The sequence below is a fragment of the Paenibacillus etheri genome, from assembly GCF_001012825.1.
GTDB classification, from domain to species: Bacteria; Bacillota; Bacilli; order Paenibacillales; family Paenibacillaceae; genus Paenibacillus_AQ; species Paenibacillus_AQ etheri.
In genome coordinates this window covers 612301-669971 of sequence record NZ_LCZJ02000033.1, presented here as the reverse complement: position 1 = coordinate 669971, position 57671 = coordinate 612301, and the positions used below count along the sequence as shown (strand labels likewise).

At 44.2% G+C, this 57671-nt stretch carries 39 protein-coding genes and 1 riboswitch (1 of these 40 running past the window's edge); of the genes, 26 read left to right on the top strand and 13 right to left on the bottom strand.

Annotated features, from left to right (window positions below; genetic code table 11):
• A protein-coding gene (locus UQ64_RS22345; protein ID WP_060625639.1) for a GerAB/ArcD/ProY family transporter crosses the window boundary here: on the bottom strand, window positions 1-153 show its beginning. The gene continues 942 nt to the left of window position 1, outside the view; only the first 153 of its 1095 coding nucleotides appear in the window; the start codon lies at window positions 151-153; its stop codon lies beyond the left edge, outside the window.
• 32 nt (window positions 154-185) lie between these two features.
• Complete coding sequence (locus tag UQ64_RS22340; RefSeq protein ID WP_060625638.1) at window positions 186-1610, bottom strand: spore germination protein; 1425 nt, start codon at window positions 1608-1610, stop codon at window positions 186-188.
• Window positions 1611-1969: 359 nt separating this feature from the next.
• Between UQ64_RS22340 and zwf the strand changes: the two genes are divergently transcribed.
• Together zwf and UQ64_RS22330 are read left to right on the top strand one after the other, a co-directional pair.
• Window positions 1970-3520: a glucose-6-phosphate dehydrogenase gene (zwf, locus tag UQ64_RS22335; RefSeq protein WP_060625637.1), complete on the top strand. Its 1551-nt coding sequence runs from the start codon at window positions 1970-1972 to the stop codon at window positions 3518-3520.
• A gap of 1524 nt (window positions 3521-5044) precedes the next feature.
• Window positions 5045-6643 carry a peptide chain release factor 3 gene (locus UQ64_RS22330; protein ID WP_060625636.1) on the top strand — a complete coding sequence of 533 codons (1599 nt, stop codon included), beginning with the start codon at window positions 5045-5047 and terminating at the stop codon, window positions 6641-6643.
• Window positions 6644-6742: 99 nt separating this feature from the next.
• Here UQ64_RS22330 and UQ64_RS22325 read toward each other — a convergent pair whose 3' ends face one another.
• A complete protein-coding gene (locus tag UQ64_RS22325) occupies window positions 6743-6979 on the bottom strand; it encodes a small acid-soluble spore protein SspI (RefSeq protein WP_042130985.1) in 237 nt (78 codons plus the stop codon).
• A gap of 138 nt (window positions 6980-7117) precedes the next feature.
• On the opposite strand from UQ64_RS22325, the gene UQ64_RS22320 reads away from it, so the two are divergent.
• Window positions 7118-7777, top strand: a complete 660-nt coding sequence (locus UQ64_RS22320; RefSeq protein WP_060625635.1) for a potassium channel family protein — start codon at window positions 7118-7120, stop codon at window positions 7775-7777.
• 156 nt (window positions 7778-7933) lie between these two features.
• The gene (locus UQ64_RS22315; RefSeq protein ID WP_060625634.1) at window positions 7934-8722 is read left to right on the top strand and encodes a TrmH family RNA methyltransferase; all 789 of its coding nucleotides are present in this window, start codon (window positions 7934-7936) and stop codon (window positions 8720-8722) included.
• Window positions 8723-8794: 72 nt separating this feature from the next.
• Here the strand turns inward: UQ64_RS22315 and UQ64_RS22310 are convergent, their stop codons facing one another.
• The 6 genes from UQ64_RS22310 to UQ64_RS22285 all read right to left on the bottom strand — a co-directional run bounded on the left by UQ64_RS22310 (window position 8795) and on the right by UQ64_RS22285 (window position 15865).
• On the bottom strand, window positions 8795-10555 hold the full coding sequence (locus UQ64_RS22310) for an ABC transporter ATP-binding protein (protein ID WP_060625633.1): 1761 nt from the start codon (window positions 10553-10555) through the stop codon (window positions 8795-8797).
• Window positions 10555-12312, bottom strand: a complete 1758-nt coding sequence (locus UQ64_RS22305; RefSeq protein ID WP_060625632.1) for an ABC transporter ATP-binding protein — start codon at window positions 12310-12312, stop codon at window positions 10555-10557. The genes UQ64_RS22310 and UQ64_RS22305 overlap by 1 nt, the downstream gene beginning before the upstream one ends.
• A 167-nt stretch (window positions 12313-12479) precedes the next feature.
• Window positions 12480-12965 (bottom strand): GNAT family N-acetyltransferase, encoded by a 486-nt coding sequence (locus UQ64_RS22300; RefSeq protein WP_060625631.1) that lies wholly within the window; start codon window positions 12963-12965, stop codon window positions 12480-12482.
• Window positions 12962-14041, bottom strand: a complete 1080-nt coding sequence (locus UQ64_RS22295) for a HAMP domain-containing sensor histidine kinase (RefSeq protein ID WP_209445860.1) — start codon at window positions 14039-14041, stop codon at window positions 12962-12964. The genes UQ64_RS22300 and UQ64_RS22295 overlap by 4 nt, the downstream gene beginning before the upstream one ends.
• Window positions 14038-14709 carry a response regulator transcription factor gene (locus tag UQ64_RS22290; protein WP_060625630.1) on the bottom strand — a complete coding sequence of 224 codons (672 nt, stop codon included), beginning with the start codon at window positions 14707-14709 and terminating at the stop codon, window positions 14038-14040. The genes UQ64_RS22295 and UQ64_RS22290 overlap by 4 nt, the downstream gene beginning before the upstream one ends.
• A gap of 187 nt (window positions 14710-14896) precedes the next feature.
• Window positions 14897-15865 carry a LacI family DNA-binding transcriptional regulator gene (locus UQ64_RS22285; protein WP_060625629.1) on the bottom strand — a complete coding sequence of 323 codons (969 nt, stop codon included), beginning with the start codon at window positions 15863-15865 and terminating at the stop codon, window positions 14897-14899.
• Window positions 15866-15978: 113 nt separating this feature from the next.
• On the opposite strand from UQ64_RS22285, the gene UQ64_RS22280 reads away from it, so the two are divergent.
• From UQ64_RS22280 to UQ64_RS22225, 14 genes are all read left to right on the top strand, one after another.
• Entirely contained in the window at window positions 15979-17391 is a 1413-nt protein-coding gene (locus UQ64_RS22280; RefSeq protein ID WP_060625628.1) for a glycoside hydrolase family 1 protein, read from the top strand.
• Window positions 17392-17651: 260 nt separating this feature from the next.
• Window positions 17652-18674 carry an ABC transporter substrate-binding protein gene (locus tag UQ64_RS22275; RefSeq protein ID WP_060625627.1) on the top strand — a complete coding sequence of 341 codons (1023 nt, stop codon included), beginning with the start codon at window positions 17652-17654 and terminating at the stop codon, window positions 18672-18674.
• Window positions 18671-20740, top strand: coding sequence for an iron ABC transporter permease (locus UQ64_RS22270; protein ID WP_245238149.1), 2070 nt, complete (start codon window positions 18671-18673; stop codon window positions 20738-20740). Before UQ64_RS22275 ends, UQ64_RS22270 begins: the two co-directional genes overlap by 4 nt.
• A 256-nt stretch (window positions 20741-20996) precedes the next feature.
• On the top strand, window positions 20997-23069 hold the full coding sequence (locus UQ64_RS22265; protein ID WP_060625625.1) for a peptidoglycan D,D-transpeptidase FtsI family protein: 2073 nt from the start codon (window positions 20997-20999) through the stop codon (window positions 23067-23069).
• A 175-nt stretch (window positions 23070-23244) separates the two neighbouring features.
• Window positions 23245-25911: a copper amine oxidase N-terminal domain-containing protein gene (locus UQ64_RS22260; protein WP_060625624.1), complete on the top strand. Its 2667-nt coding sequence runs from the start codon at window positions 23245-23247 to the stop codon at window positions 25909-25911.
• Window positions 25912-26180: 269 nt separating this feature from the next.
• Window positions 26181-27107: an EamA family transporter gene (locus tag UQ64_RS22255; protein WP_060625688.1), complete on the top strand. Its 927-nt coding sequence runs from the start codon at window positions 26181-26183 to the stop codon at window positions 27105-27107.
• A gap of 207 nt (window positions 27108-27314) precedes the next feature.
• Window positions 27315-27758 carry an isocitrate lyase/phosphoenolpyruvate mutase family protein gene (locus tag UQ64_RS22250; protein ID WP_060625623.1) on the top strand — a complete coding sequence of 148 codons (444 nt, stop codon included), beginning with the start codon at window positions 27315-27317 and terminating at the stop codon, window positions 27756-27758.
• Window positions 27759-27776: 18 nt separating this feature from the next.
• Window positions 27777-28829 carry a bifunctional transcriptional activator/DNA repair enzyme AdaA gene (locus UQ64_RS22245; protein WP_060625622.1) on the top strand — a complete coding sequence of 351 codons (1053 nt, stop codon included), beginning with the start codon at window positions 27777-27779 and terminating at the stop codon, window positions 28827-28829.
• Between the two features lie 229 nt (window positions 28830-29058).
• Window positions 29059-29193 (top strand): hypothetical protein, encoded by a 135-nt coding sequence (locus UQ64_RS32610; RefSeq protein WP_280818241.1) that lies wholly within the window; start codon window positions 29059-29061, stop codon window positions 29191-29193.
• A gap of 84 nt (window positions 29194-29277) precedes the next feature.
• Window positions 29278-29451, top strand: a complete 174-nt coding sequence (locus UQ64_RS31390; RefSeq protein ID WP_167348517.1) for a hypothetical protein — start codon at window positions 29278-29280, stop codon at window positions 29449-29451.
• Between the two features lie 222 nt (window positions 29452-29673).
• A riboswitch (cyclic di-AMP (ydaO/yuaA leader) is annotated at window positions 29674-29861 on the top strand.
• 106 nt (window positions 29862-29967) lie between these two features.
• A complete protein-coding gene (locus tag UQ64_RS22240; protein WP_060625621.1) occupies window positions 29968-30777 on the top strand; it encodes an alpha/beta fold hydrolase in 810 nt (269 codons plus the stop codon).
• A 373-nt stretch (window positions 30778-31150) separates the two neighbouring features.
• A complete protein-coding gene (gene selD / locus UQ64_RS22235) occupies window positions 31151-32212 on the top strand; it encodes a selenide, water dikinase SelD (RefSeq protein WP_425339611.1) in 1062 nt (353 codons plus the stop codon).
• Between the two features lie 56 nt (window positions 32213-32268).
• Window positions 32269-33306: a tRNA 2-selenouridine(34) synthase MnmH gene (mnmH, locus tag UQ64_RS22230; protein ID WP_060625619.1), complete on the top strand. Its 1038-nt coding sequence runs from the start codon at window positions 32269-32271 to the stop codon at window positions 33304-33306.
• A 51-nt stretch (window positions 33307-33357) separates the two neighbouring features.
• Window positions 33358-34476 carry a cysteine desulfurase family protein gene (locus tag UQ64_RS22225; protein ID WP_060625618.1) on the top strand — a complete coding sequence of 373 codons (1119 nt, stop codon included), beginning with the start codon at window positions 33358-33360 and terminating at the stop codon, window positions 34474-34476.
• Between the two features lie 79 nt (window positions 34477-34555).
• Here UQ64_RS22225 and UQ64_RS30325 read toward each other — a convergent pair whose 3' ends face one another.
• Window positions 34556-36040 (bottom strand): exosporium glycoprotein BclB-related protein, encoded by a 1485-nt coding sequence (locus tag UQ64_RS30325; protein WP_082651257.1) that lies wholly within the window; start codon window positions 36038-36040, stop codon window positions 34556-34558.
• Between the two features lie 250 nt (window positions 36041-36290).
• Window positions 36291-38525 (bottom strand): AraC family transcriptional regulator, encoded by a 2235-nt coding sequence (locus UQ64_RS22215; RefSeq protein ID WP_060625617.1) that lies wholly within the window; start codon window positions 38523-38525, stop codon window positions 36291-36293.
• A gap of 505 nt (window positions 38526-39030) precedes the next feature.
• Here UQ64_RS22215 and UQ64_RS22210 point away from each other — a divergent pair.
• The 3 genes from UQ64_RS22210 (at window position 39031) to UQ64_RS22200 (ending at window position 42488) form a co-directional block, all read left to right on the top strand.
• A complete protein-coding gene (locus UQ64_RS22210) occupies window positions 39031-39906 on the top strand; it encodes an ABC transporter permease (RefSeq protein WP_156417649.1) in 876 nt (291 codons plus the stop codon).
• Window positions 39907-39917: 11 nt separating this feature from the next.
• Window positions 39918-40811: a carbohydrate ABC transporter permease gene (locus tag UQ64_RS22205; protein WP_060625615.1), complete on the top strand. Its 894-nt coding sequence runs from the start codon at window positions 39918-39920 to the stop codon at window positions 40809-40811.
• Between the two features lie 75 nt (window positions 40812-40886).
• Window positions 40887-42488, top strand: coding sequence for an extracellular solute-binding protein (locus UQ64_RS22200; protein WP_060625614.1), 1602 nt, complete (start codon window positions 40887-40889; stop codon window positions 42486-42488).
• A 69-nt stretch (window positions 42489-42557) separates the two neighbouring features.
• Here the strand turns inward: UQ64_RS22200 and UQ64_RS22195 are convergent, their stop codons facing one another.
• The gene (locus UQ64_RS22195; RefSeq protein WP_060625613.1) at window positions 42558-43439 is read right to left on the bottom strand and encodes a helix-turn-helix transcriptional regulator; all 882 of its coding nucleotides are present in this window, start codon (window positions 43437-43439) and stop codon (window positions 42558-42560) included.
• 160 nt (window positions 43440-43599) lie between these two features.
• Between UQ64_RS22195 and UQ64_RS22190 the strand changes: the two genes are divergently transcribed.
• The 4 genes from UQ64_RS22190 to UQ64_RS22175 all read left to right on the top strand — a co-directional run bounded on the left by UQ64_RS22190 (window position 43600) and on the right by UQ64_RS22175 (window position 54777).
• Window positions 43600-44997, top strand: coding sequence for an MATE family efflux transporter (locus UQ64_RS22190; protein WP_060625612.1), 1398 nt, complete (start codon window positions 43600-43602; stop codon window positions 44995-44997).
• A gap of 261 nt (window positions 44998-45258) precedes the next feature.
• Window positions 45259-45924 (top strand): hypothetical protein, encoded by a 666-nt coding sequence (locus tag UQ64_RS22185; protein WP_209445859.1) that lies wholly within the window; start codon window positions 45259-45261, stop codon window positions 45922-45924.
• Between the two features lie 133 nt (window positions 45925-46057).
• Entirely contained in the window at window positions 46058-47068 is a 1011-nt protein-coding gene (locus tag UQ64_RS22180; protein WP_060625610.1) for a ketoacyl-ACP synthase III, read from the top strand.
• Between the two features lie 461 nt (window positions 47069-47529).
• Window positions 47530-54777, top strand: a complete 7248-nt coding sequence (locus tag UQ64_RS22175) for a LamG-like jellyroll fold domain-containing protein (RefSeq protein ID WP_060625609.1) — start codon at window positions 47530-47532, stop codon at window positions 54775-54777.
• A gap of 112 nt (window positions 54778-54889) precedes the next feature.
• Here the strand turns inward: UQ64_RS22175 and UQ64_RS22170 are convergent, their stop codons facing one another.
• On the bottom strand, window positions 54890-55906 hold the full coding sequence (locus UQ64_RS22170) for a LacI family DNA-binding transcriptional regulator (RefSeq protein ID WP_060625608.1): 1017 nt from the start codon (window positions 55904-55906) through the stop codon (window positions 54890-54892).
• Between the two features lie 307 nt (window positions 55907-56213).
• Between UQ64_RS22170 and UQ64_RS22165 the strand changes: the two genes are divergently transcribed.
• Window positions 56214-57671 (top strand): S-layer homology domain-containing protein (locus tag UQ64_RS22165; protein WP_167348516.1); only part of this gene is annotated, 1458 nt, incomplete at its 3' end.

The window sequence follows — 57671 nt, the reverse complement described above, 5'->3', positions numbered from 1 at the left end:
AATAATGCCTGCAATCAAAACAGAGAGCGCTCCGCCGCCCTTGGCAGTTTCGCTAAGCTTGAAGGGAAGAGACAGGATTCCAACCCCGATTTGGGATTGAATAATAAAGCAGAAAAGCTGCCCCCTCGATATCATTTTTTCTTTTTGAGTCATTGTTATAACTCCTGTCAGTTTAGATTAAATGATTATTCTTCAGCCCCTGATTTGCTTGCATTCTTGCGGATGGTCCATATCGGAAGGCGTAAGAAGGTGTCTTTCAAGCCTTGAATATTTATCGGGCTTAGCGGTGTAAGGTAAGGTTTTCCAAAAGATTCAAGCTTACACAAATGTACAAAAATGATCGTCAACCCAAATGATATCCCAATATACCCGAACAAAGAGGCTGCAACCATAAGTGGAAACCGCATAAATCGGATCGCGGAGCTCATCTCGTTGGAAGGGATGAGAAAGGATGATATGGCAGTCAACGCGACAACGATGATCATTGTGTAAGAGACCAATCCAGCTTTAACAATGGCATCCCCGATGACCAAACCGCCTACAATCCCAATGGTTTGACCTACACGGCTGGGCAGACGGAGCCCCGCCTCCCGCAGCAGTTCGAATATGAGTTCAAGCAGCATTGCTTCAACCAACGGAGGAAATGGGATCCGGGTCAATGAACCTTGAATCGTAAAAAACAATTGCAAGGGAAGGACGCTGGAGTGAAAAGAAACGGTAGCAATATAGAGCGCGGGCAGTTGAAATGCTGTTACAAAGCCGATCAGACGGACAAAACGGACAAAGGAAGCAATCACCCAACGATTGCTATAGTCATCTGGTGTCTGATAAAAGGAGAAGAAGCTGGCAGGTACAATCAGAGCAGTGGGATCTCCATCCAGCAGTATAGCAACGTATCCTTTCAGTAAATAGAAGGAGGTATGGTCTGGACGCTCTGTATTGATATGTTGTGGAAATATAGAGTACGAATTGTCCTCCGTTAATTCCTGTATAAAGCCAGTGGAGAGAACCGCATCAAGAGAAATTTTTTTTATTCTTGAGTCTACTTTTTTTACCAATTCAGGATTGGCAAGGTTCTCCATATAGACTAAGGCTACCTTTTTGGGTGCGATTTTCCCAAGGGTGGTGTAGCGAACAGTAAGGTTTGGGGTGGCGATTTGTTTACGAATCAGGTATAAGTTAACCGTCATATCTTCAATAAAACCGTTATGCGAACCCCGAATAACCGCTTCGTTCTCAGGCTCGCTAATACTTCGTTCGTGCTTGGCAGGGGTGGAGAGGATATAAAATTCAGACATTCCTTCTAAAAAATAGAGGCAGCCTCCGTGAATAAGCCCCTGAATGCCTTTGTTTAATTCTGTTTCCATACCGAAGCTGAGTGATGTAAATAGCTTGGAAAGATCGGTGTCTTGGTTATGGCCAAAAGGAGCAATCACATTCCGCTCAACCAGTTCCGTGTCTGCGGCGGACTCCAGATAGAAGAGGATTCCTTCCGTCCCGTTAAAGGATATCCTTCTTTTTTTGAGATCATTTGTATGGAATAAGGCTGCTTCGATGTAATCGGCATTTTGATCTACAGTAGTGAATGAGATTTGAGTTTGGTTAGTCATTAAAGGGCGCTCGACTTTCGAATTTTTTTCCTTTAACGTTCCCGGATGATTTGCAGAATATTCCTGATTGAAAGTAATTAATTTGTATAGATGGTTCGTCTGCACAGTATGAGAAACAAAATAATTCAATTGTAATAAATGGATACAATGAAAAACAATTCGTCAATACAGATTTAAGTTTTATAAGGCGAAGTGTAGTTAATAATAAGAAAACATGAATTGAAAATTTCGAAATCCCGAGAGTATTTGTCAGGAATGTGATAGCATCCTTTTTAGGAATATGCTAAAATGACATAACGTCGTTTTCTCGACGCTGAGAATGTCAATAAACTATATTACATACAGAAAGATGAGGAGCCATGGCTGAAAATCAAACCCTTGATGCACTGCACACACCCGGTGCTGTCTTTTTTATCTTTGGGGCAACCGGAGATTTAGCCCGGCGTAAGCTTTTCCCGGCGATTTACAGCTTGTACCGTGAAGGTAAGCTGGCACATGATTTTGCGGTAATTGGCGTGGCGCGGCGCCCGCGTACTCAGGAAGAATTTAGAAGTGATGTGAAGGAATCCATCCTTGAATTCTGCCGTTATAAAGCGGGAGAAGAGAGCGAATGGAACGAGTTTGTACAGCATTTTGAATACAAATCTCTGGACATCAACGATATTGATGGCTTCCGCGAATTAAGAGCTCAAACAGAAGCTCTTGAAGAGAAGTTCAGAATTCCGGGCAATCGGATGTTCTATCTTGCTCTGGCGCCTGAATTGTTCGGCAGTGTCTCGTTCAACCTTAAGGCTGGCGGCATGCTGGATAGCACAGGATGGAATCGCCTCGTCATCGAGAAGCCTTTTGGATATAACCTGGAGTCAGCTGAGCAGCTGAACGAGCAGATCCGTGAGGTATTCAAGGAAGAGGAGATCTACCGGATCGATCATTATCTGGGTAAAGAAATGGTTCAGAATATCGAAGTCATTCGTTTTGCCAATGCTTTTTTCGAACCGCTTTGGAATAATAAGCATATTGCCAATATTCAAATTACACTTGGCGAAACCGTAGGTGTTGAAGAGCGTGGTGGTTATTATGATCATGCTGGAGCCTTACGGGATATGGGCCAGAATCATATATTGCAACTGCTGACTATGATCGCAATGGAACCACCAAGCCGTCTGCTTGCAGAAGATATTCGTGACGAAAAGGTGAAGGTACTTCGTTCACTTCGCCCTTATGGTACATCTGACGAGGTTCGTGAGAATGTCGTGAGAGCACAGTATATTCAAGGCTTGCACAATGGAAAGACCCTTCCTGCTTATCGTCAGGAGGATAAGGTTGATCCTGAATCGAGTACTGAGACGTATTTTGCTGCCCGTGTGTTTGTAGATAACTTCCGCTGGGCTGGAGTTCCTTTCTATATTCGTACAGGTAAACGTCTACCGGTGAAGACAACGGAAGTGGTAGTTGAGTTCAAGGGAATGCCAACCAATGTTTATTTGGGACAAAAGCATACGCTGGAGCCTAACCTACTTGTTATCCGTGTGAACCCTATGGAAGGCATTTATGTAAAGATTAATGCCAAGAAGCCGGGTTCCGAGTCTGAAATTCAACCGCTCGCTATGGACTTCTGTCAGAGCTGCTTGGTTGGAATCAATTCTCCGGAAGCTTACGAGCGCTTGCTTCATGATGCGGCACGCGGAGATTCCACTTATTTCACTCGTTGGGATGAGGTATCGTCAGCTTGGTCGTTCGTGGATCGTATTGCGAAGGCTTGGAAGGAAGAGTCGAGTGATCTATCTTCTTATCCTGCTGGCACTTGGGGTCCGGTTGAAGCGGATCAATTGCTTGGTCAGGATGGCTTCCATTGGTGGCCGGTAAACGGTCAGGAAGAAGATAATGTAGTTTGGCTGAAGAATAACTAAACTTTGCGTTAATGCTATCTCCCTGCAGAGGATGCAGGGAGATTTTTTGTAATGCTGAGATTAGAGAACACTCAGCCTCCCCAGGTCGCTTGGGCCAACAAGGTCACTCAGCCTCCCAAGGCCACTCTGGCTCCAAATGCCGCTCGGGCGACAGGAACATTTTTCAAATAACTGCACTTTGTACAATTAAAATCACATATTGGGTGGAACCCCGAAAAGCTAGTACATTGAATTTTTAATTGCATCAAATACAACTAAAGGCGATTGGAAATGCTAATACTTCTTATAAGTGTAGGAAATACAACTATTTTACTATAAGAGACTGCGGAGAAATGTGAAACGAATTCAAGGGAGGGGCCTATATTCAACGGGTGGCCATGGGGAGCCCTGTTTTCAATTACACACACGTCTTTGGGTCGGACCGAGCGGACCTTATCCTCCGAAATGCATGTTTTAGTCGAGCTTACAGACAAATGTATGCGAAAAACCGAATACAATGTGCAGCCAGTAACGTTAACGAGCCAAATGTATGCGAAAAACCGAATACAATGTGCAGCCAGTAACGTTAACGAGCCAAATGTATGCGAAAAACCGAATACAATGTGCCGCCAGTAACGTTAACGAGCCAAATGTATGCGAAAAACCGAATACAATGTGCAGCCAGTAACGTAAACGAGCTAAATGTATGCGAAAAATCGAATACAATGTGCCGCCAGTAACGTAAACGAGCCGATTGTATGCGAAAAACCGAATACAATGTGCCTCCGGTAACGTAAACGAGCTAAATGTATGAGAAAAATCGAATACAATGTGCCGCCAGTAACGTTAACGAGCCAAATGTATGCGAAAAACCGAATACAATGTGCCGCCAGTAACGTAAACGAGCCGAATGTATGCGAAAAACCGAATATAATGTGCCGCCGGTAACGTAAACGAGCCGATTGTATTCGAAAAACCGAATACAATGTGTCGCCAGTAACGTAACCGAGCCAAATGTATGCGAAAAACCGAATACAGTGTGCCTCCGGTAACGTAAACGAGCTAGCACTGTTATCCGCCCTGAATCACCCGGGAATGGGCTTGTTATTAGGGAATAAGTGCAATACGATCCGCCCCTAATATATGTGCTCATTTCATCGAAATAAAGATCCATTCGGTCCGTAAGCGGAACCTCACTACGAATGTGCATATGGATACGAGTATGGAACGGCTGTACTCAGCTTGTAACTCTACCTCCAAGGACGCCGTCAGGCGTTTTTCTTGTTGAGCTATGAGAACTGGTGAACATGATATAGACCTGATTTGGGAGATATTTTGCTGCAATAGCTTTTTAGTAGATAATGTCTGCCGGATTTTGATATACTTTAGAGGATGCTTTCACTTGAAGCGGACTGGAGCTAGACCTAAGATAGCTATTCATTCAGAAATGAAGGGGTATGAACAATGAGCAGAGCACCGATTTGAAGATAACCCCAGTGTAATTGAAGCAGAAGCAGGAATTTTATATATGAAGGGATTTGTGTAATGAACAAAGCAATAGATCAGAAGCTGCAAAAGGAAGTGGACAGACGCAGAACCTTTGCGATCATTTCCCACCCGGATGCGGGTAAAACAACTTTAACGGAAAAACTACTGTTATTCGGTGGTGCTATCCGTTTAGCGGGAACGGTTAAAGCCCGGAAGGCGAACAAGCATGCAACGAGCGACTGGATGGAAATTGAGAAGCAGCGGGGGATTTCTGTTACTTCCTCTGTAATGCAGTTTGATTATTTGAACCACCGCGTGAATATTTTGGATACACCGGGTCACCAAGACTTTAGTGAGGACACCTACCGTACACTAACAGCTGCTGATAGTGCGGTCATGCTTATCGACGTGGCAAAAGGTGTGGAAACCCAGACGACCAAGCTGTTTCAGGTATGTGCTAAACGTGGGATTCCGATCTTTACCTTTATCAATAAGCTGGACCGTGAAGGACGCAGTCCGTTTGATCTGATGGAAGAGCTGGAGCAGGTACTGGGCATTCGCTCTGTGCCTATGAACTGGCCGATCGGTAGTGGACGTGAGCTATGTGGCGTATATGACCGGATGAAGAATCAGGTGGAGCTGTTCCAAGGTGACGATCACTCCGTAATCAAGGTACAAAAGGTTGACGGATATCGTGATCCAATCATTCGTGAAATGGCTGGAGAATATCTGCATGATCAACTGTGTCAGGATCTGGAGCTGCTTGATGTAGCAGGCGATGCTTTTGACTATGAAAAAGTACTAAGTGGTGAACTCACACCTGTGTTCTTTGGTAGTGCGATCAACAATTTCGGCGTACAGACTTTCCTCGATAATTTCTTGGATTTGGCACCGAAGCCTGAACCACGCCGCAGTACTACAGGTTTGATAGAACCGATGAATGAGAAGTTTACTGGCTATGTGTTCAAAATCCAAGCCAATATGAACCCGGCTCACCGTGACCGGATTGCTTTCCTGCGTATTGTGTCCGGGAAGTTCGAACGGGGTATGAGCGTGAAGCATGTACGTGCGGGTAAGGATATTAAGCTGGCCCAGCCACAACAATTCTTAGCGCAAGACCGTGATATCGTAGAGGAAGCCTATCCGGGAGATATTATCGGGTTGTTTGATCCAGGTATTTTTAGAATTGGAGATACACTGAGTCAGGCAGGAGATTTGGAATTCGATGAGTTGCCAACATTCTCACCTGAGATTTTTGCTAAAGTGAGCATTAAAAATGCTTTGAAATCGAAGCAGTTCCAAAAGGGTGTCGATCAACTAACCGAAGAGGGAATGATTCAGGTGTTCCGCACGGTTAACTTCGACGATATCCTGCTCGGCGTAGTTGGGCAGCTGCAGTTTGAGGTGTTCGAGTACCGCATGAAGGGTGAATATGGTGTGGATGTTCAGTTGCAACGTATGCCATACCAGTTCGCGCGTTGGATCGTAGATGATGCTAAACCGGATGCGAGCAAATTCCGTATTAACTCTACGCTTGTTACAGATAAGAAGGGCAATTTTGTCGTGTTGTTCGAGAATGAATATGCGATGCGAACAGCGATGGATAAGAACCCGACAGCTACGTTCCTAGAGATGGCTCCTAAGGCATTACTATAGTAAGGAAGCTACAACTTCCTGATTGTTAATAAAAACCTCCGCCCTCAGCGTGCAAATTGCACAATGGGGAAGCGGAGGTTTTTGACTAATTACGTCTAGTTATGAAGTGATATTCCCAGGGGTAATCGTCTCAAGGTGATCATGCAGCATTGAAACCAAATTATCTTGTTTAGCGGTGTCCAAGTCTTTCCAGATCATTTCAAATACGGCGCCAAGTCCGGGGAGTGCTGCTTCCGGTCCGTCTACCGAGCCTTCAATCATATGCCGCAAATCCTCTTCGGATTGACCATGCACTTTATGAATAATCGCCTGGCGTAAGTCAATGGTAACTGGCATAAAAACATCTCCTTTTTGGAATGTAGTGATATTCACTTCGTTTTAATGTACCCTGTATGGGTGCTGGAAATTCAAGTTTTTGTTCTCATATGCTATACTGTTTGAGATATAGAAATGCTACGGGAGGTACATATAGACATGGCTAAAAAACAATATGCCATCATTGGTATGGGGCGTTTCGGATCCAGTGTTGCAAGAGCTCTCAGCGGTATGGGGTATGATGTACTTGCGATTGACACGGACGAGCAACGGACACAGGAGATTTCAAATATAGTAACACACGCCGTATCTGCAGATTCAACGGATGAAGAAGCGCTACGCGCACTTGGTATTCGCAATTTTGATGTGGTGGTTGTGGCTATTGGAGAGGACATCCAAGCAAGCATTCTTACAACTTTAATTCTGAAGGACCTTGGTGTACCAGCAATTATCGCAAAAGCAAAAAGTGAGCTGCACGGCAAAGTATTAGGCAAAATAGGTGCAGATAAGGTGATTTATCCTGAGCGGGATATGGGAATGCGGGTTGCGCATCATTTGGCTTCGCCTAATATATTGGATTATATCGAGCTGTCACCTGATTATAGTATTTTGGACATGAAGGTATCCGGATCGATGCTCGGGAAAAATCTACAAGAGCTCGATATCCGCGCAAAATATGGCTGCAACGTAATGGCTATTCGCCAAGGTGAAGAGATGAACATCTCTCCTCGTGCAGAGGATCGTTTGGTCGATGGGGATATCCTTGTAATTGTGGGGCATAAGGATAACCTGACGAAGCTGGAGATTGAGTATCAGTAGGTGGGGCGATTCTGATGATAAGCGTTATTGCGTTTCCTCTCCATAACGTAATCATCAGGTTTATAGGGGAGTAGAAAAGAAGAAGAGTAAAGACAAAGATAAAGAGTAAAATATAAGAACAAGAAAAAATGGCAAGGCATAAGAAAGGAAGACTTTATGGAAATCATGTCTCCGCAAAATACGCGGGTTAAAGAGTGGGCCGGGCTACAGGAGAAAAAGCACCGTGACAAGGCTCGTAAATATATCGTAGAAGGTGTTCATCTGGTACAGGAAGCGCTGCTGGCTGAAGCAGATGTGGAATGTCTTGCCTATGACCTCGATAAAGGAATGCCCGCTGAACTCAAGGGGCTTCTCCAGTCCGTTCAGGGCATGGATGTGATTGGCGTAACAGCGGCCATCATCTCGAAATGCAGCAGCACTAATACACCACAGCCGGTGTTCGCCATCGTGCGGAAGGAACAGCAGGCGGTAGAGGCTATCCTAGCGAAGGAGGATAGTCTGGTGGTTGTCCTGGACGGTGTCCAGGACCCCGGTAATGTCGGCACCATCATCCGCAGCGCGGATGCAGCAGGAGCAGATGGAGTGATCCTCGGCCAAGGCTGTGCCGACCTCTACAATCCGAAGACCATCCGTTCCACGATGGGATCGATGTTTCATCTCCCGGTGGTGGAGGGAGATTTAGGTGAGATTTTGCCACAGGCCCGGGAACGCGGGGCATTGCTGGTGAGCACTTCGCTGCAGGGAGAAGAATCGTGCTATCAGCACGATTTTCACGGCAGCCAGTGGCTGCTGATTGGCAGTGAGGGCAAGGGCATTTCGCCGGAAACTGCGCGACTCGTGGACAAGAGTATCATCATCCCGATGGCAGGCCGCGCTGAATCACTCAATGCGGCGATGGCAGCGACGATTTTGCTATTTGAGGGAATGCGACAGCGGAAGGCATAAGCTGCTTCTAAAAAAGGAACGGACGATAAAAAACTGCAAGCTCATAATTGAGTTGCAGTTTTTTTATCATTTTTATGAAGCCTGCTCAAACTGGCTGTTATACAGCTCTGCATAGAATCCGTTCTGAGCCAGCAATTCTGCATGGCTGCCGCTTTCCAAGATATCGCCGTCCTTCAGGACCAGAATCACATCAGCATTCTTGATGGTTGAGAGCCGGTGTGCGATAACGAAAGAGGTTCTGCCTTCCATAAGCTTATCCATCGCCTGCTGAATCAGCAGCTCAGTACGGGTATCCACCGAGCTTGTAGCTTCATCAAGAATGAGCATTGGCGCATCCTTCAGCATCGCGCGAGCGATGGTCAGCTGTTGCTTTTGTCCGGCGGACAGATTAACCTTATCGTTCAGTACGGTGTTGTATCCGTCACTTAAGGATTTAATGAAGCGGTGTAGGCCAACAGCCTTGCAAGCTTCTTCAATCTTATCGTCGGATATGTTCTGCTGATTGTAAATCAGATTCTCTTTAATCGTACCCTCAAACAGCCAGGTATCCTGCAGGACCATACAGAACAGATCATGAATATTCTCTCTCGTCAGGCTGCTGATCGTCGTGTCATCGATGTAGATTTCTCCGCCCGTCAATTCGTTGAATCGGATGAGCAGGTTGACCAGCGTAGTTTTTCCTGCGCCGGTAGGACCAACGATGGCCACTTTTTGCCCAGGTTTTACATCTGTCGAGAAGTTATTGATAATCAGTTTTTCTGAAGTCTCATACGCAAATTGTACTTGGTCAAATTTTACTTTGCCTTTAGCAGTTGGCAGTGTGTTCTCTTTGTGGCTTTCGTCTTCCATTTCCTCAGCCTCCAGAAATTCAAATACACGGCTGCCAGCTGCAGATGCGGCTTGCAGACTCTGCGCGGCCTGAGCAATCTGGGACAACGGCTGGGTAAAGTAACGTACATACATAATGAAGGCGACGATAACCCCGAATGAAATCGTGCCGTTCATGGCGAGTACACCACCAACGATACAGACAGCAACGAAGCCCAGATTACCAATAAAGCCCATCAGCGGTGGCATCAGCCCAGAGAGGAATTGCGCTTTGAAGGCGCTGTTCTTCAGCCCCTGATTTAATTCCTGGAAGGTAGTGCGCATCTGCGCTTCGCCATTATACGCTTTAACTACATTATGTCCTGTATAGACTTCTTCGACATGACCGTTGATTTTACCTAAATACTCCTGCTGGCTAGCAAAATATTTCTGCGATTTCTTCATAATGACCACCATTAGGCCAAAGCCGATGATCGTTGCCAGAATAGCGGTAAGGGTCATAATTACATTGGTCTTCAGCATCATGACGATCGAACCGACGAACATTGCTACGGCGGTTACGACATTACCAATACTCTGATTCATCGATTGCCCGATGGTATCTACATCATTCGTTACCCGGGATAAAATATCACCTGTGGCCGATTTATTATAGTAGGAGATTGGAAGTTTGTTCATTTTATGAGCCAGATCAGTTCTTAATTTCTTCGAGACCTTCTGGGTAATAATCGACATGATCAAGCCTTGCGAGAGTGACAACAACGCACCGACGCCGTAGATTACGACGAGGGTAATGCCAATGGTAGTAATGCCGTCCATATCGATGCTGCCGGCAAGACCAGCTGTAATTTTGTCGGTGATCTCGGAGAGTTTGTCCGGACCGAATAACGTGAGCACCGTTCCAGCCGCAGCGCAGATTAGCGCAATTACGATCACTGGAACATACTTGCGGCAGTAGCGGAGCAGCTTGCTCCATGTATTCTGGCCTTTATTTTTGGTTTTCATTACGCAAGCTCCTCCTTTGTCAGCTGAGAATAAGCAATTTCCTGATACACGTCGCAGGATTGCATTAATTCGTCATGTGTTCCGATACCGACGATGCTTCCGGCTTCCAGAACAATGATTTTGTCAGCGTCTTTGATCGTACCAATACGCTGTGCAACGATCAGCATCGTTGAATCATGAGCGTCTTTTTTCAGCTCACTGCGCAGTTTGCGGTCAGTCTTATAATCAAGTGCCGAGAAAGAGTCGTCAAAGATTAATATTTCTGGACGCCGGGCAATCGCTCTGGCAATCGACAACCGCTGTTTTTGCCCGCCAGACAGATTTGATCCGCCTTGGGCGATATGGGCATCGTAGTTTCCCTCTAGCTTTTCTACAAATTCAGAGGATTGGGAAGTGTAGACCGCATCTACAATATCTGAACTGAGGACCTGACCAGAGCCGTTCTCACCAAAGGCAATATTGGAAGACACTGTTCCGCCAAACAATACAGCCTTCTGGGAGACGTAGCCCATTTTATTCCGTAGCGCTTGCTGGTCGTATTCTTTGACATTGATGCCATTTACCAGCACTTCGCCTTCTGTAGCATCATAGAAACGGGGAATGAGGTTAACAAGTGTACTTTTCCCGCAGCCTGTTGATCCGATAAAAGCAACGGTCTCCCCCTGCTTCGCCGTGAAGCTGATGTTCTCCAGCACATAGTCCTCTGCATCCGGATATTTGAAGCTAACCCCCTTGAATTCAAGCTCATCTTCTCGCTTCACAGGGAATTGAGTGACTGATCCATTCTTCAAGCTAGGCACTGTTTCTAGCACTTCATTGATACGTTTAGCCGATACTTGAGCGCGGGGTAATAAGATAAAGATCATAATCAGCATCATAAAGGCCATAACCACTTGCATGGCATAAGATGAGAATACGATCATATCTGAGAACAAGCCCATCTTGGCAGTACCGTCGGCTGCTTGAATGAGCACTGCACCCACCCAATAGATGGAGAGACTGAGTCCACTCATAATCAAAGTAATACTCGGCATCAATAGGGTCATTACATTGTTGGCAAATAGGTTGGTACTGGTAAGCTCGTTGTTGGCTACAGCGAACTTCTGTTCCTGATATTCCTCGGCATTGTACGCCCGGATGACACGAAGGCCGTTAAGATTCTCTCTGGATACACGATTCAGATTGTCGGTTAACAGCTGCAGCTTTTTAAATTTAGGCAGAACGAGCACGATGCAGATTGCAACAATAAGCACTAGCAATGCGACCGCGGCACCTGTCGTAAGAGTCCACTCCCAGATTTTTCCTGAAATCTTGAGTATTGCCCACACAGCAAGGATTGGAGCTTTCACTAGTAGCTGTAAACCAATCACAATCAGCATTTGTACTTGTGTGATGTCATTCGTGGAACGGGTAATTAGACTTGCCGTTGAGAAGTTGCTAATCTCCTCCATCGAAAAGGATTGTACCTTATCGAACAATTTGGAACGCAATCTTGCAGACAAGTCAGCTGCTATTCTCGAAGCAATGCCCGCTACAACAATTGAAGTCGCCAGACTGCCAAGAGCACAGAGCAGCATCCAGCCTCCTACGACAAGGATTTCATTCATTTCGCTTCCTGGCGTTTGGATCAGCCGGGTAATATCACTCATGTAGTCAGGCAGTTCTAAATCCAGCCAGACTTGAGCGATAATGAACATGAGGCTGATACCGAATAAGAACCATTCTTTGGGTTCCAGATTCTTTAGTAATTTCAACATAAGAATGACTCCTTTGCATTATCGTTGCTATGATCTTAACGGAGAAAGATAAACTGAAAGTTAACTTTTGCTATGAAATAAAAGAAGAGACCGTCCCTTAAGCCATAGAATGACTGCTTGGGATAGCCTCTTGTGTTTGAGCAGATATAGGTGAACACATTAACAGTTTATAAAAAATATACATAATCTATGAATTCTTCAATAAAATCTGCGCCAGTCTCATTTTTCCTTTTTTGATACATTGTGAATCCAATACTTTCATACATCCGTTGAGCAGGGTATAGATCATCATTCGTGGTTACAATAATTTTTTTTACATCATTCTGGATGACTCTATTAACCGCCTCTTGAAGCTGGATTTTACCATAGCCATTGCCTTTATGTTTTGAAGCAATGCAATTATGCCCGATTTCTGCATACTCAGGCATGTTTCTCGGGTCCCACACCACAAATCCGATGGGTTCATCATTTAAGGTTGTGATAAAAGCATATTTATCTGCAATTTCTAAATGGTCAAAGAAAAAGTTGTCAAAATCCTGCCAATCAGAAATAGAGCTTTGTTCGTATCTGCGATCAAATGAATACGCATCTGTCAACAATTCAAAGAGAATCCCACGGTTAAAACCGCTCAGTTTTTTGAATTTTACACTCATTTACTTGTATCCCCCATTCCTGTACTTACCTTTGTAAAAGCGGGGAGTAGCACGGTGAAAGTGGTTCCTTGTATTGGATCACTGTCACAGCTAATGGTTCCATCGTGCAGTTCAATGATTTTTTGGACAATTGTAAGCCCTAGGCCATTACCGGCAGTAGAGTGAGATGTATCTTGCTGATAGAACTTGTCGAAGACCTTGGGAAGTGCACTCGGACTGATGCCTGCCCCATTATCACGGAACGTAATTTCGACCTGATCGTTCACCCGCCTCATGGTAACTTCGATTTCACCTTGCTCCGGAGTGAATTTAATCGCATTGTCCAATAAATTCAGCCAGACCTGGTTCAGCATCTCTTTATTCCCAGGTACCATATAGTCCTGAACGTTGGCTTTGAAGGAGATATGCTTTTTCGTAAGTTTAGTGTGTAGTAGCAGAATACATTGGCGAATTTGTTCTCCGACATTGAAGGGCTGCCGGTCGGTTAGTATGGCCTGTGCTTCCACTTTAGAGAGGTTCAGTACATTGGAGGCCAGTGTGGCCAGACGGGTAGATTCCTCCATAACAATATCTAGATATTCATTCCGTTCCTCCTTGCTCAGCTCATCATCTTTCAGGATTTCAGCGAACCCTTTAATCGACACAATCGGAGTACGGAATTCATGAGAGAAATTGTTTACAAAATCTGTACGCAGAATTTCAATGCCACCCAGTTCCTCAGCCATCCGGTTAATATTCTCGGAGAGAATCTTGAACTCCGGAGGATGCTTGAGCTGCAGCCGCATAGAGAAGTCCCCTCCGGCCAATTGGTCGATGGCATCAATAAACGTACGAATTGATTTCAGCATCCTGCGACTGGTAATTACCGATGTGACGGTGCCGATAATCGTGCAGGCAATCAATATAATCAAGGTGAGAATTTTTTTGTCCTGGAGAATCCGCTCATCGAGTAGGCCGAAAACCAGGGACAGATAGGTCAGGATTCCAGTGATTAGCACTGTAATGAGGAAAATAATGAATACAGCAATCGAGAAGTAGATCGGCAGACTGATTTTGCTGCTTAGCTTTTTGATCAAGTTCTCACCGCCTTATATCCGAGACCGCGGACGGACACGAGTTCGAACTCCGGATAGCTTTCAAACCGTTTCCGTAAGCGGTTGATATGCACATTAACCGTAGTGTCTGTAGTCTCGCTGTCCATTCCCCAAATTTCGTCCATCAGCTGAATTCGAGTGAAAATGCGCTCCGGATAGGATAAAAGCTTATAGAGGAGATGGAATTCCTTCTGGGGAAGCGTCTGTTTTTCATTGTCTCGAGTTACTGTTAACGCATCGAAATCAAGAATGACTTTACCGACAATAAGCTTACGGGCGTTTACAATCTGCGAGCGGCGTAGAAGGGCTTGTATTCTTAACAGCATTTCTTCTGTATCTACAGGTTTGGTCATATAATCGTCGGTTCCGAGGCGGAATCCTTTTTTCTTATCTTCTGGAAGCTGTTTGGCCGTGGCCATAAGGATCGGGATCATGTTGTTCGCATTCCTTAGCTCTTCAGCAAATTCATAACCATCCATCCCCGGCATCATAATATCGAGAATGATCAGATCAATGTGCTGGACTTCAAGAACCTCCAGTGCCTGGATTCCATTCTCCGCTGTTAACACTTCATAACCTTCCCGTTTCAGGACAGCGTTCATCAGCTTTCTGACATGCTTATCGTCTTCCACAACGAGGATCTTAATCATGGTTTCACTCCAATAGGTTTTGGATTTGACCGCTTTTTCCCATAATTCTAATTGATAAAAGTGCTAAAGACAAAGTCTTTAGCGGTTTTTACATTACATTGCACAGACATGATTTTTTTGATTAATCACACTACAAAGTTTTGGAATGCTCCTTATCGGCCGGGCAATACTATAACAATTGGGCAAACTAGGTTGTCTCCCGTTCCACCAGTTTATACGACAGCGGCTGCAGCTCCATGTCTCTCCCTAGCAACACTGGAGCTAGGAGAAGAAAAGCGTTCTCAGCCTGGCCCGAAATCGGATTCAGAATGGTTGTGATTCCAAGGGTTTGCGACAGCTCTGAATTATCAAAGCCAACGATGGCGAGATCCCCAGGCACGTCCAGTTTCTGCCTGCGTGCTTCACTGAGAATGCCCGTTGCCACTAAATCATTGGAGCACAAAATCGCATCCGGCCGGTTTGTTTCATCCATAAGAGAGCGCAGCAGCTGCTCTCCGTCGTGAATGCTGTATATCGTAGAGTAATACCATTTCTCGATAACGGGCAGATTATATTTGGCCATGATTTGCTCATAGGCTAGGCGTCTGCTGTGGGTATTAATGCTGCTGGGACGTCCGAACGCGTTAGCGATGCGCGTATAACCCCGCTCTACCAGATGCTCCAGAGCGAGTGCATATCCATCATATTGATTCATGGCAACGGACGGTATTTCAGGATGGTCCATGCGCTGCCAGGACACGATTGGCCCGTACTTACAGTAGGAAGATATGACATTCTGTTCGTTAACGGAGGTCAGAATGAGCAGGGCATCGACTCGTTTCATTTTGAGATCCTCAAAAGCCTGAAGCTCCTTCTGCTTATCCCCGCCGGTAGTGTAAATAATCGTCTGATATCCGTAACGACCTGAGATTTCGACGAAGCTGTTCATAAAGCTCAGAATAAGCCCGTTTAGGTCCATGGTGATCATGCCGATTTGCTGCGTTTGACCTTTGGATAAAGAAATGGCATTGCGGTTAGGAACATAGTCCGTTTCCTTCATGATGGCGAGAATTTTCTCACGAGTCTCCTTGCTAACATGGGGCGATTGGTTCAGGACGCGGGACACCGTGGCTTTGGAAAAGCCCGACAGTTTAGCAATTTCGTCAAGAGTGGACATCGGCTTGTTCTCCTTCGCATGATTAGTACTTGACATGTAACGCGTTCCAAGGTTTAGGATTCGAATTAGAGCAGTAATCCTATACTATCACAATAGCAAAGGCGGGAAAAAATATGGAATTGCAATTTCCAGAAGGATTCTTATGGGGCGGTGCTGTAGCAGCGAACCAGCTTGAAGGGGCGTATCAGGAAGATGGTAAAGGGTGGTCCACCCAAGATGTTATGCCGAAAGGAATTAAGTCTGCGCCTACAGAGGTTCCTACCGACGATAATATGAAGCTCTTAGGTATCGACTTCTATCACCGATATAAAGAAGATATTAAGCTGTTCGCGGAAATGGGCTTTAAAGTGTTCCGGACATCCATCGCCTGGTCCCGGATTTTTCCGAAAGGGGACGAGCTGGAGCCCAATGAAAAAGGTTTGCAATTCTACGACGATCTGTTCGATGAATGTCATAAATACGGCATCGAGCCACTGGTGACGATCTCCCATTATGAGACTCCGCTGCATCTGGCACGAGAATATGATGGATGGGTTAACCGTAAGATGGTAGATTTTTACGAGCGTTATGTGAGAACGATATATAATCGTTACAAGAACAAGGTTAAATATTGGCTGACCTTTAACGAGATCAATTCCATTCTTGAGTTCCCATTTATGAGTGGCGGGATCAATACCCCGCTAGAGAAACTGAGCAAGCAGGATCTGTATCAAGCTATTCATCATGAGTTCGTAGCAAGTGCTCTGGCTGTGAAGATCGGTCATGAGATCAATCCTGATTTTCAAATAGGGTGTATGGTGCTCAGCATGCCGATTTATCCGCTCACTCCGCATCCGGACGATGTGATTAAGGCCATGCAAAGTGATCACAAAAATATGTTCTTTGCGGATGTTCATGCGAGAGGGTATTACCCAGGTTATATGAAGCGTTTCTTCAAAGAGAATGGAATTCACATTCATTTTGAGCCAGGGGACGAAGAAATTCTGAAGCATACCGTGGACTTCATATCGTTCAGTTACTATATGAGCACATGTGAAACGGCCGACCCGGAGAAGCAAATTAGAGGAGAAGGTAACCTGCTAGGTGGGGTTGCGAATCCGTATCTGGAAGCGAGCGAATGGGGCTGGCAGATCGATCCGCAGGGCTTGCGTTATGTTATGAATAGGTTCTACGACCGATACCAGAAGCCACTGTTTATCGTGGAAAATGGCCTTGGTGCTGTCGATCAGCTGGTAGTAGATGGAAACGGCGAAAAGGTAATAAACGACGACTATCGGATCAATTATTTACGAGATCATCTGGTTCAGGTGGCGGAAGCTATTGCTGACGGGGTAGAAGTTATGGGCTATACAAGCTGGGGCTGCATCGACTTGGTTAGCGCAACGAGTGCCGAACTAAAGAAACGTTATGGCTTCATATATGTGGACCGTCATGATGATGGATCAGGTACTCTTGAACGATACCGGAAGAAGTCCTTCCACTGGTACAAAGAAGTGATTGAATCCAACGGGCAGAACCTGTTCTAGTATAATGGTTGGTATTGGATATTAGGATTGCTACTGAATAGTTGGCTGGCAAAACCTAAGTTTCATTTATGTTTACGGGAGATATTTCTCTCGTACATAGATGGGATTTAGGTTTTTTTGTGTTACTTTGGTTTTGATTGATTAAATTTTAACTTTGACTTTCGGTGGAATCACGTATAAGATAACTATTATGTTATCTATGATAATCATTATCAATAGAATGATAACTTTGATAGTTACATACAGGGGGATAAACAAAAATGCATAAAAGATTAATCAATTTAATTATGGTTATGGTTGTCATATTGGTTGTATCAGGTTGTGGATCTAACCAAAACAATACTTCAGGATCGAAAGAAGCAGCTGCTGACAATACAACTGCCGCAAATGCAGGCAGTGAATCCACGAGCGGTCCTATTATATTAAAAGATGATAAAGGCGAGGTTAAGCTGGATAAGCCTGCACAAAGGGTTGTGGTGCTGGAATGGACATTTACGGAGGACATCATCGCGCTCGGAGTTCAGCCGGTGGGGAATGCCGATAACGAAAACTACAAGTTATATGTAACTTCTGAAGCGCCACTCGATGCAAGCGTGACGGATGTTGGCTCACGTGACGAGCCGGATTTGGAGACCATTGCTTCTTTAAAGCCGGATTTGATTATTGCTAATACGGGTGGACATGAAGGAATTTATGATCAATTAAAAGGCATCGCTCCAACGCTGATTTTCGGTCTGTATCCGGAAGAAGGACAAGGTGATCAGTACACGATTATGGAAGATACCTTCAAAACGATTGCAGCGGCTGTTGGTAAAACCGCGGAAGGCGACAAGGTCCTCGCTGACTTGGATGCCCATTACGCAGCAGCGAAGACAAAGCTGACTGAAGCAGGTAAGGAAGGCTTGAATTACGTGCTGACGCAAGCATACAGCTATCAGAATGCAGCAACATTACGTCTTTTTACAGATAACTCACTTGCTGTACAAACATTGGACCGGATTGGTCTGAAGAACGACTGGAAACCCGAAAAATTCGAAGCTTACGGATTCACTACCTCAACGGTTGAAGCATTGCCGGCTGTTCAGGGTACTAACCTGATGTATATCGTCCAAAAGGATGATAATATCTTCACGAAAGAACTGAAGGATAATTCCGTTTGGAACGGCCTTAACTTTGTGAAAGAGAATCGCACCTTCGGATTGAGCAGTACTACTTGGGTGTTCGGCGGTCCGATATCCTCCAAAGTTATTGTGGATGAAGTTATAAATACATTAACGAAATGAGTGCTTTTATGAACGGGAAGAGCAGCAAAGAAGCCTCAAGCGGAATGACTTGGCGAATCATTGGAATATTTGGGGGCGGCCTTGCTGCCCTCTTTGTTCTGTCCATTCTAAGTCTAGGCTTCGGTGAAGCCAAAATCCCTGCAGCTACGGTGTTAGAGGGGCTGCTGAATCGCCAGGATGTGATGGAACATAATCTGCTCTGGGATATCCGGATGCCGCGTACGGTAATTGGCCTTTTGGCTGGGGCTGCTCTGGCTGCGGCTGGAGCATTATTGCAAACAATAACGAAGAATCCGCTCGCTTCCTCAGATACATTGGGGATTAATGCTGGAGCTTATTTTATGGTTGTTCTTGGTATGGTTACTTTTCCAGCTTTGCAGCATCAGTTCCCATTTTTGCTTGCAGTAGCAGGGGGACTGATTGCGGCATTAGCCGCCTATTTGCTGAGCGGTGGCAAGGGGGCTACACCTGTCCGTCTGGCATTATCAGGTATGATCGTGTCTATGGTTCTCGGAGCATTTACATCGGCCCTACATATTTTTAACAAGAATGAAACGCAAAACCTATTCTTATGGGGCTCAGGCTCACTGATTCAGCTAGATTGGGACGGTGTTAAGTATGCCTGGCCTTTTGTTATTCCATTGCTTATAGCGGCTATGCTCGCAGGTAGGCAATTTGATGCGCTGGAGCTTGATGAGTCCACTGCCCGCTCACTTGGGCAACGTGTTGGATTGGCACGGGGGTTAGGTCTGGGTTTATCTGTATTATTGGCTGCGGTCGTAGTCAGCGTGGTCGGTCCAATCGGATTTGTTGGTCTGGTGGCTCCTCATCTGGTTCGGCTTAGCGGTATTCGAAAGCACCACCTGCTCATTCCTGCGAGTGCGCTGTGGGGAGCACTGCTCATTACGGCAGCGGATACGCTTGCACGTATGGTTCGTAGCAATGTAGGTGAGATGCCAGTTGGGGCGGTTATGGCGATTATTGGAGCGCCTTGGCTCATTTGGCTGGTACTCACGAAGATGAAAAATATTTCTGGTTCAGGCTCTGGCCAATCATCTATGGATATAGGAGGAACAGCGCTTCGGATGCGCTTTGTTCCGACGGTGACATTCATGACCGTACTGCTCATTGTTGTTATCCTTGTGAGTCTATCACTTGGGGGGACGAGAATACCAATTAGCGATCTGCTGGGCAGTCTTTTCCACAGCGGTGATGGATCTTATTCCGTTCTGCTGAATTTACGACTTCCGCGTACACTCGTTGCGGCTGGAGGCGGTATTGCGCTTGCCATTAGCGGAGTCTTGATTCAAAGTGCTGTCCGAAATCCGCTGGCTGATGCCTCCATTATTGGTGTGACCTCAGGCGCTGGATTGGGGGCGTTAACCATATTGGTCGCTTTTCCGGCACTGACGGTATTAGCAGTCCCTATTGCAGCAATTGCGGGTGGTGCTCTAGCTGCAGCCTTTGTGTTTTTTATGGCCTGGCGTAGAGCTTTGAATCCATCCGTCCTTATTCTGCTTGGAATTGCAGTATCAGCAATTGCGTCTGCGGGAATACAGGTTATGATCGTCAAAGGCAGTTTATGGAGCAGCAGCTCTTTAATTTGGTTAACGGGCTCGACTTACGGACGAAGCTGGAGTCAATTTAATAGCTTGCTTATCTTCCTGATTGTACTCGTTCCATTGGCTTATTATTTGGGACGTAGATTCGATTTACTGGCTTTTGGGGATGAGAGTTCAACAGGTCTGGGCTTGCCCGTTCGCGGAACTCGGCTTTGGGCCATGATTATCGGTGTGATGCTTGCAGCGGGGGCCGTTGCGAGTGTAGGAACTATTGGTTTTCTCGGACTTATGGCGCCCCATGCAGTACGGATGATGATTGGGCATCACACGAGACGATCCATTGTTCTGTCAGGATTACTTGGCGGATTAATGCTAGTGATTGCAGATACACTGGGAAGAACCATTATGGCGCCGAAAGAAATTCCGTCGGGTCTAATTATAATGTTGATCGGAGCTCCGTATTTCCTATTTTTAATGTACCGGTCTCAGGTTAGAAAATTGTAAGGTTTGCAAATCTTGAAAATAACGTCATTTAAGCCCGTAAGCCTCAGCAGATGATTAGGATTCATTCGTACAGGCAATCAACGACCAAAAACACAGAGCAGCGATTCTCCCACTCCGAGGATCGCTGCTTTTTTAATTCGATATATCGATTTGTGAACAATTATTTAACTATTATTCTTAATTTTGTATATTTGAGTTTGCTAGTTTATAATTGAATCTTATGTTGTATAATTTTGGGAATAAGGAGTGGGATTATGTGAGATTCTTTGACAGAAAAGGAATACAAGATAGTAGCAAAACTATAAATAACTCTAGTGAATTAAGAATCAATATTTTTTTCTTTAGCACTTTTATTATTTTTTGTGTGATTATCCTTCGTCTTGCTGTCTTGCAATTTGTCGAAGGATCTACGCTAACTGAAACCGAAGCTAATCGGGATACGAAAATAGTGCCATTATCAGCAATGAGAGGGAATATCCTCGCAGCTGAAGGTGAGGAATTGGCCTATTCTATACCTGTTCAATCTTTATATCTCACTTTGCAAAAAGAATATACTACCACAACAACAGATAAAACGAACAAAAAAACTACATTAACAGCTGAGGCAAATAACAAATCAAAGGCACTGGCTAGCAAATTAGCAGAAGCCTTCGAAACCTATGGTGATCCTAATGATAAAAAAATAACAAAAGAAGAGATCCTTGATTCTATGGATTTATATTCTAAAAAGTCTTCTGGTTATGTGGCACGAAGAATTAAATCAGAGTTATCCAAGAAAGAAATCGCTTATTTTTTGGAGCACAAAAACGAATATCCCAATCTTGAGGTGTTAGAGGAGAGTTCTAGGCATTATGATATCGATACGGTGGCTGTACAAGCTGTTGGATATGTGAAGTTTTTTAAATCTTCTACTAGTTTAGATCTTTATAAGGATGTACTTCAGGCAATGAAAAATAATCAGAATCCTGGACTTAACTATAAAGAGGATGAGCTCGTAGGCTTTGATGGCTTGGAGCTGCAATACCAGAAGGAGCTTCGGGGACAGAATGGTTATAAGGAAGTTTCAGTAGATCCGCAGAACATGGCGGAGAAAATCGTCAGTATTGAACCGCCGGTTAAAGGGAGCAATATCTGGACTACGATAAATAAAAAAATTCAGATGAAGACTGAAGAGGCTATTAAAGATCAGATTCAGTGGTTGCATTCGCACACAGTACAGGGGGAAACACATCCCGATGCTTTAACAGGTTACGCTGTAGCCATGGAGGTCGATACAGGCAATATTATTACGATGGCGAGTATGCCTGACTATGATGCCAATTATTGGGCTACGGGTTCGATATTACCGGAGAAGTACGAACAAATCGAAAAGCATTATCAAAACGGAACGATTACTCCCTATTCATCAGGAAGATCAGGGCATAATTTCGAGTCCACGGTGCTGCTCGGCTCGACAATAAAACCATTAAGTGTACTGATTGGATTAAAAGAGGGCTTTATAAATACATCTTCTATTTATCAAGATAAAGGAATCACCTCGTTTGGTAGAGAGGGACATGAGACCTTTGTAAGGAATTCATCGAATCATGTATATAACTCTTTGTATCCTCACACGGCAATTGAAAAATCTTCAAACGTATATATGGTTGATATGATTGGGAAAAAATTGTACGACAAATATAAGTCTAAGGGTATTGATGTATGGGACACATATATGAAAGAATTCGGTCTTGGTGTTCCAACAGGTATAGGTTTACCCAGAGAATACTTGGGCGATTTGAATTATAAGGCTGAAGCGAAAGCTGGATCAGTTCAGTCTGCGCTTGTGTATGCTTCTTTTGGACAGCAAGGGCGTTACACAGTTCTTCAGCTGGCGCAATATGCAGCTACTTTAGCCAATGAAGGGCAACGAATCAAACCACAGTTGGTAAGTAAAATCACTGATTCAAATGGGAAGGTTATCAAAGCGTTCAAACGGGAAGTGCTTGATGAAGTGACTAATTTCGATAAATCCTTTTGGCGGGAAATCAAGAAAGGGATGAACAGTGACGTTAAAAGTGCCTTCGGTGATTTCCCCTATGATTTTGCTCGTAAAACAGGGACTTCACAACAAACGGATAGTAAAAAAATTAACCGGGATAACGGAGTGTTCATAGCCTTTGCACCACGTGATAATCCAAAACTTGCTGTGGCTGTAGTCATTCCTGAAGGTGGGTTCGGATCAAATAGCGCCGCACCTGTAGCTAGAAAAATTTTTGATGCTTATGATTGGGAGTATGGATTAGATGGAATTCCGAAAAAAAATATTGTTAAAAATATGAAGGAATAATCGAAAGGAGAGAGCACACCGCTCTTTCCTTTTTCTTTTTCAAAGAGGGTTGTGGAGGATGTGGGGAGAGTCTAGGTTATTTTTTTGTAACCCATAAATCATGAAACTTTTGTATAGTTAGAAGCGTCAAATGAGTAGGTAAAAAATGTATTCGTCATTCCAGGAGGGTGGATCTGTGAAGAAGTTATGGATTTCAATTTTAGTAGTTTTAGTAGTCATTCCGATGATGTTTCAATCCTCTGTGAAGGCTGCTACTCCGATCAGTATTATTATTGACGGGGTTCGATTGTCTACAGATCAAGCACCGGTGATGGTGAAAGGGCGGACGATGGTGCCGCTGCGGGCTATTTTTGAAGCCTTTAATGCCACCATCAAGTGGAATCAAAAGGCACAAACTGTAACTGCAACTAAAGCTGATACAACGATTATGTTAAAGATTGGCTCAAAGACAGCCACCATTAACAATAAGGCTGTAAATCTAGACGTGCCTGGTTTGAATCTGAAGGGGAGAACGATGGTCCCAACAAGGTTCGTCAGTGAAGCACTGGGCCATAAAGTGGGATGGAACCCCAAGACGCAAGTTGTAACTATAACGACTTCATCCTCGAACGTTGGAAATGCAGGCCCCGTAACCAACGTAGTAGCGCAGGATGTGAGTGATTTCGGTGATGGTCGTGATCTTCAGGTTAGCTTCACTCGAGCGGCAAATGAGTCACTAGTGGATCATTACCGTGTTCTGATTGTTAAATCAGGGAATATTCTCAACCTATCGTCTGCACAAACGATAGCCTCTTACAATTATTCTACTATATTACCAACAGCTACTAATCCTTCGATTAAATTGACGTCTGCTTCGAGAACTGTTGATGGTGATTTAATTAAGAGTAATCAAGCGTATGTGGCTTATGTCTTAACGGTTGGCAAAGGAAGTAATACCAGTACACTTTCTAGTGGGTCTTCCACTATGACACTAGTGAATAAGACTGTCGTAGCAATAAATAATGTACAAGTAAAAGATATAAGTGATTATGGAGATGGAAGAGATCTATCGGTTAGCTTCAATAAGCTGTCAGATGAGTCGAAGATAAGCTCTTATCGGATATTTGTTGTCAAAGCTACTAATTATTCAAATTTTAATTTAGCGACAGCAAATAATGTGTCCAGTGCTAATTACACGCTGGTCAGCAAGACGGGTAATAATATTACCCAAGTTCTATCTTCAGGAGCCAGAGATGTGGACGGAGCTCTTGTTAAAACAGGCGTGAGCTATAGAGTGTTTGTCATGGCGATTGATAGCAGCAATGCAGCAGCGAATCATGTGTTGTCTTCTGTCTCATCTGCAATAACGCTGTCCAACATAGGGGTCTCTAACTTAAGTGTTAGCGACGTTAACAATTATAATGATGGCCGAGATTTGAGAGTGTCATTTACTCATGCGACGGACGAAACCTATATCAGCCAGTACCGAATCATGGTAGTTCCGACGTCATATTACAGTAGCTTTAGTTTAGCCGAAGCCAATAATGTATCAAATAGCTACTATACAGCGGTGAGTACAAATGGTACTACAACCAATCAAGTATTGAACTCGTCAACCAGAGATGTACGTGGAGCTTTGATAAAGAATGGAGTCAATTATAAAGTATATATCTTATCTATTGGAAGCGGCAGTAATACAGGAGGCAATGTGCTTTCGTCACCTTCATCGGTCATTACGTTGTTGAATGATACCAGTGTGAGTACCATATCAAACTTGAGTGTCAGTGACGTTAACGACTATGGTGATGGCCGAGATCTGAGAGTGTCCTTCACTCATCCGACGGACGAAACCTATATTAGCCAGTATCGAATTATGGTAGTACCAACATCCTATTACAGTAGCTTTAGTTTAGCTGAAGCGAATAATGTATCAAGTAGCAATTATACATCGGTGAGTACATCCGGGTCTTCTACCAGTCAAGTAATGAATTCGTCAACCAGAGACGTTCTCGGAGCTTCGATAAAGAATGGAACTAGCTATAGAGTGTATGTGTTAACCATCGGAAGCGGGATCTATTGGGATTCGAATGTGCTCTCTTCCGCTTCATCGGTCATAACATTGTTGAATGATTCTAGTGTAAAAGCCGTTACAAACTTGAGTGTTAGCGATGTAAATGACTATGGCGATGGCCGAGATTTGAAGGTATCGTTTAGCCATGCCACAGATGAAACGTACATTAACCAATACCGAATTATGGTGGTACCTACGTCATATTACAGTAGCTTTAGCCTGTCTGATGCTAATAATGTATCAAGTGCTAATTACACCTCGGTAAGTACATCAGGCAACAGTACCAGTCAAGTATTAGATTCTTCCGCCAGAGACGTACGTGGCAATTTGATAAAGGCTGGAACCAGCTATAAAGTGTATGTGTTAGCTGTGGGTGGTAGTAATTATTCAGGTTCCAATGCATTATCCGGGGAGTCTTCGGTCATTACGTTGTCAACAACCAAGAGCCCAGTGATCTCTGTAACCAATGTAACGTATAAAGAGGACAATGGTAGAATCCTGATCAGTTTCGTCAAATCAGCCAATGAATCCAATATTTCAGAATATCGAGTATTGGTGGTTCCATCTAAACAAGGGTTTGGTTCTGCGGATGCTATTGAGGTGAGATCCTCGTATTATACGTCTGTAACCCCTAACGGGACGAATCCTTCAATATTCACTGCGACAAGGGATGTTAACGGTGATTCAATTGTTAAAGGTGTCAAATATAAAGTGTATGTTCTTGCTGTAGCCAATAATAGCGGTGTACAGAATGGTGGTCTTTCAAATTCAACAGAAGAGTTTGAAATATAATCGAAATAAAGTTATTGTAAACATTTCAAGTTGACACCCTGTGTGATTTATCATATTATAATCCGTGTTGCTATAAGTAAATAAACCAAACTCTATCCAGTGGATGGAGTGGCGGAATTTTGTCAAAGATGTATTCTTTGGTTTCAGTCGCCCCTTGTCATTTCGATGACAAGGGGCTTTATTATGTGATTTGGACGGTTCAATAGGACGGTTCAATAGGACGGTTCAATAGGACGGTTCAACAGAAAGGAAAGAAGATTACGATGAATATGAAGTTACTCAAATATGCTTTACTAGTATTTATAGGAGCATGTAGTTATGGATCGCTTTCCACGATCGTTAAGCTTGGGATGAATGATGGATTTAGAATGCAGCAACTGGTCGGGGCGCAATACTTTTTTGGATGGTGCATGCTGCTCTTGTTAGTTGTATTATTTTCCCGAATAAAACTCGGGTTAAAGGTAGGCGCTTCGTTATTAGGCGCGGGGATTACCATTAGCATGACGGGTATTTTCTATGGGTTTGCCGTTGAACAATTACCTGCTTCGATTGCGATCGTTCTCTTATTCCAATTTACTTGGATTGGTGTGATTCTGGAGGCTATTGTAGATAGAAAATGGCCTAGTCGAGAGAAAATAATTTCGATGGTTATCCTTCTGATAGGAACAATACTAGCTGGGGGGATTCTAGAACCAAGTGTAGGTGAAATGACTACGAGTGGTATTGTTTTCGGTTTGATGTCTGCGGTATCGTTTGCCTTTTATATTTTTGTCAGCGGAAGAGTGGCTACCCAGGTACCTGCTGTGAATAAAAGCTTGTATATGACTACAAGTGCAATGATTATTATTATGGTTGTTTTTTCGCCTTCCTTTATTTACGACGGAGCGCTTACAGATGGACTTTGGAAGTATGGTCTTCCTTTAGGGTTGCTTGGTATAGTTATTCCTGTACTGTTCTTTTCTATTGGTGTTCCGAAACTGGGTTCAGGTCTGGGAACGATTCTAGGTGCGGCGGAGTTGCCGGCAGCTGTTGTAGCCTCCGTGTTAGTCCTGCAAGAAGAAGTGTCTTTGCTTCGGTGGGTTGGAATTCTTGTCGTACTGATCGGAATCGCGGCACCTCAAATCATACCGATACGAACAGGGGAAAAGTCACCCAAACCATCCTCTAAACCATCACTCCGTAAGGTAGAACTGTAAACTGTAATCTGCAAAATGGCATCGAGGTTTGATCAGGTCCTTATAGGATGAGTTCATTCTTCGGTGCTTTTTTTGAAATATAAGAATTTATATCGCCGAAGGCGTTTATGCTTGTACATAAAAAAAGATTGGTGTTAATTTTTCTGGTATGACGAATCATTGTCTATTATATAGTGGTGCTATTCTATTTAATGGAGATGACTACTGATGAAGAGAAATGACTATGACTATTTTAAATCTTTGCATAATCAAGAGAAACCGCTAATGCTATATAACTGCTGGGATGTAGCTTCGGCTAAAGCGATAGAAAAAGCGGGTTCAAAGGCTATTGCCACAAGTAGCTTCGCAATGGCGGAAGCATGGGGTTATTCGGATGGTGAACAGCTCTCATTTGAGCAGCTGCTGTGGTCTATTTCGGCTGGAGCAGATGGAATTTTTATACCGGGGCTGACGGATCGAAATTTGATAGAACAATTTGTGCAAAAGTCGCCATTGCCTGTAAATGTTATGGTGATGGATGGTATGGTTTCAAATGCTGAGTTGCAGGAGCTTGGGGTAAAAAGAATTAGCTACGGTCCGTATAGTTACTTTCAAGCACAACATAATCTTCAAGAGAGTGCTCGAACCATTCTGCAGTCGAACATTATTTAGAAATGAGCTAACGATACTATGATCACTAATACACAGCAAATCGATAAATATTATGAGATGTTAGTCGAAAAAAACTCCAATTATGAAGGTGTATTTTTTGTCGGCGTAAAAACAACAGGCATTATGTGTAGACCAACTTGCCCGGCTAAAAAGCCATATAAAGAAAATTGCGAGTTTTTCGCAACAGCCAAAGAAGCTTTGTTAGCGTCTTATAGACCTTGTAAAAGATGCCAGCCTTTATCTAATCCGACGAAAATGTCCTCAGAAGTAAAGCTTCTTGTCGAAGCTATTGAGCGTAATCCGGAAAGAAAATGGACCGATAAAGATTTTGATGAGCTATCGATAAGTGCAAATACAGCACGCCGACAATTTAAGAAGCAATTCGGAATGACGTTTATTGAATATGCACGTTCTAGACGTTTAGGGCTGGCCTTCAAACATATCAGGAATGGGGATTCTATCATTAACGCACAACTGGACAGCGGGTACGATTCGAGTAATGGGTTTAGAGATGCTTTTTCACGAACGATGGGCACTGTCCCGAATCACTCCAAGCAGATTACAGTGCTGCACTGTACCTGGATCGAAACGATATTAGGTTCTATGCTTGCGATCGCAGATGAAGAGCACCTTTTACTGCTGGAGTTTGTGGATCGAAAGGGACTTGAGAACGAAATTAAGAAATTACGCACCCGCTTGAATGCAACTATATTGCCTGAAAAAGTTCCTGTGCTAGAGCAAATTGAAGAGGAATTAAGTCTTTATTTCGAAGGGGAACTAGCGGAATTCAAAACACCGATTCGTTATTTAGGCTCAGACTTTCAACAACAGGTATGGAATGAACTTCGAAGAATCCCTGTAGGCCAGACGGTCTCTTACAAGGAGCTTGCAGAGAATATAAATAACCCTTCGGCTTGTCGTGCTGTAGCAAGAGCTAATGGAGCCAATCAATTATCAATCTTGGTTCCGTGTCATCGAGTGATCAATAGTAACGGTGAATTAGGGGGCTATGGCGGCGGCATTGCAAGAAAAGAATGGTTAATCAATCATGAGAACAACCTTAGTTCGTAGATAGCTACTCAACTAAAAATATACTAAATTCGATGTGTCTGAATGTCTGGATACATCGTTTTTTTGTTGTTTTTTTAAGTAAGAAAAGCACTAGTTCAAGCAAAAGAAGGAAAATTCATGAATTCACAACAATATCCAATTGTGATAGCATAATATATATTTTCATAAGAAAGTACAGCCTATCTTAAGGAGATTGGAGCGAACATCATGCTGAAGGTTCTGATCGTGGATGATGAGAATCATGTTAGGTCATGCGGAGAGTGAAGCCCCAGGGATGAAATATTTAGCTGAAATCCTGGCAGAGAGATACCCAATGATTCCTACCTATTTCATTGCTGAACAACCGATCTATCAGCTGGTTTAATCCGTCGAAATCGAAATGAAGAATAAATTTGCATATTATGGAGAAAATGATTGGAAACTAGGTCACTGAGAAAGGAGTGTTTCAATGGAAATTCCTTTGGAGGCTGATGAAGTGTTAAGTCGTATCAAAAAGCTTCAAACCGACGGAAGCTCGATCAGCAAAAAACAAGTGAAGCAAAACGATCCTGATCTTATGAGAAGTGCGCTGTTCTTTTTTCCGAGCTGGGAGCATGCATTGAAAAACGCCGATCTGTTGTAGCCGTATGATTGTATAAAGAAGCCGAGTGGTTCAGGGATTGATCTCTGATGACCGCTCGGCTTTTTCTTCAATAAACCGAGTAAACAAGAGCAATAGAAAGAGAAAACGAAGTGTATGCTCAATTTGAAATGAAAAGCATGGCTTTCAACATTATTTTGCCCAGGGCTCAACTTTACAAGAAACCTTACACGGAGTATGATTCATCACATAACTGACAATTACATAAGAAGTCCGCTTAATTTCCGTTAAGGAGAGCGGGGGAACCAACAACTGGGAATCGATGTAACAGTCGATACTAGTTATGGGGTGAATCCTGTTACAGGTGCCATAGTAGTGCATCCATACAGGTAGGGCAACTCTCACTGCCCGAATCCGACAGCTAACCTCGTAAGCGTATGGAGAGAGGATGAATGGCGTATTTGATGATGAATAGCCACAGAGAATCCCTCTGTGGTTTTTTGCTGCGTTCATAAGCACATATAGATGTAGAACCTACCAATGAAAGAGGTGTTAACTTTGCCTATTGCTAAACTGAATGGAACTTCGCTCTATTACGAAATCATTGGAACAGGGACTCCGGTTGTGTTTATCCATGGACATGGATTAACACATAGTATGTTCAAGCCACAATTGGAGTATTTTTCTGATAAATATAAAGTGATTCTGTGCGATTTACGGGGAAATGGCAAATCAGGTGAATTGCTGCAGGCCCCAAACGAGATTATTGAAACCCAATGCCTAGATATAATTATGCTACTGAATGATTTGGGCATTTGTGAGGCTGTTTTTGTCGGGAGCGCCTATGGGGGGCTCGTCGTTCAACATATTGCGAAACAATATCCGGAGCGGGTAAAAGCGATTGTTGTCGCGGATAGCTTCTGTAGAAGTCAGGCGTCAACGATAGTCGGTAAAATCCAGCTTATGGCTGCATATTGTAGTTGGTTAATGTATTACGCCCCAAGTGAGCTTGTACTGCCTTCGATTCGTATGATGTATCGGGAACGCTGGAACCTAGCCTATAACGAGATTAGGAGAGGACTTCTCGACAAACGTCCACGGGAATTGTATCGGCAAAGGCTGGCAACGAGCCATGTGGATTACACTAGATGCTTAAAGTCTTTTAAACGTCCTGCGTTATGTATTGTCGGTGACTTTAGTGAATTTGGAGTCAACTGTATGAAGGATATGGTGTCTCAGCTGCCACATGCTCAGTTAGCGATCATTCCTAACGCATTAGATCCTAGCAATCTGTGTCAGCCGGAGAAATTCAATGCTATTCTTCAGCGGTTTTTGGAGAAACATCAGGAAACTCAACAGATCAGTTGATCTTAGTATAGGAAGCATCGGAGAGTGTGCATAAACCTCTTCGGTGACATTATTTGGAGGGTTGGCGTTTAAGTGAGAAAAGAGGGCGTCCCATAGCCGGGGAGTATGAACTGGCTGCGGGGCTTTCTTCTGTCTAGAATTATAGAGAGATTTTCCCTAAAATGCTGGATACAGACTAAAGGCTGGCTCAAAGTAGCGGATTCTACGAATGAGCCAGCCTTTAGCATATTATGATTAGCAAGAAAACCACTCATAACATCTTCTCAAAGAACAGTATAATAAAATCCAATCGGTAGCTTTGTATTTTGTACAATGCTGTCTACTGATGTAAGATTAAAGATAATCGACATTAACTATCTAAAGGAGCTGAGTCATGATGTCTCAAGCCGAAACTATAAAATTGACTTCATTATCTTCAAAAGGAGGCTGCGGCTGCAAAATCGGTCCCGCTGATCTCATGCAGGTCATTCGCAGTCTGCCACCAACCGTTCCTAACCCGGATCTGCTTGTAGGTCTGGATACCAGTGATGATGCTGGTGTGTATCGTTTAAGTGATGAACTCGCGTTAGTGCAAACTGTTGATTTTTTCACGCCTATCGTGGACGATCCTTATTCTTTTGGGCAAATTGCAGCAGCCAATGCATTAAGTGATATTTATGCGATGGGTGGTAAGCCGCTTACGGTGCTAAATATTGTGGCCTTCCCTATTTCTGTTCTGGACAAAAGCATTCTTGGCGACATTTTGCGCGGTGCTGCGGATAAAGTGCAGGAAGCAGGAGCAACGCTTGTGGGCGGACATTCCATCGACGATAAAGAGCCTAAATTCGGTTTGGCCGTTACGGGCCTTGTGCATCCGGACAAAGTAAGAACGAATGCAGGTGCGCAGGTGGGAGACAAACTGATATTAACGAAGCCTATCGGTGTAGGAATCTTAACAACATCTATTAAAAAGGATCAGCTATCCCCTGAAGAAACTACACGACTTACGACTGTCATGTCTACTCTGAATAAAAAAGCGGCTGAAATCATGGAACCGTATGATGTGCACGCTTGTACAGACGTTACTGGATTTGGGCTGCTGGGACATGCCTCAGAAATGGCCAAGGGGAGCAAACACGGACTGATTATTCGTCAAGGCGATGTACCGATGCTGCCAAGAGTAAGAGAGCTTGCGGAACAGGGATTTGTTCCAGGAGGCACTAAGAATAACTTTGCTCATTTGGAGGGCAGCATTCTTTATCCGGAAGAGATGGACCAACTGAGCCGTTATATTCTGTGTGACGCTGTGACTTCTGGCGGACTGCTGATCTCTGTGGCCCCTGAACAAAGCGAAGATTTGCTGAAAGAGTTAGTAGATGCAGGTGTAGAAGCGGCATTGATCGGAGAGGTAACAGAAGAACATCCGGGTCAGATTGCAGTTATAGCTGCGCAATAACGATGGAGTCAGCTTAGAGGCAACCTAAAAAGTTAGCCACCAGAGGAGAGAGCGCATTGTTTCAGGATATTACACTGGAAGAGCTAAGAGTGTTAAAGAATAAGAAGCAGATCACCGTTATCGACGTTCGATCTCCTTCTGAATATAAAGATGCAACGCTGCCGGATAGCTTGAATATTCCCTTTTTTGATGATGAGGAACGGGCTGAAGTAGGTACGTTATATAAACAGACAAGTGTGCAGGCTGCGAAAGAACGCGGTTTGGAGATTGCTGCGGCGAAGCTGCCGTCCTTTGTTAAAGAGTTTGCTGCGATTCAAGGCGACAAGGCTGTATTCTGCTGGAGGGGAGGTATGCGCAGCCGTACTACGGCTACCGTACTTTCTTTAATGGACATTCACACTTATCGACTGATTGGCGGCTATAAAGCTTACCGTAAATGGGTACTCGACGAACTGGAATCCTATGCATTCAAGGCGAAGCCTTATGTGATTCACGGAAATACGGGGACAGGCAAAACAAACCTGCTGCACCGCCTGAAAGCACAAGGCTATCCTGTTCTGGATTTGGAAGGGATGGCGGGTCACCGCGGCTCTATTTTTGGCGAGATTGGACTTCATGCGAACAATCAGAAAACGTTCGATAGTCTTCTTTTAGAGGAATTAATTAAGCTTGGGGATTCTCCTTATGTACTGTTTGAAGCGGAGAGCAAAAAGATTGGGAAGATTGTAATGCCCCCATTCATGGCCGAGCAGAAAGAGATCGGAACACAGATTTGGATCGAGATGCCATTGGATGCCAGAGTGCAGCAAATCCTTGAGGACTATCAGCCAGAAGCGTACAAGGATCAGTGTATTTCAGCTTTTCGGAGTATTAAATCCCGAATTCATATCCCCATTGCGGCAGAAATCGAGCGATGCTTGCAAGCTGATTTGTTCGGTGAGGCTGTAGCGCTATTGTTAGAATACTACTATGATCCTAAATATGATTACACGTCTACTCAGTATGAAGGCATTGAGAGAGTTACCTTTAAGGTGAACAATTTGGAGGAAGCGGAGGCTGCGGTGCGCTCTTTTTTGAAAAATCAGGAAGTATAAGCTTTATGTATCGTAATGTAAGAGGGGTTTAGAGGAGGCTCGGCGTAACAAATGATCTATTTAGACTATAACGCTACAACACCCGTAGATAAGGAAGTAGCAGAGGTTATGATTCCCTATCTTTATGGTCATTTTGGGAATCCTTCAAGCAGTCATTCTTTGGGGCGAGAAGCTAAACTCGGAATCGAGCGAGCAAGAACACAGGTGGCTAATTTCCTGAATTGTACGCTGGGCGAGATACTTTTTACAAGCGGGGGTAGCGAATCGAATAATACCGTCATCAAGGGAGTCGCCCAAACGTATCGACATAAAGGAAATCACATTATCCTGTCTGCTGTGGAGCATCCTGCGGTTATTAAACCGTGTCAGTATCTGGAGCAGTTAGGTTATACGATTACTTATGTATCTGTTGACGCGTATGGTATGGTGCAGGTAGACGATGTGAAAAAGCATCTTACAGATCAAACCATACTAGTCTCCATTATGCATTCAAACAACGAAACGGGCACGATCCAGCCGATCAAAGAAATAGCCGAGGTCTGCCATGAACGGGGTGTTCTTGTACATACCGATGCTTCGCAGTCCGCTGGAAAAGTAGAGCTCGATGTGGCTGAGTTAGGGGTGGATTTTCTAACGCTGGCAGGTCATAAATTGTATGCGCCAAAAGGGATTGGAGCACTGTATATCCGTGAGGGCCTTCACATCGAACCATTAATTCACGGAGCGGGGCATGAGAAGGGAAGACGAGCCGGAACCGAAAATACTCCTTATATTATTGGATTAGGAAAAGCCTGTGAGCTTGCTTCGGACTCCGCTTCCAGAGAGCGTGTGAAAGAAATTGCAGATTATTTCTATGATAGATTGCAGGAGGCTTTTGGCGACAGGATTCACCTGAACGGTCATAGGCATAAGCGATTGCCTAACACACTTAACGTTAGTTTTATTGGAGCGGTAGGTCATGAAGTGATTGCTTCGCTAGAAGATGTGGCTGCCTCAACAGGCTCAGCTTGTCATTCTGGAGAAACATTAATATCGCCTGTTTTAAAAGCTATGAACGTCTCGGCAAGTATTGGGCAGGGAGCAGTTCGTTTTAGTGTGGGACGATATACGACTATGACAGAGATCGATGAGGTTATCGGTAAGTTAAAAGAGTATTTTCCGAAAGATTAAGAAATTGGAATCGCATATTTTAACAAAGCATCTGTCACTCTTTTAGTAGGAAAGGCAGATGCTTTTGTATTATTAGTGATTATACGATAGTAAAGCCAGCACTTGCATAACCAGTGACCGTATTTACAAGGGTAAGACCTGTAGCAGTGGCTGAGAATACCATAAGAAGACGTGTCTGAGGTGTTACGGTGAAATTGATATCATTCGTAATTCCGCTGACAAAAGTTCCTAGATTAACTGTGCCCGAGATAGTTGGCAGTGGTACTATGGCCCCTGGAACAGGAGTGAATGCATTATTTGGTACAGTAGATTGGAATAATTGTGCCGTCACAGTTACGGAAGTACCAAGAAGTGATAAAGCAACAGTATTACTGAAGTATGCAGCAATAGATGTTATCACTCCTGAACGAGGAACGGACATTGCAAAATTGATAAGAGGCCCAAGGACAGTACCTGTCAAATCTATATTTCCGCCAACAAGAGAAATACCTGTGGCTGAACTTCCGAAGCCAATAAGGCTTGTTGTTCCAACCAAACCACCTAAAATCGTGGTCATAATAATAGGTCCTCCAGATGCAAGCGGAATGATTGCGCCCTCACCGGTTGCACCAGTAACGCCAGTAACTCCGGTAGCGCCTGTCGCTCCAGCCAGCCCGGCAGTACCTGTAGCGCCTGTCGGTCCAGCCAGCCCGGCAGTACCTGTCGCACCTGTCGGTCCAGCCAGTCCGGCAGTACCTGTAGCGCCTGTCCCACCAACACCATATTCTCCTGGAGGACCTGGAGGACCTTGAAGACCTTGAAGACCCTGAGGACCCTGCGCCCCTTGAGGACCCTGCGCCCCTTGAGGACCTTGAGGTCCTTGCGCTCCAGTCGCACCCGTTGCTCCACCAGCAATTAGTAAATAATCTGATGAACTACCTGGGATTCCTATAGGGCCAGCAACAGTAGCTATATAGGTACTGCCATTAAAGGTTACTACTTGACCCGCTGGATAAAAAGGGCTTTGTGCTGGATTAAAGACTACAATACCTTGTAGCCCTGCACCAGTGGATCCTTGAGGACCCTGTGGTCCTTGAAGCCCTTGAGGCCCTTGCGGACCCTGAGGTCCAGTCGCACCCTTAATAGGCAAGCCAAGTGCTTGTGAAATAGAAGCTTGAATATGCCTGATCTGAATAACCAGCTGATCTTTGCAATGAGGGTCAATCTTTGTGGCAAGAACAAAAGACAATAACCCCGCTAACAGCTGTTGAAGATTGGTACCCACGCTCACGACGGAGAAGGGTCTGACTTCAGTTGATACAATGGTTATTTCTACTACAGAAAGAAGCTCTTTTCTAAAAGGGCTGCAGATCTTAGCGTCATGCAAGAATTCCATGAGTTCTCTTAATACTCTTTGAAGATTGGCAATATGAAGTGTTGTGGGATTCGTAAGTGCGGGAGGTAACACTGCAGCGAGCTCAGTGACTATTTTTAATAGAGTATTACACTCCCTTTTTCTAACAGGACTGCTTATTCTTCCTTGCTTGTTTAGGATAGCGTCACCTTTGAATGGTCTATGCGACATGCTTCTGTATCTCCTCCTTGAGCTTCTCCTCTTCATTCCTTTAAAAATTGGGAGCCTGCCCAATCAGCATATTCTGAGAAGCGGAAGTTGTTACATAGTCACGTTGAAAGTCAGTATATATAAACCATATTAACAAGGCAGGCCCCCGCAAATTACCGGTAGCCTGCCTTATTGATAGATTAGTTAAGTAGTATCGCTCTTTATAAGAGTAGATTAGTTATCCGTCCGAACTCTCGCTCAGCCTTTAGTTCTATGAACGGGTATTAGAGCGTCGGTATTCTATGGGCGTGATGCTGAAGTTGCGCTTGAACATACGATGGAGGTAAGAACTGCTGGTGAAACCAGTCATGTCAGCAATATCCGAAACGGATAGATCGCTCCCTGTCAGAAGGCGGCACACTTCCTGCATCCGTACATCCATAATGACATCCACAATGGCTGTCATTGTCTGCTGCTTATAAAGACGGCTGACATATATTGGAGACAGGTTAAGTTCATCGGCAATCTGGTTCAGGCTCAGGCTGGGGTTCATGTAAGATTGATTGATTTTTTGGTTAATTTGACGGATCAGATCACTTTGCTTTGAGCTACGCTTATCAGCTTGTAATTCCTGAATATTATTAAAGAGGTTATAAAAAGCTTCCTCAAGCTCCTCCATCGTCTCGTAATTTTCAAGTAAAGGCATCTTGAGCATGTCATCCACAGCTGTAGAGCTGAGCTTTTTGATATTATCGATGATTCTCTTAATCGTTAGCGTCACCCTGGATAGCGTTAGTTCTAGGACATGATAGGGATAATGCTCCATTTCGCGCATGATTCCGGAGAAATAGCTACGGGCCTCGTCTGGCCTACCACTCGTAAGAGCATCGACCAGCTTCTTCTCGCTGTCAGCCGGATAAGAGTAGAGGTTATGCTGTAATTCACTAATCTTCTCAGCGTTAATCAGGCATCCATGTCCATAAAAAAGTCTATGCTTAGAAGCTTCTTTGCCCTGACTGTAGATTTGGTTCAGTAGTTCCGGATTATCACTAACGGGACTGTACACGAGCGACAGTCCGATCTTTAGATAATCGCAGCAAGCCACACGGATTTGTCGCAGCAGCACCTCGATCAATTCCGTATCGAGAGGTTCAGCGGACGTTATACTGCTAAGTAGCATAACTACACTATCGTCGTTCATATCTACACTTTCCACCTGATAAGTCTGACTACATATTTCCGAGGCAATATTCATGATGGCGAACTTGTATGGCAGTAGATAAGAACCTCGCTCTTGTCGCAGGGTAGTGTATTCATCAATACGGAGCAATACAAGCCGATAGCCTTCGTTTAAGCTGATGGCAATACTTAGTTGCTCAAAATCACTAGACCGGCTGCTGTGGGGGGCTTTTATACCAAGAACAAGATTACGTAATGAATTCTGTCTGATCGTAAACATGCTGTTGCGCTTGTCAGCTTCAAGGCTATTCATTCGGCTTACGATGGAATCAATAGGAATGTAGAGGCGTTTGGACAGCATTCTAGAAATGATAATTCCGAATATTAAAATAATCAAAGAAATCAGTAGTGTTGTATTACGGATTTGGTTGGTCTGTTCTGTGATCACATGATATGGAGTAATACGAACATACTGCCAACCAAGAGAATCTGGTGAAGTATAGGACACTAGTGATTTCTGGCCTTTAAAAGGAGCTGTGAAATAACCTGCGGAGCGAGCTTTAACTTTATGCTCTATCCAGCTGCTTTCATCCCCCGATAGCTTCTCCAATGTCAGCTTGTCTCCCGATAGAAACCGATCTTGGTCATCTAGAAGGTAAGTCTTACCACTACCGAAAGTATTGCTATTAGCCAGCTCCTTGTTTATCCACGCCGCTGATATATTAACGATAACTGCAGAATTGATGGAGCGGTCCCAATTGATTGCATCATAGCAAAGATAAGTATAGACGGCGACAGCTTCTGATTTGGGTTCCCCGATGGAATAGGTGCGCGGGATTGGAGTAAATGTCTTGTAATCCTGATAATGATTCAACATCTGTATGATTTCAGTGTCCTCTAATTCTTGTGTGTTGTACACACCGCTCTGCCCTTGCGCAGCTGAGATATATACAGTGTCATTATTCGGATTATAAACATAGATGGATTCAATGTACGGCATCGAGTTCAGATAGTTGCCGAGATCTGACATTGCAGCCGTAACCTCAAAAATGGAAGGTTTGTTGTAGAACAACAGGTGTGAGATAGTAGAGGTTCTGTACAGCTGAAATGAAAGCGTTTGAGCAACTTCAGCCAGGTTGACTACTTTTTTGCCAGTCTGAGTCAAATCTCTTAGATCGGAGCGAAAGGTCTGTGTCTTCTCGACGCCGATGTAGTATGTATAGTAAATAAAAGTAGAGACAAGAAGAGTTAACGAAATACACAGTGTAATTGTTGTTAGCAGCTTGCCATACAGCAGTCTTTTTCTCCGTATATCATTATTCTTCATAATGGCCCTCCCCCCGATATTCATGAGTCTCATTAGATAAGACTCTGGATGAACTTTAGATATGTAGCCTCCTTATTATAAGTGCCCTAGAGTGAACAGAACAGTGGAGTAACACTAGAATGTTGAATTTTACCAATACATAGGAGTGAATAAACTAAATATTTGTGCACATATCATCATTTTTTTTCGGGATATTCGTTTGCGCTCCCCTATGTACATTGGCATTAACACGATTAATCACTTCTACATAAACATTCCAAATGTTCAACTGTAGGTTCTCCAGTTTGTGCAGGAAAGCTATGAAGCTTCACTTCTATGTTCGAGAGAATCGCCCTATAGTGGAATTATGAAGCTTTTACATTAAAGGGAGTGAGAGACCTTGAGCCAAACCTCATCCAAAGGAAACTCAACCGTCGAACTTGGCATCCAGGCCGATGGAAGAGCACGCTTACGGACGACAAGGAAGAAGAAGGGACTTATTAATGAACTGTTGCACAATCGGGTGATGTTCCTGATGCTGTTGCCCACCTTGATCTTTTTCTTGGTGAATTCCTATTTTCCAATGGTAGGTATTTATTATGCGTTCACTCAATTTGACTTCAACAGCAGTATGTTTAATTCCAAGTTCGTCGGCTTGCAGAATTTCGAGTTTCTCTGGAGATCCGGCACACTGGTGAAGCTGACGATGAACACGATAGGTTATAACATCGCTTTTATTGTCCTTGGGAATGTGCTGGCGATTGCTTGTGCGATCCTCTTAAGTGAACTGAATGGGAAATGGTTTAAAAAGATTAGCCAATCGGTGATGTTTCTGCCATACTTCGTATCCTTCGTCATTCTAAGTGTTATTGTCTACAACCTATTCAACTATGACAGCGGTTTCTTGAATACAATGCTTACGCAATTTGGGCTCGATCCGGTGGACGTTTACAGCAAACCCTGGGCTTGGATCTTTCTAATTATTATCTTCTATCTATGGAAGAATCTCGGCTACAGCATGGTCATCTATCTGGCGGCGATTACGGGCATCAGTGATGAATATTATGAAGCGGCTAAGATCGATGGCGCTAATATTTTTCAACGGATCTGGTATATTACGGTGCCGATGCTGAAATCAACTTTTGTGGTGCTGTTGCTCTTTGCGCTCGGCAGTATTATGAAGGGGCAATTTGATCTGTTTTATCAATTAATAGGTAATAACGGACTACTCTACAATACGACGGATATTCTCGATACTTATGTCTATCGTTCTCTTAAAGTAACATTTGATGTGGGGATGGCTACTGCTGCCGGGGTCTATCAATCCTTGTTCGGCTTTGTCCTCATCATGACGGTCAACTATATTATTCGCAAAATAAACGATGACTACGCCCTGTTCTAGGAGGATAAGACATGCAAATTCAAAAGGATAAATATACACGGATGCTTCATTCGATCGCCTATGTGGTCATCATTGGACTGTCGGTTGCTTGCCTGCTGCCTTTTCTACTGATTATATCCGCATCATTAACTAGCAATGAATCCATTATCCGGGATGGCTATCATCTGATTCCGAAGCAGTTCTCCCTTGAGGGGTACAAGACGGTATTCATCTTCCCGGATGAAGTGCTGCGTGCTTACACGGTCACCATTATCTCCACAGTGGTTGGGACCACATTAGGGCTCTTCTTTATGACGATGGCCGGTTACGTACTGGCCCGCAAGGATTTCAAATACCGTAATACCTTCTCCTTCTATATATACTTTACGACTTTGTTTGGTGGGGGACTTGTTCCGTGGTACATCATGATTACCAAGTATCTCGGCTTGCTGGATTCCTATGCTGTACTAGTGCTGCCAGGATTGATGACACCCTTCTTGATTATTCTAATGAAGAACTTCATTAAATCAGCAGTCCCCGAGGAGTTGTTCGATTCCGGAAAAATTGACGGGGCCGGTGATTTCAGAATCTACTGGCAGATTGTGCTCAAGCTCTCCATGCCGGGGATCGCTACAGTCGGCTTGTTCCTTGCACTGTATTACTGGAATGACTGGTTCACATCTTCACTGTTCATCAATGATACCCATAAATATCAACTGCAGTTCTATCTCTACAATGTTATCAATTCAGCGCAGTTCATTGCACAGATGGGTGCTGGAACTGGGGTATCGCTGGCTACGGAAGTCCCTGGTGAGTCTACCAAAATGGCGATGGCGATTGTTGTGACAGGACCAATTCTATTTCTGTACCCGTTCGTTCAGCGTTATTTTGTCAAAGGGCTGACCATCGGAGCTGTAAAAGGTTAGAACCGCAACCTTGCCCCTACCCAGGCTTAGGTATAGTCGGCTAACATAGAAGCATAGTGAAAAGGGAGGATTCAGATGAACAAATTACGAGGCAAAAGCATGTCTATTCTGCTTACGTCAGTACTGAGCTTGACTCTGCTGGCGGGCTGTGGGGGGAATTCCAATTCTGCGAACAAGGAGAATGCAGCAGTAAAAGAGAGCAATAAAAGCGGGAATACAGCTCAGAGTACCAACGCTGGGATAGAGGAGAAAAAAGGGCTGGATACATCTAAGAAGGTTGAACTGCAATTCTATATGTTGGGCGATGCACCGAAGGATCTTTCGAGCGTTGAAGCGGAAATTAACAAGATGGCTGAAGAGGATCTGAATGCTACCGTTAAATTCAACTATACAACTTGGACAGATTGGGATCAGAAGTACAAATTGCTGCTGTCCTCTGGTCAATCGATTGATTTGATCTACACTGCGGACTGGACACAGTATCAAGCTTACGCTAAAAAAGGAGCTTTTTTGGCTATCGATGATCTGCTGCCGACGGCTGCCCCAAAGCTCCAGCAATTTGTGCCGCAGGATATGTGGGATGCCGTTAAGATTAATGGTAAGATTTATACCGTACCCGCGACTTATAAGGAATATGTAACGAATGGTTTCGTATGGCGTGAGGATCTGCGCAAGAAATATAATCTGCCTCAGCCGACAGATTTGGCCAGTTATGAAGCTTATATGGAAGGGATAAAGAAGAATGAACCGAAGATGTTGCCGGTATCTCTTAACAGTAATGTGAGAGAGAATCTGCATGATGCCTACACTTCACTTAACGCGATGGTCGGAGGCCCGTTGCCTTATGGTATCGGAATCAAATACAGTGATCCTTCGAAAGCTTATCAATATTGGGGCTCGGAGGAACATAAAGAAGAACTGCTGACCATGAGAAGCTGGCAGGAAAAAGGCTTAATCTCTAAAAATGTATTGAACGTGAAGGACACTATTCAGGATCCGCTTATTGCGGGTAAAGCGGCAACTATCTTCGCAGATAACCCGACTCGCTTCAACGATACGCTGATGAAATTGAAAGCTGCACATCCGGATTGGGAGCTGGGTTACTATCCTTATGGTAATACCATCGGTTACGCCACGCCGGTTCATCCGATCCATAATGGGTTCGCCATTCCTAAGAGCAGCAAGAACCCTGAAAGAGCATTAGCATTTTATGAGAAGATGGTTATGGATAAACGTTATAATCAGCTGACGCAATACGGTGTTGAAGGAAAAAATTATAAGGTTGATGCAGATGGCTATTATGAGCTTATTGGAGACGCTTCTACGAACGGCTTCACTCGTGAAGGGATGAATGGCTGGGCATGGCGGAACCCGGAATTTATGATATTCGACAAATCCTATGATGGCGTCAAAGAGATTTTCGCTGAGCTTGATAAGATTCAGAAGCCGGATATCTTCACAGGCTTTGCAGAAGATTACACCTCTTATCAGGCTGAAAAAGCGGCGCTGGAGCAGGTAGAGAAACAATACCTGTATCCACTGCTAGCGGGATTGGTAGAGGATGTAGATTCGGGTCTAGCCACCTTCATGGAGAAGGCTAAGCAGGCTGGCCTTGAGAAGATCCAGGCGGAATATATCAAGCAATGGAATGCTTATGTACAGGAAAAGGGTCTGTAATACAGAAGAGCAAGGGATGTTCCTTAAGCCATAATGGCGGGGGAATATCCCTTTTTGTATTCTGGGAGACTACGAGAAGCGCTGGCGGAATTCCCGCGGAGTGGTTCCCTCTATGCGGACGAAGCTGGAGCTGAAGTAAGGTGCTTGATTGAAGCCGACCTCCTCGGCGATCCGGGCAATCGTGTAACTGGTCTGCATCAGCAATAGCTTACTCTGCTGAATCCGGTAGTGCAGCAGGTAATCCATTGGTGCACAGCCGTACTCCTTTTTCATGCAGCGAGCGATATATACAGGGTGAAAGTTCAGGTTCTCTCCTAGCTGCTGTGCTGTGATGCGCTCACGGAAATGACCACGCAAATAGGAGGCAGCTTGCTCTGCACATATTTTGGAGGGAGAGGGACGCTCATGGCGCAGAGAGGCAGATAATTGCTGGAGAACCTCTTGGAATAGCAGCTGCTGCTGAAATGGAGTATCGCTCAAATGGGAATTAGGCGCTAGTTGATTCAGCTGCGAGAGCAGTTCTTCCATCTTGGACGGTTGTAGCAGAGAGGTATATTGGGGCAGCTGTAAGGTAAAAGTGCGTATATTAAATTCGTCTGAATGAAGAGGATGCTCCACTCTGGTGTGTTCTGTCTCTGGTGCTGTAGCCGTGGCCTCGGAGATATTCCAATCGCCCACTGTCTGAAAATGAAGCCAATAATAAGAGGTATGTTCCTTGCAGCTGTCCGTACTGAAATGATGGCTATCTGGACGAAGAAGCAGTGCCTGACCTGCACGTACCTGAAAGGTGAGACCTCCTTCATTCATATATAGGCAGCCGTGCTTGACTACAAGCAAGTCAAATACCTTGATATTGTGGCGGCTCATGTGGTAATGCCCTGGTGAGAAGGTATGTAATCCACTTACGATATAGTAGAGCATTGGCGGGACGGTAAAATTAAAAATGTTCATGGAGAGATCTCCTTTTATGAGGTTGGAATAATGAAATTATTGGTTTGAAATCTGTACCATCACCAAAAGTATATCATCTATAATTTAGTCTGACCTAAAGAAATAATATGCTGTTTCTCAGGTCCGGTATGCATGTTTGGTTTAAAAGGAGGTTTGTTTAGTGAAAAAAGAAAGACAGGGCTTTGGACTATGGGTATTGGCTTGGCCTATATTTATAGAGGTGTTTCTTCAGACCCTGCTAGGTACGGTAGATACGCTAATGGTCAGCCGTATTTCTGATGATGCAGTCGCCGTAGTCGGCATTTCCAATCAATTGTTCGGTGCGTTGACCACACTCTTTACCACCTTCGCGGGCGGGGCGGGTATCCTGATCGCGCAAAGAATGGGTTCAAAACGTTTCGGCGAAGCGCGTACGATTGCAATTATGGGCGTATCGGTTAGTCTCATCCTTGGTATTGTCGTGAGTATCATCCTGTTCTTCTATGCGGGTCCAATAGCAGGGATTCTAAATATATCGCCTGAGCTATTATCACTGTCTAATGTCTATATCTCGTATGTCGGCGGCGGACTGTTTTTGGTGGGGATGATTGCATCCCTTGGTACAGCGATTCGTAATACAGGGAATACCAGAGGACCAATGTATACAGGGGTCATCATAAATGTCATCCACATCATTCTGAACTATATCTTTATATTTGGGATGTTCGGCCTACCACAGCTTGGGCTTGCGGGGATTGCGATCTCAAGTATCATCAGTAGACTGGTCGGAGTGATCATGCTGTATACCATGTTTAGAGGTTCCTTCGAGATTAAGATTAGACTTAGGGATTTCCGTATATTCAACGGCAAGCTATTCAAGGAAATTATAAAGATTGCCTGGCCACTTGGAATTAATTCTTCCTGCTGGGTGTTCTCGCAGCTGATTGTGTATTCCTTTCTAGCCGCACTGGGCGCAGAGGCGTTAGCCGCACGGACTTATCTCAATACCCTAGAGTCCTTTTGCTTCACGTTAGGGTATGCAATCGCGCTAGCCGGACAGATACAGATCGCGCATTTGTTCGGGGCAGGCAAACTGAAAGAAGCTTACCGTAGTGCATTTCGCACACTGTATATCGGCTTGGCCATTGTAACAGCGAACATGTTACTGCTATTTCTTTTCGGCAGGAATTTGCTAGGTTATTTCACTTCCGACCCTCGGATTATTGCTATCGGGATTTCCCTGCTGGCTCTAAATCTTCTGCTGCAGCCCTGCAAAATGTTGAATATGGCCATGGGTAATGCGCTGAACGCCATCGGTGATACCCGTTATACAATGTATACTTCTATCGTCTCAATGTCCATTATTGGGGTGGGGTGTTCCTACTGGTTTGGAATCAGCTTAGGCTGGGGGCTCACGGGGATCTACTGCTGTATGATTGCTGATGAATATGTGCGGGGGATGCTTGTTCTAATGCGCTGGAGAGGGAGGAAAGTTCTCCGTCAGGCGGATGTTTTAAAAAGCGATGAGAATGCTTCTATTCACAGAGGGAGTAAAAGAAGAGCCTCTCTTAGCATTTAAAGAATGAATAGAATATAGACAGCGATTTGCCTGTGGTTTTTTGGAGAAAGAGGTGATCTCATGAGTAGAGCTTATTACTTTGAGATAACCTCTTTTTTCTGCGGAAATATAAGTATTCTTTCATATTAAGTTTGATTCGAACGGATAAATGAGTTAGCCTTTAGAGCATGGGTAGCGATTTATGAATACATACTACTGAAGGGTTTGAGGAAAATGCCGTTAAAATGGAGAGGCTTGACGATCCTAACACTGCTCTTAACGATGATACTAATATCGGGATGTTCTAATGGTACCGTTCACGTCACGGTGAATAAGAATCAAAGCGTAGATTTAGCAATGAATGTGAAATTGGATTCCCGAACAGAAGCATTGATCAGCGATAAGATGGAGAAGAGCCTGACAGACAAATTGAAGGAGGAAGGGATTCAGCTAGAAAAAAGACAAGAAGGTAAGTCTACAGTCTATCAATTCCAGAAAAATTACGCTTCATTTGAGGATATAGGTTCAACCTCTATGGGGCTGGATATTGTGGATCTACAGCTCGTTACTAAAAAGAATTTGTTATATACCAAGTATGATGTTGAGGCGCAGCCTCAATTTAATAGCTATATGGATACCATTATGGATAACATGGGGACATTGAGCTTATCGAAGCCGATTATTCGGGCGGTGCTGAAAAACTTGGCATTTGATTTTAAACTAACGTTGCCAATCGATCTAATTGGTGATAATAATGCAACTGTTGATGAAGGCAGAACACTAACCTGGAATGTTACGCTGGGGGATACAGAGCCGATAAAAATGCAGCTTTATGTGCCGAATGTATGGAATATAGTGATCGTGTTAATCATCCTAGTGGTGGTGATCATTGCTACGATTCTATTTTTCGTCAGAAAAAGAAAACACCGCAAAGTAAATCGTGCTTAAGTGTGTTCAAACTTGTATTGGTAATGCCGGGAAGCCATACATGCTTTACCGGCTTTCTTTACTTTTTAGCAGGCGTAGAGTTAAAATTAGTACCAAGTACTAATATCAGATACTAAACGGAGGGGTGATTGGAATGACAGGTGCAAAAATTACAGCTATCGGAACTTATGTCCCGGCAAAAAGACTGACCAATGCTGATCTTGAGCAGATGGTGGATACTAATAATGAGTGGATTGTGGGGCGGACTGGAATTCGTGAACGCAGAATTTGTCGACAGGATGAATACACAAGTGATTTATGCGTAGCCGCAGTACAGGATCTAATAAAACGTTATGGAAAAAGCGTTGAGGATGTGGATATGGTCCTTGTAGCTACTAGTACACCTGACTTTTCCTTTCCCTCAGTAGCTTCTTTGATTCAAGATCGCTTAAATATTCAACAGACTGCTGGAGCTATGGATTTGAGCGCAGCATGTGCGGGTTTTGTATACGCACTTCATACGGCTCATAGCTATGTTGCTTCAGGGATGCACCGTAAGGTTCTAGTGATCGGTGCAGATACGATCTCCAAGATTACAGATTACACCGATCGTAGTACCTGTATCCTATTTGGTGATGGAGCTGGTGCAGTGCTTGTGGAGAGCGATAAGCAATCGACGGGATTTCTAGGCTATCAACTAGCTAGTAATGGCAGCGGAGCGCATCATGTGTATCGCACGGGTCTAGCCCATACAGTTAACAATATTGAACTGGTAGATACACAGATGCTGGTACAGAACGGGCGCGAGGTGTTCCGCTGGGCGGTCAGAACCGTTCCTCTCGGTGTACAGCAACTGCTTGATAAAGCAGAAATTGGTCTGGAGCAAGTTGATTGGTTTATTCCACACAGCGCAAATATGAGAATGATTGAGCCGATTTGCGAGCGTATGAACTATCCGATGGAGCAAGTGCTGCATAGTCTTGTGAATTTTGGCAATACTTCTGCCGCAACGATTCCCCTAGCTCTTGATTTGGGTATACGTGAAGGTAAAGTAAAGAACGGGCAAAAGATTCTGATGTATGGCTTTGGTGCGGGGTTGACACAAGCGGGTCAACTTGTAGAGCTGAACTTGGATGAACGGGTAGGGGAGCCAACTTTATTGTGAGCTATTCAGGTAAACATAAATAATAAAACATTGTTAAAGCTGCGACCATTTCTCGGTATTTTTCCGAGGGATGGTCGTTTTTGTTTCATTACTAAAAGTATTTTCGGGCATATATTATGCATGTATTAGGCTACTTTTATGATCATATTGGGCTGATGATATGCAGATGTTATTCATTTATTAGGCATCTTTTGGGATTGAGTTAGGCGTTTTGACCCATATCACAGCCTTTGGATGCATCTTTTAAATTTTACAGATATTTAATGCTAGGCAAATAAACCATACCTACAATAAACACAGCAGACCCCAGTCTACCCCGAAAAATAGTATGGGATGTACTTTGAATAGGATGAAGAAAGGAGGAGTTATCGAATATCCGAGGTTAGGGTAGTTAGCTCTTTTGTCGATGGAGAGTTCTTATGTGATCCAAAACTATAAAATAATGCTTGGGAGAGATGATTTTGTTCAGAAAAGGTAGGAAATTTGTTGCATTATTACTGGCACTGACAGTGATTTGTTCCACGGTGCCGAATATCACCCCTGTGTTTGCAGCTGAAGAATCTGAGATTCTATCTGTAGATCAACCAACGACTTCTGTACCCACCGGCCGATATGAAGAAGCACAGACGATCCACCTCACAACTGCAACGCAGAATGCTGACATTTACTATACACTCGACGGCACACTTCCGGATGTTAATAGTTTAAAATATAACGCGCCGATCTCGATTTCCAAAACAACGAATTTGTCTGCCATTACGATCAAAGATGGTGTAGCTAGTAAAGGAGTAACCTTCTCTTATATCATCAAGACCAAAGAAAAGCCATTGCTCCAGTTTGTAGCGATGTCTGACGTACATGTAGGCTCACATGCTTCAGCAGATGCACGTTATAGCCAGTTCTTTGATACCATAGGGTCGATTTTCCCGAACCCGGATGCGATACTCGTCGTTGGCGATATGATTAATGATAATGGGAACGACAAGCCCAATGATCATGTGATGGTTCGGGAAATTTTTGAGCAAAACTTAGCTAGAAAGCAGTGGAATAACACCCAGATCCGAATGGCTATAGGTAACCACGATTCCACAGTTGCTAAAGTCAACGAACATTATCCTGTGGACTGGTTCACAAGCCAGCCGAATGGCTATTATGAATCTGAAATCGGTGGCTATCATTTCTTATTTTTAAACGGGAACAACTACAACTCAGATACAGGCCAGCGTAATTGGCTAAAGGGTAGACTTGCTGAGCTCACAGCTGATCCGAAGAATCAGAATACCCCCATCTTCGTGAATGTACACCAACCTATATCGAATACGGTTATGGATGGGCAACAGGCATCGAATCCTAATCTTTATACGGATCTCAAAGACTATCCTCAAGTGATTACCTTCTCAGGACATTCCCATCTGAATATTAGTGATGACCGCTCCATCTACCAGAAGGATTTCACTTCGGTTAACCTCGGCTCCATGTCTTACATTGAATCCGATCGCGGTTACTCCCAAGTGACTAAGAAGGGACTTGAAGGACGTTTTGAATTTCCTGTCAGTCAGGCCGACTTCGTTGAGGTATATGCGGATCGGGTTGAAGTGGATCGGATTGCATTTAACGCAGATCCTGGAGATATCTACACAGACGGTAAATGGACGGCTGAGCCGCAGCCTCCATTCAACAGTGCGGGTACAGTTGCTGGAGACAAGTGGGTCATTCAGCTAAAAGGCTCGACGAACGAAGCTATTAAGAGCAATTTCAAGTACACGACGGCTAACCGTAATAAGGTTGCTCCTGTATTCAATAGTGAACTCGACATAACGAATCAGGACACGATACCTTTACTTTCCTTTAAGCAAGCAAAAGATGATCAATCTATGCATCATTATGAAATTAATGTCATCGATAAAAGATCTGGAGTCAGCAGCAAATCTGTGAATGTATTCTCTGACTACTACTTTTCCCCGATTCCGAATGCAATGAACATTCCACTCGAAGGACTTGCGCCTCAAACTTCGTACATTGTTCAAGTGACAGCTGTTGATGCCTACGGGAATCGCTCTGCAACGCTAGAGCAATCGTTCACAGCCGGCAATGAAGCACCTGAACTGACGCCAATTGATCCATCGACCATGTGGAAGGATCTAGTTGTCGATATGAAATTGGATGGAAACCTATCCGATGAAGCTAAAGATGTGACAGGGCTTGCAAGTCTAGCAGGCAATGTAACGTATGTCGATGGAAAATCCAATAAAGCCGCCCTCATTGCAGCGGGCAATAGTAATTATATTGATTTGGGCAAGCGTGATGATTTGAAATTCGGAGCAAGAAGCTTCACCGTGTCTTTCTGGCACAAAGGCAATCTTTCCGGGGATCAGGCTATCCTTTCCAATAAAAACTGGAATAGTGGCGGTAACCTAGGTTGGTATATTGGGCCTGCCTCCACCAATGGTATGACCTTAAATATCAGTGATGGAACGAAAAGAGCGGATATTACAGCATCAAGTGTAGGAACGGAGTGGCATCTCTTTACTGTTACAGCAGACAGAACAAACAACTTAGCAAAAGTTTATGTAGATGGGACGGAGAAAGCATCAGGGAGTATTGCCTTGCTTGGTACTCAAAGTGTAGATACAGCCTTTAACACGCTGATTGGTGTGGATGGCAACAAAGGAAATGGCGGAGCAACGATTACCATAGATGATCTGAGAATCTGGAAGAGATCTCTCACAGCCACGGAAACCAAAGCGTTGTCGGATTCTTATAAGGGTGTTCAGATCTTTACCTTTGAACAGCTCACCACATTAATTCATGACGCTGCATCCTTCCAAGAGAACAGCGATAAAGTCAGTGGTGTATCTTACCCGAAAGACCAGCTGGACGAGCTTGCGAACCAACTTCAGAAGGCCAGACAACTGACGGCAAGTAATAGCCCAACCGAAATTGACCTTGCGTATGTCGCGCTTCAGTGGGTCTATAAAAAAATACAACAGGCAGCAATATATTCCTTTATTCCTAAGAACGCATTCACGATCAACTCCTTCAGTTCCTATGCGGACAATGAAAATGCTTATGCTGCGAACATCCTAGATAGCGATACGGCTACGATTTGGCATTCCAAATGGCAGGAGCCTGTCGCTTCATTTCCACATTGGGTAATTATCGACATGAAAGGTAGCAAGCACTTAACGGGTATTGGGCGCACTAGCCGCTTAAGTCAGACGGCTCTGGAATTTCCGAAGGGTTTTGAGCTTTATGCCTCAGATCAGTTATCGGATTTGACCGACCCGGCGTACCTGAGCAATCCGGCGAATAAAGCGATCGGCACATTCCAGAAAACCTGGAAAGGTACGAGCTATCAAGATTTCAACATGCTGGATAAAGCGGTACAAGGTAGATATGTGAAATTTATTGTCACGAGCACCTATAACCCAACCGCTTTATTCACCAGTATGAGTGAAATCGATTTTACCGGTAGCTCAGTGCTCCCTGCGGATACACTTCTACAGATGTCTTTTGAGAATAACTTGGAGGATCAATCTGTAAATGCTATACCGGCAACACCGGTTAAAGATCCACAGTTCGTGAAAGGTCGCGTTGGACAAGCCTTGAGTATCGATTCCAAGAGCTCAGCGCTGCAATATGTTGATCTTGGCAAGCCAACAAGTCTGCAATTCGGCAAGGACAAGAACTTCTCGTTCGCATTTTGGGTTAAATCGCCTTCTGTCTCAGGAGACCCTGCGATTCTATCCAACAAGAATTGGGATTCTGGTGCAAATGTAGGTTATGCCTTAGCGCTGAAGGGAAGTTCGCTCCAATGGAACCTCAATACATCCGGCGAATCGCGTGCAGATGCTCAAATTCCAAATGTTGTAGATGGCACCTGGCATCATATCGCCATCTCGCATGATCGTGCTTCAGGACGAGTTGATTTTTATAAAGATGGTGTTCCTGTTAATGTGACCAAAGTCAATGGTACGAACTATCAGGGTATCGCAAGCACCATGACCATTGCAGGTCGAACGGGTACGCTGGATACCGGATTGTCAACCATGATCGGAAATGATGGTACAGGCAATTACAGCAATGCGCTGCAAGCTCAGCTTGATGAGCTTCATATGTATGGAAGAACATTAACCGCGCAGGAAGTTTCTAATATGTATAACAGTGCTCCGCCGATTGCTTCTATTGAGGATTTTTCAGGTTCATTAAATCTGATTGGAGCTAAGCACACGGTTCAAGGTACGCAATTCCGATATAACCTAGATTTGCGTACACCTGATATGATGACTAAAGTGGACAAAGCTGTCGTTGAGATTGCCTATGATCCAGCACAATTCGAGTTTGTCAGCGCATCGCGTGCAACGAAGACAGACACTTCGACCCCTGGTATCGTTAGACTAGAACTGCCGGGAGGTAATGTCTATAATATCGAGGACCCACTGGAGTACGCGAAATCTAGAATTTCGGAGCTTAAATTCAATACAATTGGTGCTTCCGGCCAAGGCAACATTGAAGTTAAGCATGCGGATTTCTATACTGGAGCAACAAAGCTTACGATTAAGGCATTTGAGTCGACGCCTGCCGTTATTCAGATTCATGCCAAAGCTTCAGAAGATCTTAATGAGGACGGTTATGTTACAGTAGGTGACCTTGCACTTGCGCAAGGTGTTTCGGATAAAGAGTTAGCAGATATTGCAGCCGAGGTCCAATACCAACCCTATAAACGTGTGGTTGTCATCGGGATTGATGGTGGGGGTGTAGCGGTCTCCAAGGATGCTCCTTATTGGGAGACGCCTAGCGCCAAGAAAGAAAAGGTAGGCGATCGCCTGCAAATTCCAGCCATTCGCAATATTATCGAGCATGGAGCTATTAGCTATACGGCTAAAACTACTTTACCTTCCAGCTCCTCTCCAAACTGGGGTTCGATGATTAATGGTGTAGGTTATGAGAAGCATGGTCTATATAATGACGATACCGCAGCCTACACGTACAGTGAATCATGGGACTACCCAACGGTATTCAAAAAAATTAGGGAGGCATTGCCTGCTACCAAGCAAACGGTATTCTCCACCTGGAGCAACATTGTTCAAGGGCATATTGAACCTTCCGTTGGTGTCGAAGGCTATTCTATGGGTGATGAAGCTGATACAGCGGCATTCACGCAATACGCAGCTAGCGGCAAAGCGAAAGATACCTCGTTAATTTTCTTCCAATTGGATGATATGGATGGTGCTGGCCACGGAGAAGGGTTCTACACGAAGGCGTACTATGAGCAATTGAAGAAGACGGATAAGAATGTACAGACCATTTATGATGCTTTAAAGAACAATAATTTTCTGGAAGACACGCTTATTCTTATGCTACCTGACCATGGCGGGGGTAAAGAGAATGCAGATGGAACCTTGGGTATGGCAACTAGTCACGGGCAAGATGAGCCCCTTGCCACCACAATCTTCTTCGCGGCGAATGGCAGAACAGTAGCCACCGAAGCAGGGAAGGGAAAATTACTGCAAGGTGGGAATACAAGAGACTTGGCTGCAACTGTTCTCACTGCACTTGGCTTGAACCCGTCCATTGGAGATTCTCATATCATTGACGGTATGTTCATACCTCAGACCGAACAGAAACAACCGGGTGCTGCAGATTTGCAATTCACGAAAGTAGTGGATGCCGCTACACAAAAGGTCAAAGGTTATGAAGTATCGATCAACAATGTGACTTCAGATGTGACAGCCATTGATTTGAATGTGGACTCCAGCAATCTCAACTTCTCATCGATTGAACCGGCCCAACCTGGCGTTAAGATTGTGCGCAAGGAGACGGTTAATGGAGTAACAAGAGTCATTCTAACCTCAACAAATGGCATTCAAGCAGATGCTCCAATTCTTAAGCTAGGAGTATCACAGCAAGAAAAGGCTGCTGCTATACAAATTACGCAAGCGATGATTTCAGATGCGCAAGGGCATGAAACGATGCCGAATTTGACCACTGCAACTAAAGAAGTGCAGATCTCTCTGGCAACACTAGTAGATCTTCAGGTAAATGGTCAATCGTTGAGCGGTTTCGCACCGGATCAAATGAATTATTCGGTTCGTGTACCTAATAATGTTTCGGTCGCAGAGGTCACTTATAAGGTGGCAGATCCTTTACTAAGTGTTCATGTCATGGGTGGTAAATCTCTGCAAATAGGCGAGAATCTTGTGGAAGTGCATGTCCAAGCTCCTGACGGCAGCTCGAATGTGTATACCATTATCGTCATCCGGGAGTCAGAATCCTTACCTAACCAAATCCTGCTGTCCGATCTACGAATGAACGGCGAAACTCTGCCAGCGTTTGCACCTAATACGTTGAACTATAAAGTAACGGTTCCCTATAGTACGTCGGTAACGGATATTACCTATACGGTATACGATCCGACTAGCGTAGTTAAGATTACGGGTAGTGGAGCATTATATGTCGGCACTAATATGATCACCGTAACTGTGACAGCTCAAGATGGAACGAAGCAGATCTACACGATTGCTGTTATGTGTGAAAATGATACGTCGACAACACCACCAACGGGTGGGGGAAACCCAGGATCAAGCGTTACGCCACCAGTGGTGGTGAAGCCGGAGCTACCCGCAGGGGCGGTTGTTATTCCAGACGAACTCTTAACGAAGAGTGCTGAAGGAAATATTATCTTGCAGCTTCAAACGGATAAGAATCAAGTTATGATTCCGATCGATCAACTCGATCAGATAGGCAATAGGAATATGGAGGTTCAAGTGAATGGCATTCGTGCCATTGTGTCTTCTGAAGTATTGAATGAGCTTCGTAAGCTTCTGCCATCAACTGCGAAGACAGCAACAATACTTTTGAAGATGGAAGCCATTCAATCGAATCAACTGACGATAGCTCCGCCGTATTCACGGGCTGGTGACATCATGGACTTCTCATTAATCATGACAGATGAGTCGGGTAATAAATATTCACTGAAGCAATTCCCTGTACCCGTGAAGATAACACTACCGATTCTGAATGGAACCAATCCAGCACTATCCGGTATTTATCGTATCGAGGAAAATGGTAGCTTTACCTATCTAGGGGGGACGATGAATCCTTCCAAAACCAGTCTTACCGTAGATTTGAATCATTTTAGCCAATACGTTGTTCTTTCGTTCCAAAGCAGCTATCGAGATGTACCTGAAAGTCACTGGGCATACAAGACCATTCAGGAATTATCTGCTAAACAAATTGTTAAGGGACAATCTGACGCTATGTTTAACCCATCGAGTTCCATCACAAGAGCGGAATATGCAACTCTCCTCAGCAGAGCGCTTTCCTTAACTGCGAGTCGTCCGACTTCATTCCAAGATGTAGTCGCTGGATCGTGGTATGAAGAGGCGGTCAATGCAACCTTTGAAGTAGGCATTATTCAAGGTGTATCCGAGGATCGTTTTGACCCGAATCAACAGATTACCCGCGAGGAAATGGCAGCTATGCTGGTAAGAGCCTATGCATATCGTACAGGCGCTAAGCCTGAAGCAAGCTCATTCCATGCGGCTAATGACAGCTCTAAAGTTAGCTCTTGGGCAGTAACCTATGTACAAGGTGCGTTAGAAGCTAAGCTTCTGTCGGGTCATCAGGATGGTAACTTCCTTCCGCAATCGATGACAACCCGTGCAGAGGCAGTTCAGAGTATTTCAAATCTACTTGCGAAATTCTAGAATGAAATTGTAAGCTCCTACATGAAAAATCCCCTCAAGTTATACAACGCCTTAGACATCTTATCGAGTCTGAGGCGTTGTGAACTTTGAGGGGATTTATTAGTGTTATGCCTTAAGATTTCAATTGGCTTCCGCAGGACTCGCGCACAATAAGTACGGGCTCCACAACAAATGAACCGCCACCTGACTGATTGTTAATCAAGTCATAGAGCATATGAGCAGCGAGAATCCCAAGACGTTCCTTGTTCTGACGGATGGTAGTCAGCCTTGGGGTAGTATATTTGCAGGGTTCGATGTCATCACAGCCGATGATGGCGATATCCTCAGGGACACGGAGGTCATGTTCTTTTAATGCACGGATGGCTCCTAAAGCCAGCAAATCAGAGGCAGCAAAAATGGCCTTTGGTAAACTGCCGCTTTGAATTAATTGTTGCATAGCCTCATACCCACTGGACTCAAAGAAATCGTCGCCATGTACAAACCAACGCCGGTTCAAAGGGAGACCGAAACTTTCGATAGCTTTGGTATATCCTGCTTCCCGTAGATTGGATATTTCTGAATCCGCAGCACTTCCAATAAAACCAAGCTCCCTATAGCCAAGAAGGTAAAAATGCTCTACGACCTTAGAGGATATTTGGAAGTTATCTGACATAACAAAGCCAGACTTCTTCCCTTTTAGCTCGAGATCTACCCCGATACAAGGGATACTGCTCATATCCAGATCGCGGATCGTTGGCTCCATCTTCTGTCCGGATATAATGACACAGCCATCTACATTAAAATGAACAGAACGCGCGAAGTAATCTCCGCTGCTAATAAATTTCTCGTTTGAAAAGAAGATGAGATCGTATCCCAGTACACCCATTTGTTTCTTGAAGGAATTTAATACCTCAACGAAAAAAGGATGTGTAAATTCTACATTAAGCTCACCCGCAAAAATCACACCGATCAGATTCGATTTTTTGGTTGCAAGTGTCTTGGCGGAGTTGGATGGTGAATACCCAGTTTGCTCGATGATCTCCAGGACTCTTTTCTTGGTCTTTTCCGAAACATCGCTGTAATTATTCATAATTTTCGAAACGGTCGAGACAGAAACGCCTGCCATTTCGGCAATCATTTTGATATTCATATGTAATATAAGCCACCCTCCGCTTAATAGTTGGAATATGGGGGAAAGACTGTAGTAGAGCGGTTATTTATGAGTTTTTTTGAATGGAGTGAAGAGTAAAACAGTTATTTTAAGTCTATTCTTATTGCCGAAACAAGTCAAACGGATATTTTAACACTGAGATATATTCCGAAATAATTAATGTAAAAAAATTCAAAATTATATCTTTACAAATATGGAAAACTAAGCAACAATAACATTGTCGAAACCGATTTCGATTCTTCGCTTGAATTACGAATATTACGAAATTCGAGGAGTGATGTTAAGGATGAAGAGGAATTTCACAGCAGCAGTAGCTGCTATGCTCCTTGTCACCGGGCTGCTATCACCGGTTGGGAGCATGAATGCTTCAGCGGCAGAGGCATTAAAGGCAAACTCACCTGATTCAGCGGCAATGAAAGTGGGAAGTTCAGCAATTGATTTGTTGAAAGCGTTTACGGATGTATCTCCAAGCCATTGGGCTGCAGGTCCATTACAGCGTTGGAGCGCAAATGGGATTATAAGTGGATACGACGACGGGTCGTTTCGACCGGGCAAGGAAGTCACAAAGGCAGAGTTCGCGGCTATTATGAATCGTATATTTAATTATCAGGAGCAATCGGATAAGCTTCCAGCTGATGTGCTGGCTACAGACTGGTATAAGAGTGATATTGCCAAAGGAATTGCAGCTGGATATTTAAGCAGTGATAAGAATAACAATATTTATCCTTCACATGCGCTTTCGCGTGCTGAGGCGGCGCTATCCTTGGAGAAAGTGTTTCGTTTCAATACGGACAAAAGTAGTACAGCAGCATTCGCTGATCTGAACGGAGTCAGTGATGAAACTGCGAAAGCGATAGCAGCTCTATCGAGTGCTGGCTTTATTAAAGGTTATCCTGGAGGTTTGTTTAAGCCTGAGGGCGGAATTACACGTGCAGAGCTTGCTCAGCTTGCTGATCGAATGGTTTCGGGACTCATCTTAAAATCTGGAGAGACTTCGCTTGGAACAGTAAAGGGCAATGTAGTCATTAATCATGCCGATGTGATTCTTAAAGATACTGTCATTCAAGGAAATCTTTATTTAACGGAGGGGATTGCCGAAGGGAATGCGAAGCTTGAAGGTGTAAAGGTAACAGGGACTACGTTTGTTCGGGGTGGCGGTGAGCAGAGTATTGGCTTACACAATACTTCTCTTGGGCCACTTCAAGTAGCCAAACCTAACGGCAAGGTTCGAATTTATGCCAGCGGGTCAACAGCTGTGGGTACGGTGCAGCTGCAATCCGGGGCTATCTTGGAAGAGAGTAGCGATCTTACCGGGGCAGGCTTTGGGGATATTGTAATGAACGCTGTTCCTCACAATATCGTACTTCGCGGGGTATTTGCCACGGTTAGCTCGGGAGACTCAGCAGTCAGCGGTTCTTTGCTAAGAATCTCTGGAACTGTTGCCAGTCTTACGGTGGGCAGCCCAACGCAATTGACTCTGGAGAACAATGCATATGTGGCCGCGTTAATCCTGAATGCGAGTGCCGGAGGCACAGCAATTCAAGGCAGCGGAAGCGTAACCTCAATAGATAACAAAGCCGATGGAGTAACGATTGGCGGCTCACCAGTGAAAAAAGGAAACACTGGTAAAACGACACTGCCAATAGCAACTTCAGCTCCAAGCAATTCTGGTAATGCAGGTCCAATATCGACACCAATCTCTACACCTGAAGCAACAGCTACAGCAACAGCTACACCAACCGAA

What these genes read in the sequence shown, in the direction of transcription:
- UQ64_RS22340 (WP_060625638.1), bottom strand. Translation starts at nt 1,610, where the DNA reads ATGACTAACCAAACTCAAATCTCATTCACTACTGTAGATCAAAATGCC.
- zwf (WP_060625637.1), top strand. Translation starts at nt 1,970, where the DNA reads ATGGCTGAAAATCAAACCCTTGATGCACTGCACACACCCGGTGCTGTC.
- UQ64_RS22330 (WP_060625636.1), top strand. Translation starts at nt 5,045, where the DNA reads ATGAACAAAGCAATAGATCAGAAGCTGCAAAAGGAAGTGGACAGACGC.
- UQ64_RS22325 (WP_042130985.1), bottom strand. Translation starts at nt 6,979, where the DNA reads ATGCCAGTTACCATTGACTTACGCCAGGCGATTATTCATAAAGTGCAT.
- UQ64_RS22320 (WP_060625635.1), top strand. Translation starts at nt 7,118, where the DNA reads ATGGCTAAAAAACAATATGCCATCATTGGTATGGGGCGTTTCGGATCC.
- UQ64_RS22315 (WP_060625634.1), top strand. Translation starts at nt 7,934, where the DNA reads ATGGAAATCATGTCTCCGCAAAATACGCGGGTTAAAGAGTGGGCCGGG.
- UQ64_RS22310 (WP_060625633.1), bottom strand. Translation starts at nt 10,555, where the DNA reads ATGAAAACCAAAAATAAAGGCCAGAATACATGGAGCAAGCTGCTCCGC.
- UQ64_RS22305 (WP_060625632.1), bottom strand. Translation starts at nt 12,312, where the DNA reads ATGTTGAAATTACTAAAGAATCTGGAACCCAAAGAATGGTTCTTATTC.
- UQ64_RS22300 (WP_060625631.1), bottom strand. Translation starts at nt 12,965, where the DNA reads ATGAGTGTAAAATTCAAAAAACTGAGCGGTTTTAACCGTGGGATTCTC.
- UQ64_RS22290 (WP_060625630.1), bottom strand. Translation starts at nt 14,709, where the DNA reads ATGATTAAGATCCTCGTTGTGGAAGACGATAAGCATGTCAGAAAGCTG.
- UQ64_RS22285 (WP_060625629.1), bottom strand. Translation starts at nt 15,865, where the DNA reads ATGTCCACTCTTGACGAAATTGCTAAACTGTCGGGCTTTTCCAAAGCC.
- UQ64_RS22280 (WP_060625628.1), top strand. Translation starts at nt 15,979, where the DNA reads ATGGAATTGCAATTTCCAGAAGGATTCTTATGGGGCGGTGCTGTAGCA.
- UQ64_RS22275 (WP_060625627.1), top strand. Translation starts at nt 17,652, where the DNA reads ATGCATAAAAGATTAATCAATTTAATTATGGTTATGGTTGTCATATTG.
- UQ64_RS22270 (WP_245238149.1), top strand. Translation starts at nt 18,671, where the DNA reads ATGAGTGCTTTTATGAACGGGAAGAGCAGCAAAGAAGCCTCAAGCGGA.
- UQ64_RS22255 (WP_060625688.1), top strand. Translation starts at nt 26,181, where the DNA reads ATGAAGTTACTCAAATATGCTTTACTAGTATTTATAGGAGCATGTAGT.
- UQ64_RS22250 (WP_060625623.1), top strand. Translation starts at nt 27,315, where the DNA reads ATGAAGAGAAATGACTATGACTATTTTAAATCTTTGCATAATCAAGAG.
- UQ64_RS22245 (WP_060625622.1), top strand. Translation starts at nt 27,777, where the DNA reads ATGATCACTAATACACAGCAAATCGATAAATATTATGAGATGTTAGTC.
- UQ64_RS32610 (WP_280818241.1), top strand. Translation starts at nt 29,059, where the DNA reads ATGATGAGAATCATGTTAGGTCATGCGGAGAGTGAAGCCCCAGGGATG.
- UQ64_RS31390 (WP_167348517.1), top strand. Translation starts at nt 29,278, where the DNA reads ATGGAAATTCCTTTGGAGGCTGATGAAGTGTTAAGTCGTATCAAAAAG.
- selD (WP_425339611.1), top strand. Translation starts at nt 31,151, where the DNA reads ATGATGTCTCAAGCCGAAACTATAAAATTGACTTCATTATCTTCAAAA.
- UQ64_RS22225 (WP_060625618.1), top strand. Translation starts at nt 33,358, where the DNA reads ATGATCTATTTAGACTATAACGCTACAACACCCGTAGATAAGGAAGTA.
- UQ64_RS30325 (WP_082651257.1), bottom strand. Translation starts at nt 36,040, where the DNA reads ATGTCGCATAGACCATTCAAAGGTGACGCTATCCTAAACAAGCAAGGA.
- UQ64_RS22215 (WP_060625617.1), bottom strand. Translation starts at nt 38,525, where the DNA reads ATGAAGAATAATGATATACGGAGAAAAAGACTGCTGTATGGCAAGCTG.
- UQ64_RS22210 (WP_156417649.1), top strand. Translation starts at nt 39,031, where the DNA reads ATGTTCCTGATGCTGTTGCCCACCTTGATCTTTTTCTTGGTGAATTCC.
- UQ64_RS22205 (WP_060625615.1), top strand. Translation starts at nt 39,918, where the DNA reads ATGCAAATTCAAAAGGATAAATATACACGGATGCTTCATTCGATCGCC.
- UQ64_RS22200 (WP_060625614.1), top strand. Translation starts at nt 40,887, where the DNA reads ATGAACAAATTACGAGGCAAAAGCATGTCTATTCTGCTTACGTCAGTA.
- UQ64_RS22195 (WP_060625613.1), bottom strand. Translation starts at nt 43,439, where the DNA reads ATGAACATTTTTAATTTTACCGTCCCGCCAATGCTCTACTATATCGTA.
- UQ64_RS22185 (WP_209445859.1), top strand. Translation starts at nt 45,259, where the DNA reads ATGATACTAATATCGGGATGTTCTAATGGTACCGTTCACGTCACGGTG.
- UQ64_RS22180 (WP_060625610.1), top strand. Translation starts at nt 46,058, where the DNA reads ATGACAGGTGCAAAAATTACAGCTATCGGAACTTATGTCCCGGCAAAA.
- UQ64_RS22170 (WP_060625608.1), bottom strand. Translation starts at nt 55,906, where the DNA reads ATGAATATCAAAATGATTGCCGAAATGGCAGGCGTTTCTGTCTCGACC.